Raw genomic sequence first — 55,068 nt, forward strand, 5'->3', positions numbered from 1 at the left:
CGAGCGCGCGTGCCACAGGACCACCGGCAGCAGGATGGCGAGGACGGCGGCGGCGACGCTGACGTGCGTCCAGGTGCGGCCCGTGACCGAGCCGACGAGCCACCCGAGGGCGTTGCCAGCATCGTGCACGTCCATGCGCGTGAGGGCGTACTGCGTGACCGCTTGGGCGACGAAGCCCATGCCGATGCCCGCGAGGATGAGGCGCAGCGGGACGATGCCGCGGCGCCACGACAGCGCGAGGATCAGCGCGGCGGTGGTGAGGGCGCCGACCACCGCGCCGGCCGCGGTGACCCACAGCGACGTCGCGCCGACGAGCCAGATCGTGAGAACCGCGCCCGTGCCCGCGCCCATGCTGATGCCGATGAAGTCGGGCGAGGCGAGCGGGTTGCGGGTGAGCGACTGCAGGACCGCGCCGGCGACGCCGAGCATGGCCCCCACGAGCACCGCGGTGAGCGCGCGCGGCGCGCGGACCTGGCCGACGATGAAGTCCGCCGGGGCGCCCACCGGGATGCCGACGGCGGCCTTGAGGGAGTCGAGCACGGTGATGCCGGACTGGCCCTGCACGAGCGCGAAGATCACCAGCGCGGCGAGGGCGGCGAGCATGACCAGGCCCACGGCGAACGTGCGGCGGTGCGTGGTGATGCCGAGCGGGCCGATGCGGAGGATCCTCACAGCTCCACCACCTTCATGCGCCGCGACATCAGCGCGAAGATGAGGCCGCCGATGAAGGCGGTGGTGATGCCTACGCCGATCTCTCCCGGGGGAGCGATGACGCGGCCGATCACATCGCACACCAGCACCAGGGCCGCGCCGCCGAGCGCGCTCACGACCACGAGCCACGGCAGCGAGGCGCCGATGAGCGCCCGCGCCAGGTGCGGGACCGCGAGGCCGACGAAGACGATGGGGCCGGCCGCCGCGGTGGCGGCCGCCGCGAGAAGGGTGACGAGGACGATGATGACCGTCCGGATGGCGCCGATGCGCACGCCCAGGGCGCGTGCGGCGTCCTCGCCGAGCGCCACGGCCTCGAGCTGGCGCGAGGCGAACAGCGCGGCCACGATCGCGATCGCGACGAGCGGCACGAGGGCCGCGACGTCCTCCGACTGGCGGCCCGTGAGCGAGCCCGCGACCCACAGGCGGTACTGATCGAGCGTGGCGTCGTCGACCATGAGCACGGCGTACGTGACGGAGCTGATGAGCGCCGTGAGCGCGACGCCGGCGAGCGCGAGCCTTACCGGCGCGCCCGCGGCGGCTCCGCGCGCGCCGATCGCGTAGACGAGGACCGCGGCGAGCCCGGCGCCCACGAACGCGATCGGCACCTGGGTCGCGAAGCCCGTCGCGAGGCCCGTGGTGAGCCCGAGGACGACGGCGAGCGAGGCGCCCGCGTTGATGCCGAGCAGGCCGGGGTCCGCGAACGGGTTGCGCGTGAGCGACTGCATGAGGGCGCCCGCGACGCCGAGCGCGGCTCCGGCGAGGATGCCGATGAGGGTGCGCGACCAGCGCGACTCGCGGACGATGCGCTGCAGCGGGTCCTCGGGGTCGTAGGACGCGAGCGACTGCCAGATGGTGCCGAGGTCGATCTGCTTCGCGCCGACCGCGAGCGACAGGGCGATGGCCCCGACGAGCGCCACGAGGCACAGGAGCGCGATGACGGCACGCTTGCGCATCGCACTCCTCGGGTCGGTGGGCCGCGCGTCGAGGCGCGTCGGTAAGGCCTGCCTAACCTAGCCCATCCGGGAGGTATTTGGAAACGCGCTCGTGCGCTAAATGCGCGCCGGGCTCAGTCGTGCGGTCCGGCCTCGGCGTCGATCTCGGGCGCGGGGCACGCGTCGTCCGGCACGGCGACGTCGATCCCGTAGAGCGCGCGGATGGCCTCGAGGTACTGGGTGGCCTCGCCGGCCTGCGCGTGCTCGCGCGCCCGCACGGTCGGGGTGTGGAGGAGCGTCTTCGCGAAGCGGCGCAGCGCCTGCTCGACCTCGTCGGCGCGGTCGATGGCCTCCTGCGGGGCGCCGGCGGCCGGCCGCACGCGGGCGACCTCGCGCTCGAGCAGGCCGAAGACGTGCTCGCGCAGCGCGACGACCGCGGGGTCGAGCGAGCGCGCGGTCTCGCCGTCGCCGAAGCGGGCGACCGCGTGCGCGACGATCGAGCGGGCGGCGTCGATCGCGCCGATGGACTCGCCGGGGGCGTGCGCGCCCACGTCGTCGAGGCCGATCACGGTGACGCCGCGCAGGTCGCCGACGCCGGGGGCGATGTCGCGGTGGAGCGCCAGGTCGATCAGGGTGACGGGGGTGTCGAGGCCGTGGCGCGCGGAGGCCACGAGCGCGGGCGTGAGCACGACGGACTCGCCGCCGGAGCACGCGAAGACGACGTCCGCCTCGCGCACCGCGAGCTCGAGACCGTCGAGGTCGACCGCGTCGATGCCGTGGCGGAGCGCGAACTCCTGCGCGCGACCCGACGGCGAGAAGACGCTGGCGACGTTCGCGCCGCGGCCGTGAAGCGTCCCGACGGCGGTCTCGGCGAGCGCGCCGGTGCCGATGATGAGCACGCGCGCGCCGTCCCAGCCCACGGTCGCATCCGCGAGGTCGAGCGCGACCGACACGACGGAGCGGCCGGACGTGCCGAGGCCGGTGGAGGAGGCGACCACGCGCGACGTGCGCAGCGCGGACTGGAAGAGCCGGTCGAGGCGCGGGGTGAGCTGGTGGTGGCGCTGCGCCTCGAGGTGGGCGCGGCGCACCTGGCCGCTGATCTCGCGCTCGCCGACGACCATCGACTCGAGGCCCGAGGTGACGGACAGCAGGTGGTGGATCGCGTCGTCGTCCTCGTAGGGCGCCATCGCGTTCTCGATCGTCGCCGGCTCGAGCGAGCTCGCGCGCGCGATCGCCGCGATGACCTCGCGTCGCGCGGTCTCCGGGTCGTCCGTGTCGACGTACACCTCGAAGCGGTTGCACGTGGGGAGCACGACGGCTCCCGACACGGAGCCTCCCGCGGCGATCAGCTCGGCGGCGAGCGCGTCGGCGCCGACCTGGAGCTGCTCGAGCACGGCGAGGTCACGATTGCGGTGCGAGGCGACGAGGGACATCAGAGACACGCCCCCAATTCTGACACGGGACCCCGAGAGGGCAGAATTGAGGACGTGTCTGCCCTGCCCGCCTCCCATCCCCTCGTCGACGGCCGTGTCGCCGACGCCCCCCTGCTCGCCGCGCTGAGGGGTGAGCGCCCGTCGCATCGTCCCGTGTGGTTCATGCGCCAGGCCGGCCGCTCGCTGCCCGAGTACCTCGAGGCGCGCCGCGGCACCACGATGCTCGAGTCGTGCCTCACGCCCGCGCTCGCGGCCGAGATCACGCTGCAGCCGGTGCGCCGCTACGGCGTCGACGCCGGCATCTTCTTCTCGGACATCGTCGTGCCCATGAAGGTGGCCGGCGTGGGCGTCGAGATCGCCGCCGGCGTGGGCCCCGTCTTCGAGCGCCCGATCCGCACCATGGCGGACGTCGAGGCGCTGCCCCCGCTGGGGGAGCCGGGCGACGGCGGCGCGTTCGACCGCGGCCTCGAGCCCATCCGCGAGGCCGTGCGCCTCACGGTCGCGGAGCTCGGCGGCACGCCGCTCATCGGCTTCGCGGGCGCGCCGTTCACCCTCGCCGCGTACATGGTCGAGGGCCGCCCCTCGCGCGACCACCTGGGCGCGCGCCGCCTCATGATCGAGGCGCCCGCCGTGTGGGACGCGCTCACCGCGTGGACCTCGCGCGCCGCGGGCCTGTTCCTGCGCGCGCAGGTGCTCGCCGGCGCCTCCGCGGTCCAGCTGTTCGACTCGTGGGCGGGCTCGCTCGCCCCGGCCGACTACATCGCGCACTGCCAGCCGGGATCCGCGGCGGCGCTCGCGGCCGTCGAGGACCTCCCCGTGCCGCGCATCCACTTCGCCGCGCACGGCTCGCACCTGCTGCGCCCGATGGCCGAGGCCGGCGCCACCGTCATGGGCGTCGACTACCGGCTCCCGCTCGACGAGGCCTCGCGCCTGCTCGGCGGCGCGTACCCGCTCCAGGGCAACATCGACCCGGCCCGCCTGGGCGCGCCCGCGGAGGTGCTCGAGGCGCACGTGCTCGACGTGCTCGCGCGCGGCGCCGAGGCGCCCGGCCACGTCGTCAACCTCGGCCACGGCGTCCCGCCGGAGACCGACCCCGACCAGCTCCAGCGCATCGTCGACCTCGTCCACACGCGTGGCTGAGCGCGTCCTCGTCGTCGGCGGCGGGGTCTCGGGTCTGCTCGCCGCGCGCCGTCACGCGCGCCGCGGCGCCGTCGTCACCGTCCTCGAGGCCGGCCAGGGCTGGGGCGGGCGCGTCAGCCCCGTCGGGGTCGCGGGGCTCACGCTCGACGCCGGCGCGGAGTCGTTCGCGACCCGCACCCCCGCGGTCGAGGCGCTCGCGCGCGAGCTCGGCCTGGGCGCCGACATCGTCGCGCCCACCCGCACGCCCGCGTGGGTGGTGACGCCCGACCGCGCGTACCCCCTGCCCACCACGGGCTGGCTCGGCATCCCCACGCGGCCGCTGCTGCACGACGTCCGCCGGATCATCGGCTGGGGCGCCGCGGCGGACGCCGCGCTCGAGCGCTCGCGCCCGCTCGGCGAGGTGCCGGACGATGCGACGGTCGGGTCCCTCGTGCGGGCCCGGCTGGGCGACCCGGTCGCCGACCTGCTGGTCGCGCCGGTGCTCCAGGGCGTCTACTCGCGCCCGCTCGACGAGCTCCCGCTCGCGGCGATCGACCCGACCCTGCCGCGCCAGCTGCGCGAGGCCGGCAGCCTGACCGAGCTCGCGCGTCACCGGCGCCGCCTCGCGCCCGCCGGCTCCGCCGTCATGGGCATCCGCGGCGGCATGTGGCGCCTCACCGCGGCGCTCGCGGACTCCGCGCGCGCGGCGGGTGCGCGCCTCGTCGTCGGCACCGCCGCGGACTCGGCGGAGCACCTCGACGGCGCGTGGCGCGTGCGGGCCGGCGGCGGCACCCTCGTCGCCGACACCCTGGTGCTGGCCGTGCCCCGGGCCGTCGCGCATCGTCTGGTGCCGGACCTGCCCGAGCCGCCCGCCGAGCGTCGGGTCGCCCTCGCGACGCTCGTCCTCGACGCCCCCGAGCTCGACGCGGCGCCGCGCGGCACGGGCGTGCTCGCGATCGGCGGCGTGACCCGTGCCAAGGCCCTCACCCACGCGACCGCGAAGTGGTCGTGGCTGCGGGACGCGGCGGACGGCCGCCACGTGGTGCGGCTGTCGTACGCGCTCGGTGAGCCGGGGGAGGACCTCCTCGCGCACGCGCTGCCCGACGCCAGCCGGCTGCTGGGCACCGACCTGCCGGAGTCGCGCGTGGTCGCGTCGGCACTGGTCGAGTGGCCGGACGCCTCGCCCGCCCGCGTGAGCGACTCGCGCCCGCTGCCCGGCCTCGAGCTCGTGGGCGTGGCCGCGGGGCTGTCCGGGCTGGCCGCGATCGTGGGGGCGGAGATGCCCAGGACCTAGGTCCTAGCGATTTCCCACGCGGGACCAATCCATCGGAAGATGGTGCGCATGACCGAGAACCCCTCAGGCTTCACCCTGTTCGCCGTCCTCGACGGCATGCTCCACGCTCCCGACGAGGAGCTGGCCGAGGTCGTCGAGCACTTCGACGCCGCGGTCGCCGAGCTGGCCGACCACGACGTCACGCTGCGCGGCATCTACGACGTGTCCGGCCTGCGCGCCGACGGCACCGTCATGCTGTGGATCCACGGCCCCGTGCTCGAGGACCTCCAGCTCGCGCTGCGCGAGCTGCGCGCCACCGAGCTGCTCGCCGAGACCACCCTCACGTGGTCCGCCGCGGGCGTGCACCGCGACGCCGAGTTCAACAAGCGCCACGTGCCGGGCTTCCTGCGCGGCGAGCGTCCGCGCGACTGGCTGACCGTCTACCCGTTCGTGCGCTCGTACGAGTGGTACCTCCTGCCCGAGGAGGAGCGCTCGGTGATGCTGCGCGACCACGGCATCAAGGGCGCCGCGTTCAAGGGCGTCGTCGCCAACACCGTCGCGGCCTTCGCGCTGGGCGACTACGAGTGGCTCCTGCCCATGGAGGCCGACGAGGTGACCGACCTCGTCGACATGATGCGCGAGCTGCGCTACACCGAGGCCCGTCGCCACGTGCGCGAGGAGCTGCCGTTCTACACCGGTCGTCGCGTGACGACCGCCGAGGCCGTGGAGGTGCTCGCCTCATGACCCTGCCCCCGCTCGCCGCATCGTCCCGCACGGTGCCGGCCACCACGTACGACGCGATCCTGCTCGCCGGCTTCGGCGGCCCCGAGGGCCAGGACGACGTGATCCCGTACCTGCGCAACGTCACGCGCGGCCGCGGCATCCCGGACGAGCGCCTCGAGGAGGTCGCGCACCACTACCGCCACTTCGGCGGCATCAGCCCCATCAACGACCAGAACCGCGAGCTCAAGGCCGCGCTCGAGGCGGAGATCGCCGCGCGCGGGCTGGGCCTGCCGGTCTACTGGGGCAACCGCTTCTGGGCGCCGTACTTCGCGGACGCGCTCAAGGAGCTGCACGCCGACGGCCACCGCAAGGTGCTCGTGCTCGTCACCACCTCGTTCTCGAGCTACTCGGGCTGCCGCGCGTACCGTGAGGACCTCGCGACCGCGCTCGCGGAGACCGGCCTCGAGGGCGAGCTCGAGCTCGACAAGGTGCGCCAGTACTTCGACCACCCCGGCTTCGTGAACCCCAACGTCGACGCCGTCCGCGGCGGCCTCGCGTCGCTGCGCGAGCAGGGCCTGCTCGAGGGCGCCCACGTGATGTTCGCGACGCACTCGATCCCGACGGCCGCGGCCGACGTGTCGGGCCCGCGCGAGGCGCTGCCCTCCGGCGAGGAGGTCCCCACCGGCGGCGAGAACGAGTGGTACGCCGGCGGCGGCTGGTACGTGGAGCAGCAGCGCGCGGTCGCGGCGCTCGTCATGGACCGCATCGCCGACGAGTTCCCCGACGTGCCGTGGTCGCTCGTGTTCCAGTCGCGCTCGGGCTCGCCCGAGATCCCGTGGCTCGAGCCCGACATCAACGACGCCATCGAGAAGCTGGACGATGCGGTCAAGGGCCTGGTCATCTCGCCGATCGGCTTCGTGTCGGACCACATGGAGGTCGCGTGGGACCTCGACAACGAGGCCGTCGAGACCTGCGAGGGCCGCGGCATCGTGCCGGTGCGCGTGCCGACCGTGGGCGTCGACCCCCAGTACGTCGCGGGGCTCATCGACCTGGTCGAGGAGCGTCACGTCGCGCCGGGTGGGACGCCGCGCGAGCGCGAGGCGCTCACCGACCTCGGCCCGTGGCAGGACGTGTGCCCCACGGACTGCTGCCTCGGCCGCGCCGCGAAGGCGACCATCGCCTCCTGCTGAGCACGCTCGTCGGACGCCCCGCATCGTGACGATGCGGGGCGTCCGTGCGTCCGGGCTCCGCTCGCGCGGGCTTGGATAACGCAACGGGATTGTTGCGTTAATGGCGCGGGTGCCCCTACAGTGGCACCCACCGGGCGGTCGCGGACCGCCCCAGCCCCCACCTGGAGACGCCCCATGACCCTCACGCGCGAGGCCCTCACCGACGTCGCGGCGATCGCCGCGGCCGCGCCGCACACCCAGGTCCGCCTCGGCACGTCGCACGGCGCCGCGGTCGTCATCGGGGAGCACCCCGCGGGTGCGATGTGCGTCGACGGCTTCCGCCGCCTCATGGCCGCGTGGGTCGACGGCTGCGAGCCGCAGGTGGACTCGGTCGACTTCGTCGGCGGGATCTACGAGACCGGGATGCTCACATGCGGGGAGTCGCGCCTCTTCGCGACCCGCCTGAGCGCGCAGGAGACCGCCGCATGCCTGCGCGAGCGCGCCGGCTGGCCCGACGAGGCCCACGCCGTGGTGCGCGAGGACCTGCTGCTCGACGTCAGCGTCGTGCACGTGATGTCCGACGCGCTCGACGCCGACGCCCTCGACGCCGCCGCGCGTGATGCGCAGGCCGCGTGCGTGGTCGAGGAGCTGTGCCGCGAGGTCGCCGCGGCGTAGGACGTGCCCGCCGGATCCGGGACGACCGGCGGGAACGAGGGACGGGCCCCGGGGATCTCCCCGGGGCCCGTCGACGTCTCTCGCGTGGCGGAGGCTAGCTGCGCGCGGCCTCCTCGAAGGCGCGACGCGGGTCCTGGATGCGGCCCATCGACACGAGGTCGCGGCGGAAGAACGCCGCCGCGGTCCAGTCGAGCGCCACGCGCGCCTTGCGGTTGAAGGTCGGGATCGCGAGCAGGTGGTACGTGCGGTGCATGAGCCACGCCGGCCAGCCGCGGAGCTTGAAGCCCATGGTGCTGGCGACGCCCTTGCCCAGGCCGAGCGAGGCGACCACGCCGAGGTGCTTGTGCTTGTACTGCTCGAGCGGGCGGCCGTCGAGCCGGCGGGCGATGTTCGCGCCCAGGTGCTTGGCCTGGCGCACCGCGTGCTGCGCGGACGGCGCGCACCAGTCGCCCTCGTCCTCGACCAGGTTGGGGACCTGGGCGCAGTCGCCCGCGGCCCACGCGCCGCCGATCGGGATGCCGTGCTCGTCGATCACCTGGAGCGTCGCCGCGGTGTTGACGTGGCCGCGCGGGCCGAGCGGCAGGTCCGAGGACTGGATGACGGGGGAGGGCTTCACGCCTGCGGTCCACACGATCGTGTCGGCGTCGAACGCCTCGCCGTTCGACAACTCCACGTGGCCGTCGACGCAGCTCTCGAGGCGGGTCTCGAGCAGCACGCGCATGCCGCGCGCCTTCAGCTCCTCGACCGTGTAGGCGCCCATCTCGGGGCCCATCTCCGGGAGGATGCGCGGGGCGGCCTCGACCATGACGAAGTTGAAGTCGTCGGCCGACAGCTCGGGGTAGTAGCGCAGGGACGCCTTGGCCATGTCCTCGGTCTCCGAGAACGCCTCGACGCCCGCGAAGCCGCCGCCCACGAAGACGAACGTGAGCAGCTTGCGGCGCAGCTCCTGGTCGTCCGTGGTCGCAGCGCGCGCGATGCGACCGAGCACGCGGTTGCGCAGCGCGATGGCCTCCTCGACGTACTTGAAGCCGATGCCGACCTCCGCGAGGCCCGGGATCGGCAGCGTGCGCGACACGGCGCCGAGCGCGACGACGACCTCGTCGTACTCGACCGTGAGCTCCTCGCCGAGGTCGGTGGTCGCCATGACGGTGCGGTCGGCGTGGTTGATCGACTCGATCTTGCCCTGGAGGATGCGCGCGCCCTCGAGCTCGCGGCGCAGCGGCACGACGGCGTTGCGCGGGGCGATCGAGGCGGCGCCCACCTCGGGCAGGAACGGCGCGTACGTCATGTACGGGCGGCGGTCGATGACCGTGATGTCGACCTTGTCCTTCGCCTTCCGCATGAGCGTGAGGGCGGTGTAGAGGCCGACGTAGCCTCCGCCGAGGATGAGGATTCGGGTGCGTGACATGAGGACACCTCCAGGGAGGGGAACCCGGGGCGGCAGCACGCTGTTCCCGCGACCGCCGTCCCGCGGCGGTGCGATCGTGAACCCGACGATTCTAGGCGATGCTCACGGGTGCTGGCGGCGGCCCACCATCGTGGTCACGTCGAGCAGCTCGTCCAGCTGCGCCTCGGTGATCTCGCCGCGCTCGACGAAGCCCAGGTCGAGGGTCGCCTCGCGCACCGTCAGGCCGGCCTTCACGGAGTGCTTGGCGATCTTCGCCGCGTTCTCGTAGCCGATGACGCGGTTGAGCGGGGTGACGATGCTCGGGCTGGCCTCCGCGAGGCGGCGGGCCTTGTCGACGTTCGCGACGATGCCGTCCACCGTGCGCTCCGCGAGCACGCGGCTCGCGTTGGCGAGCAGGCGGGTCGACTCGAGCACGCCGAGGGCCATCACGGGGATCTGCACGTTGAGCTCGAAGGCCCCGGACGCGCCGGCCCAGGCGACCGTCGCATCGTTCCCCACGACGCGGGCGCACACCATCAGCACGGCCTCGGGCACCACGGGGTTGACCTTGCCGGGCATGATCGACGAGCCCGGCTGCAGGTCGGGCAGCTGGATCTCGCCGAGGCCGGTGTTCGGGCCGGAGCCCATCCAGCGGAGGTCGTTGCAGATCTTGGTGAGCGACACCGCGATGGTGCGCAGCGCGCCGGAGACCTCGACGAGGCCGTCGCGGGCCGACTGCGCCTCGAAGTGGTTGCGGGCCTCGGTGATGGGCAGGCCGGTGTCCTCGGCGAGCAGCGCGATGACGCGCTGCGGGAAGCCGTCGGGGGTGTTGATGCCGGTGCCGACCGCCGTGCCGCCGAGCGGCACCTCGGCCACGCGGGGCAGCGCGACGAGCAGGCGCTCGACGCCGTAGCGGATCGCGGCCGCGTAGCCGGAGAACTCCTGGCCGAGCGTCACGGGGGTCGCGTCCATGAGGTGGGTGCGGCCGGACTTGTAGACGTCGGCGAACTCCTCGGCCTTCGCCTCGAGCGAGGTCGCGAGGTGCTCGAGCGCGGGGATGAGATCGCCCACGAGCGACGCGGTCGCGGCGACGTGCACCGAGGTGGGGAACACGTCGTTCGAGGACTGCGACGCGTTGACGTGGTCGTTCGGGTGGACCTCGCGCCCGAGGCCGCGGGTCGCGAGGGTCGCGATGACCTCGTTGGTGTTCATGTTCGACGACGTGCCGGAGCCCGTCTGGAAGACGTCGACGGGGAAGTGCGCGTCGTGCGCGCCGGCGGCGACCGCGTCGGCGGCGGCGACGATCGCGTCGGCCACGTCCGGGTCGAGCACCCCGAGCTCCGCGTTGGCGCGGGCGGCGGCCTTCTTCACGCGGGCGAGCGCCTCGATGTGGCGGCGCTCGAGCGTGGTGCCCGAGATCGGGAAGTTCTCGACCGCGCGCTGCGTCTGCGCGCGGTAGAGGGCGTCGGCCGGGACCCTGACCTCGCCCATGGTGTCGTGCTCGATGCGGAACTCCGTTGTCATGGCGCCCAGTCTGGCACGGCGCGCAGGCGCCTCGAGCCCGCGTTCCGTCCGGCGTGGGGACGATGCGCGGGCGGGTTGTCAGCCCGCGTCGAGCTCCGCGCGCGTGGGCGGGTTCGCGCCCGGCCGCGACACGGTGATCGCCGCGATGCGCGCGCACGGTCGCAGGATGCCGGCGACCGTCTCGTCGGTGATCGCGCGCAGCGCGGGCCGGTTCGCCCGGCCGAGCAGGCCGGCGCCCCAGAGCCCGTCGATGAGGCCCGACATGAACGAGTCGCCCGCGCCGACGGTGTCCGCGACCGTCACGGCGGGCGCCGCCACCGCGATCTCGCGGCCGTCGTGCGTGAAGGCGGTCGCGCCCTCCCCGCCGCGCGTCACGACGACCAGCGCCGGTCCCATGCCGGCCCAGGCGCGCGCGACGTCGTCGATGTCGTCTCCGGGGTGGAGCCATGCGAGGTCCTCGTCGGAGGCCTTGACGACGTCGGCGAGGCCGACCATCCGCTCGATCGCGGGACGCGCCTCGTCGGGCGAGCCCATGAGGGACGGGCGCACGTTCGGGTCGTAGGTGATCGTCGAGTTGAAGCGGAGCGCGCGCACCATCGTCAGCACCTCGGCCGCGCCCGGCTGCATCACCGCGGCGATCGAGCCGGTGTGGACCGCGAGCGGGGCGTTGCGTAGGCGGACGCCGTCGGCGAGGGCCCAGGTGATGTCGAACTCGTAGGTCGCGGCGCCGCCGGCGTCGAGCGTCGCGGTCGCGACCGAGGTGGGGCCGCCGCCCGCGGAGCCCGGCACGAGCCGCACGCCGTTGTCCTGGAGGTGGTCGGCCACGAGCACGCCGTTGGGGTCGAGCCCCAGGCGGGTGAGCAGGTCGACGTCGCGGCCCAGGCGCGCGAGCCCGAGCGCGACGTTCGCGGGGGAGCCGCCGGGGTGCGCCTCGGTCCCGTCGGGTCCGACGACGACGTCGACCAGCGCCTCGCCGATCACCAGGACGTGATCGCTCATCGCTCGTCCTCGTCGTCCTCGGCGACCACGCCGACGACGCCGGCGTCCGCCGCATCGTCCCCCTGGGCGGAGGCGATGCGCTCGTACGCGCCGTCGAGCAGCGACTGGCAATGCGCCGCGAGCGCCTCGCCGCGCTCCCACAGCCCGAGGGACTGATCGAGTGTCGCGCTGCCCGTCTCGAGCCTCGCGACGATCGCGATCAGCTCGTCTCGGGCCTCCTCGTAGGAGAGGGCGTCCACGGGGCGGTCGAAGGGCTCGGCGGCGTCGCTCATGACCGCTACGGTACCCGCGCCCGCTCAAGCCCGAGCGGCGATCTGCCGAGAACAGCGTCATACCCCTGTACCAGGGCGCTCTCATAGGGCACGACTCGAACGACACGATGGAGTGGACATGTTCAGCGACAGCAGCGCACAGCAGACCGCACGCCAGAGCGCCCAGCGGCTCCTCCGGGCCGGCATCACCGACGGCGAGCTCCAGACGCTCGCGAGGTCACCCGAGGCGAAGGTGCGCGCCGCCGTCGCCGAGCACCCGGGCACGCCGCTCATGACGCTCCTGCGGCTCGCCGAGGACGCGTCCTCGGACGTGCGCATCGGGCTCGCGCGCAACCGTCGCGAGTCGATCCCGCTCGAGGTGCGCGAGGACCTCGCCAAGGACCGCAACGTCGACGTCGTCTACGCGCTCATCGACAACCCGGCGGTGCCGGACGCGCTGGTCGCGAAGCTGGGCCGCCACCTGCACAAGGAGTACGCGAAGGCCGCGCGCGCCCGCATCGCCGCGGTGAAGGCCGGCACGTGGGCGCCGGCCGCGCCCGCCGCGGAGGCCGTCGCGGAGCCGGTTCCGGAGGTGCCGTCGTTCCCGACCGTGGAGGCGCCGGCACCGCGACCGGCGCCCGCCACCTCGGCCGCGCGGGCCGACGCGCTCGACGTGCTTCTCGGCGCCAAGCGCTGAGTCAGCCGCGCGCGACCGCCTCGACCTCGCCGCGCGCGAGCCTGACCCGCAGGACGTCGCCCGCGTGCACGTCGGCGGCGTCGCGCACCACCGTGCCCGCGGCGTCGCGCACCACGGCGAAGCCGCGCTCGAGCGTGCTGAGCGGGCTCAGCGCGCGCAGCGACGCCGTGAGCTCGCGCGTCGCCGCCACGGCCCGGTCGATCCTGGCCGTGGTCACCGTCGTGCTGCGCTCGCGGAGCCGCGTCACCGCCTCCGCGTAGGGCGAGAGCATCGCCTCGGGCCGGGCGAGCACCGGACGTGACCGCAGCGCCGCGAGCCCGGCGGACTCCCGGGCGACCGCGCGCTCGACGGCCGCCGCCATCGTCACGCGCGAGCGCGCGATGCCCTGCGCCTCGGCGGCGGCGTCGGGGACGATGCGCTTGCCGGCGTCCGTGGGCGTGGAGGCCCGGTAGTCCGCGACGAGGTCGAGCAGCGGCGAGTCCTTCTCGTGGCCGATCGCGCTCACCAGCGGGGTCTCGCACGCGGCCGCGGCGCGCACCAGCGCCTCGTCGCTGAAAGGCAGCAGGTCCTCGAACGAGCCGCCGCCGCGGGCCACCACGATGACGTCGACGTCCTCGATCCCGTCGAGCTCGCGGATCGCGGCGGTGGTCTCCGGCACGGCGCGCGGCCCCTGCACCGTGACGCGGCGGATCGCGAACGTCACCCCCGGCCAGCGCCGGGTGGCGTTCTCGACGACGTCGTGCTCCGCGTCGCCCTGGGTCGCGCACACGAGGCCGACGACGCGCGGGATGAACGGCAGCGGCAGCTTGCGGTCGAGGTCGAACAGGCCCTCGCGAGCGAGGGCCTCCTTGAGCGCCTCGAGCCGGGCCAGCAGGTCGCCGAGGCCCACCTGGCGGACCTCGCGGCCGGCCAGCTGGAGCGAGCCGGACCGCGTCCACCACTCGGGCTTCGCGTGGATGACCACGCGGGTGCCGTCGACGAGGTCGACCCCGAGGGCGTCCGCCTCGCGCGCCGGGAGCGTCGCGCTGAGCGACATGTTCTCGTCCGTGTCGCGCAGCGTGAGGAAGACCAGGTGGCGCCAGCGCTTGACGTTGAGCACCTGTCCCTCGACCCACACCGCGGGCAGCCGGGACACGAAGTCGCCGATCTTGGGGGAGAGGTGACGGACCGGCCACGGGCGCTCGGCGGACGTCTCGCCGGCGGTGGCGGGAAGCGTGTGGGAGGCAGGGGTCTCGGTCACCCGGCCCAGCCTGCCACGTAGGATGGACGCCATGCCCGACACCACCACCAAGCGCGTCCTGCTGGCCGCGCCGCGAGGCTACTGCGCGGGCGTCGACCGCGCCGTGATCGCGGTCGAGAAGGCCCTCGAGCTCCACGGCGCACCCATCTACGTGCGCAAGGAGATCGTCCACAACAAGTACGTGGTCGAGACGCTCTCGGAGCGCGGCGCGGTGTTCGTCGACGAGACGGATGAGGTCCCCGAGGGCGCGCGCGTCGTGTTCTCCGCCCACGGCGTCTCGCCGGCGGTGCGCGAGGCCGCGGACCAGCGCAACCTGCTGACGATCGATGCCACCTGCCCGCTCGTGACCAAGGTGCACAAGGAGGCGATCCGCTTCGCCCGCGACGAGCGCACCATCCTGCTCATCGGTCACACCGGCCACGAGGAGGTCGAGGGGACCGCGGGCGAGGCGCCCGAGCACACCATCGTGGTGAACTCGCCCGACGACGTGGACGGCCTCGAGGTGTCCGACCCCGAGAACGTCGTGTGGCTGTCGCAGACCACCCTGTCCGTCGACGAGACGATGGAGACCGTGCGCCGCCTGCGCGAGCGCTTCCCCGCGCTCCAGGACCCGCCGAGCGACGACATCTGCTACGCCACGCAGAACCGCCAGGTCGCGGTGAAGAAGCTGGCGCCGGACTGCGACCTGGTGGTCGTGGTCGGCTCGGCCAACTCGTCGAACTCGGTGCGGCTGGTCGAGGTCGCGCTGCAGGCCGGCGCGACGACGGCGTACCGCGTCGACCGTGCGGCGGAGATCCGCGACGAGTGGTTCGAGGGCGTCGCGACCGTGGGCGTGACCTCGGGCGCGTCCGTGCCGGAGATCCTCGTCCGCGACGTGCTCGACGACCTCGCGGGCCGCGGCTTCGAGACCGTCGAGGAGGTCCGCACGGCGACCGAGGACCTCATGTTCTCGCTGCCGCGCGAGATCCGCGCCGACCTCAAGGTCAAGGAGGCCGAGCGCGCGATGCGCGCCTGACCTCCTCGCGCCCCGGCCTCGCCCCCGCTCCACCACCCCCTGCTCCGGGGAGCTGAGCGACGGTTTCGCGAGGTCCGTGACTCCTGCGGGGAGCTGAGCGACGCTGCTAGCGGCGGTCGGCGGCTTCGAGCGCCTCGGCGTCGACGAGCTCGGGCGCCGCCAGCATCCGGATGTCCGTCTCCGCCTGCTCGACCGCGGGCATCTCGGTCGACAGGTGCTGCATCTCGCCGAAGCGTCGCGCGCTCACCAGCACACGGGACTCGAGCGACGCGACCGTGGAGTTGTATGCCTTGCCCGCCTGGTCGATGGCGCGTCCCACCTTCGCGAGGTGGCCGGCCATGGTGGACAGGCGCTCGTAGAGCTCCTTGCCGAGGGCGAGCACCTGCTGCGCGTCGCGCGCGAGGGCGTCCTCCTTCCATGCGTGCGCGACGGTGCGCAGCATCGCGACCAGGGTGGTGGGCGTCGCGATCACCACTCCCTTGCCGTACGCGTACTCCTGCAGCGACGCGTCCTGCTCCACCGCCGCCTGGTAGAAGGCCTCCGATGGCACGAACATCACCACGAACTCCGGCGCGGACGCGAACTGGTCCCAGTACCGCTTCGAGCTCAGGTCGTCGATGTGGCGGCGCACGTGCCGGGCGTGGGCCTGCAGGCGCTCGGAGCGCACGGCTTCGTCCTCCGCCTCGAACGCCTCGAGGAGTCCCACGAGCGCGACCTTCGAGTCGACGACGATGGTGCGGCCGCCCGCCAGGCGGACCGTCATGTCGGGCCGGAGGTTGCGGCCCTCGCCGTCCTTGACGACGTCCTGCTCGGTGAAGTCGACGTGGGGGAGCATGCCCGCGAGCTCCACCACGCGGCGCAGCTGGACCTCGCCCCAGTTGCCGCGCACATCCGAGCGGCGGAGCGTGTTGACGAAGTCGTCGGCCTTGCGTCCCACCCGCTCGGACGCCTCCAGCATCTGGCGCACCTGCTCGGACAGGGCCGCCTGGCCCGCGGCGCGGGCGCGGTCGACCTGCGTGGTCTGCTCGCGCATCGTCTCCAGCGTGCGGGCGAGCGGCTCGACCATCTCCCGGATCGCCTGCTCGCGGCGCTGGAGCGCCGCCCCGCCCTCCTGCTCGGAGCGCTTGAGACGCTCGTGCGCGAGGTCGAGGAACTGCGCCTGGCTGGCGCGCAGCGCCTCCCCGCTCAGCGCGCGGAACTCCTGCCGCAGCGCGTCCCGCTCCTCGCGCAGCCGCGCCGCATCGCTTGACGCTGCGGAGCGCGCCCGGGCGGTCGCGACGAGGGCGCCGAGGGTCGCGCCGACGATGAGACAGAGGACCGAGAGCAGAAACGTGACCATGATCACAACGGTCTCACCGGGGTCCGACATCGCGGCGCAGGTCCGCATTTTGGGACCGAAGTCGCGTGACGCACCTCACACGCGTCCCACATCGTGAGACGCGTGATTACTGTTTGGTCACAAATCGGAGAAGGTACGGCTTCGGAAACAATCCGTTAACGCCGGGCTGTTTAGCCTTCTGGGGTTGCACGTCATCAGCGTGCATCCCAGTCGTCGCTCCGACACCCCGGATCGGCGCCTATCCAAGCCCGCCGTCCGGTGGGCACCAGTAGGAGGAACAGTGAAGATCAGCAAGTCCGTGCTCGGGGCTGCGGCGGTCGCTTCCGCGTCCGCGCTCGTCCTCGTCGGCTGCTCGTCGACCGGCTCGGAGACCGACTCGTCGGCCTCGACCGACGGCGGTTCGACCGGCGACGCCATCATCAAGACCAACGGCTCCGAGCCGCAGAACCCGCTCATCCCGGTCGCGACCAACGAGACCGGCGGCGGCAAGATCATCGACGCGCTCTTCGCGGGTCTGGTCTACTACGACGCCACGGGCGCTGCGCACAACGAGGTCGCCGAGTCCATCGAGACCGACGACTCGCAGACCTTCACCGTCAAGCTCAAGGACGGCTGGACCTTCACCGACGGCACGCCCGTCCAGGCCCACAACTTCGTGGACGCGTGGAACTGGGGCGCCGACCTCGCCAACTCGGAGACCGCGCTCAACTCGTACTTCTTCGAGCAGATCGACGGCTTCAGCTGGGACGAGTCCGTCCCGGAGATGTCGGGCCTCGAGGTCATCGACGACCTGACCTTCACCATCACGCTGGCCGCCCCGAACTCGGAGTTCCCGCTGTCGCTGGGCTACTCGGCGTTCTACCCGCTGCCCGACTCGTTCTTCGAGGACCCGGACGCCTTCGGCGCCGCCCCGGTCGGCAACGGCATCTACACGCTCGCGGACGCTGCCGACTGGCAGCACGACGTCCAGATCGACCTCTCGATCAACGACTCGTACGCCGGTGAGCGCGAGGTCCAGAACGACGGCCTCTCGATCATCTTCTACGCGTCGCAGGACGCCGCCTACGCGGACCTCCTCGCGAACAACGTCGACGTGATCGACGGCATCCCGGACTCGGCCATGGCCTCCTACGAGAGCGACCTCGGCGACCGCGCGGTCAACCAGCCCGCCGCGATCTTCCAGTCCTTCACCATCCCGCAGGAGATGGCGCACTTCTCCGGCGAGGAGGGCAAGCTCCGTCGCGCCGCCATCTCGATGGCGATCAACCGCGAGGAGATCACCGACGTGATCTTCCAGGGCACCCGCACCCCCGCCTCGGACTTCACCTCGCCGGTCATCGACGGCTGGTCGGACTCGCTCGCGGGCGCCGACGTCCTCGAGTACAACCCCGAGGAGGCCGCCAAGCTGTGGGCCGAGGCCGACGAGATCTCGCCGTGGGACGGCACCTTCGAGATCGGCTACAACTCCGACGGTGGTCACCAGACCTGGGTCGAGGCTGTCACCAACTCGATCAAGAACACCCTCGGCATCGAGGCCGGCGGCAACGCGTACGCGACCTTCGCCGACTTCCGCACCGACATCACCAACCGCACCATCGGCACGGCCTTCCGTACCGGCTGGCAGGCGGACTACCCGTCGCTCGAGAACTTCCTCGGCCCGATCTACTACACCGGTGCCGGCTCGAACGACGGCGACTACTCGTCGGAGGCGTTCGACACGCTGATCGACGAGGGCCGCACCGCCCTTGACCCGGCCGAGGCCGTGGCCAAGTTCCAGGAGGCCCAGGAGGTCCTGTTCGAGGACCTGCCGGCCATCCCGCTCTGGTACTCGAACGTGACCGGTGGCTACTCCGAGAACGTCGACAACGTCCAGTTCGACTGGCACTCGGTGCCCCTCTTCTACGAGATCACCAAGAAGTAAGTCGCCTCGGTGGCCCGCCCCGCATCGCGCGGGGCGGGCCATCGTCGTGCGTCCGCCGAGGCAGAGCCGCCCGCGCGTGTCCGTTCCCCGGACGGGGACGGCGCGCGCGGGCTATCGTCGGCCTAGGTGCGGACGCATGCGGCACGCACAGTAGAATCGGACACCATATGTTCCAGACGAAGCACATCCGAGGAGCGCGCCCATGCTGATGTATGTGGTCCGCCGCCTCCTCCAGGCGGTCCCGGTCGTGATCGGCACCACCTTCCTCATCTACTTCATGGTCTTCGCGATGCCGGGCGACCCCATCCTGGCGATGTTCGGTGACAAGACCCCGAACCAGGCGACGTACGACGCGCTGGCGGCCCAGTACCACCTGGACCAGCCGTTCATCGTGCAGTACGGCCTCTACATGAAGGACCTGTTCAGCGGGAACCTCGGGACCACGTTCTCGGGTCAGAGCGTCGGCGAGGTCCTCGCGCGCACGTTCCCCGTGACGCTGAAGCTCGCCGCGATGGCCATCGCGCTCGAGTTCTCGATGGCAGTGATCCTCGGCCTCTTCGCCGGTCTGCGCAAGGGCAAGCTCTTCGACAACATCACGCTGGTCATCGGCCTGATCATGCTGTCGGTGCCGATCTTCGTGCTCGGCTTCCTCGCGCAGTACTTCGTCGCGATCAAGTGGGGCTGGGCCTCGCCGACCGTCGGCTCCGACACGAGCCTCGCCAACATGTGGCTGCCCGCCGTGGTGCTCGCGCTGAGCCTCTTCACGACGTCGATGCGCCTCATGCGAGGCACCGTCATCGACACCCGCAGCCGCGACTTCGTGCGCACCGCGTACGCGAAGGGCCTCCCGGGCCGCCGCGTGATCCCGGTCCACGTCCTGCGCAACTCCCTCATCCCCGTCGTCACCAACTCGGCCGCCAACTTCGGCGTCCTCATGGTCGGCGCGACGGTGACCGAGGGCATCTTCAACGTTCCCGGCGTCGGCAACACGCTGTACCAGGCGATCATCCGAGGCGAGGGCCCCACGGTCGTCAGCTTCGTGACCGTCATGGTGCTCGCCTACGTGGTCATCAACATCCTGGTGGACCTCCTGTACGCCGTTCTCGACCCGAGGATCCGTTATGCCTAAGCCCGAGCACTACGTCGCTCCGTTCGACGAGAACGAGATGGCCGAGGTCGACAAGGTCAAGCTCAACGAGAAGCCGTCGAACCTGTGGTCCGACGCGTGGCGCTCGCTGCGTCGCCGCCCGCTGTTCTACATCTCGCTCGTCACCGTGCTGATCATCGTCCTCATGGCGCTGTTCCCCACGCTGTTCACGAGCGTCTCGCCCACCGACAACTGCCAGCTGGCGAACTCGAACGGCGGCCCCACCGAGGGTCACCCGATGGGCTTCACCCGCCAGGGCTGCGACGTCTACGCCCGCGTGGTGTGGGGTGCCCGCACCTCGCTCGCGGTGGGCCTGCTCGCCACGGCGATCTCCGGCGTGGTCGGCATCATCATGGGTGCCTTCGCCGGCTTCTACGGCGGCTGGGTCGACTCGGTGCTCTCGCGCCTGGGCGACATCTTCTTCTCGATCCCCTACATCCTCGCGGCCGTCGTCGTGATGTCGGTCCTCGCGGACTACCGCTCGGTGTGGACCCTCGCGTTCGCGATCGGTGGATTCGCCTGGGCATCCCTGGCGCGCATCCTGCGCTCCGAGATCCTGCGCGTGAAGTCGGGCGACTTCGTGATGGCCTCGATCGCGACGGGACGCACGCCGTTCCGCACGCTCGTGTCGCACGTGCTGCCCAACTCGATCACCCCGGTCATCGTCTACCTGACGCTGTCGCTGGGTGGCGCGATCGTCGCGGAGGCCACGCTGAGCTTCCTCGGCGTCGGCCTGCCCACGTCCGTCATGTCGTGGGGTAACGACATCAGCGCCGCGCAGACCAGCCTCCGCACGGCGCCCATGACGCTGATCTGGCCGTCGATCTTCCTCACCGTGACCGTCCTCGCCTTCATCACCCTCGGCGAGCTCGTGCGCGACGCCCTCGACCCGAAGGCGAGGGCCCGCGGATGACCCAGGAGACCACCCCCGTGACCGATACCGCTGAGCCCCTCGTCTCCATCAAGGACCTGGAGATCGGCTTCCAGACCGGAAACGGCTTCGTCCAGGCGGTGAAGGGCGTCTCGTTCGACATCTTCCCGGGCGAGACCGTCGCGATCGTCGGCGAGTCCGGTTCTGGCAAGTCCACCACCGCCACCGGCATCATCGACCTGCTCCCGAGCAACGGCCGCATCACCGGCGGCCAGGTCATGTTCGGCGGCAAGGACCTCACCAAGGCGAGCAAGCAGGAGATCGTCCGCACCCGCGGCCGTGAGATCGGCTACGTCCCGCAGGACCCGATGTCGAACCTCAACCCCGTGTGGTCGGTCGGCTTCCAGGTCCGCGAGGCGGTTCTGGCCAACAACATGGCCAAGAACAAGAAGGACGCCGACAAGCGCGCCATCGAGGTGCTCCAGGAGGCCGGTCTGGCCGACGCGGAGCGCCGCATGAAGCAGTTCCCGCACCAGTTCTCCGGCGGCATGCGCCAGCGCGTGCTCATCGGCATCGGCCTGGCCGCGGACCCCAAGCTGCTCATCGCGGACGAGCCCACCTCGGCGCTCGACGTGACCGTGCAGCGCGTGATCCTCGACCACCTCGAGTCGCTCACGCGTGAGAAGAACACGGCGCTGCTCCTCATCACGCACGACCTGGGCCTCGCCGCCGAGCGCGCGTCCAAGGTCATCGTGATGTACCAGGGCAAGATCGTCGAGGCCGGTCCGAGCCTCGAGCTGCTGCAGAACCCGCAGCACCCGTACACGAAGCGCCTCATCGCGGCGGCCCCGAGCCTCGCGTCCGTCCGGCTCACGTCGAGCAAGGTCGAGGCGCCCTCGGCACCCGCGGGCGACGAGATCGACCTGGTCGCGGCGGCTGCGCACCGCCACGAGGTCGTCGAGCAGGCGGATCACGCCGGCACCCCGGCGATCGAGGTCAAGGACCTGACGAAGGTCTTCTCGATCCGTCGCGGCAGCTTCCGCTCGGAGCCGTTCACCGCGGTCGACAAGGTCAACTTCCAGGTGCCGCGCGGTACCACCATGGCGCTCGTGGGCGAGTCCGGCTCGGGCAAGTCCACCGTCGCCAAGATGGTGCTCGGCCTCGAGACCGCCACCGAGGGCGAGATCCTCATCGGCGGCAAGGACGCGACCGCGCTGAACCGCCAGGAGATGCTCGCGCACCGCCGGCGCATGCAGCCGGTGTTCCAGGACCCGTACGGCTCGCTCGACCCGATGCGGTCGATCGGCTCGATCATCCAGGAGCCGCTGGACGTCCACAAGATCGGCGACCGCAAGGAGCGCGAGAACCGCGTCAACGAGGTCATCGACGAGGTGGCGCTCCCGCGCACCGTGCTGTCGCGCTACCCGAACGAGCTCTCGGGCGGTCAGCGCCAGCGCATCGCGATCGCGCGAGCCCTGGCGCTCAAGCCCGACGTGGTCATCCTCGACGAGGCGGTCTCCGCCCTCGACGTGCTGGTCCAGGCGCAGATCCTGCAGCTCCTCGCGGACCTGCAGGAGGAGCTCGGCCTCACGTACCTCTTCATCACCCATGACCTCGCGGTCGTGCGCGTCGTCGCCGACGACGTGGCCGTGATGGAGCGGGGCAAGATCGTGGAGCACGGCAAGGTGGAGGACATCTTCTCCAACGCCCAGACCGAGTACACGCAGAAGCTGCTCGACGCCATCCCCGGCGCGAACATCCCGCTCGGCGCCTAGTCCCCGAGCGACGGCGCAAGGCCCCGGCTCTCCCGCGAGGGAGGTCCGGGGCCTTCGTGCGTCCGGGGACGATGCGTGGGCTCAGTCCTCGTCGTCGGGCTTGCGGAGCCGGAACGGTTCGACATGATCGGGCAGCGGGATCACCACGTGGGCCAGCGCATCGTCCCGCGGCGGCGCCTCGGCGACCACCTCGGTCGCGGGCCGGACCTTGTCCCAGTCCTTCTGCTCGCGCGTGTGTGCGGCACCCTGGTTGAACAGCTCCTCGAAGGTCATCCCGTCAGCGTAGGACGGGACGATGCGCGTGTCACCGTGCTCGCGCATCGTCCCGGCAGGCGGTGGGGCCTCCCGCCGGTAGAATGGTCGCCCGTGGCACTCACCATCGGAATCGTCGGACTCCCGAACGTCGGCAAGTCGACCCTGTTCAACGCCCTCACCCGCGCCGAGGTGCTCGCCGCGAACTACCCGTTCGCGACCATCGAGCCCAACGTCGGCGTGGTCCCGCTGCCGGACGAGCGTCTCGGCAGGCTCGCCGAGGTCTTCGGCTCGGAGCGCGAGGTCCCCGCGACGGTGTCCTTCGTGGACATCGCGGGCATCGTCAAGGGCGCATCCGAGGGCGAGGGCCTGGGCAACGCGTTCCTCGCGAACATCCGCGAGGCGGACGCGATCTGCCAGGTCACCCGCGCGTTCGAGGACCCGGACGTGATCCACGTCGACGGCAAGGTCGACGCCGCCTCCGACATCGAGACCATCACCACCGAGCTGATCCTCGCGGACCTGCAGACCGTCGAGAAGGTCATCCCGCGCCTCGAGAAGGAGGTGCGCGCCAAGAAGGCGCCCGCCTCGCAGCTCGCGGCCGTGCAGGCCGCGAAGGAGATCCTCGAGGCCGGCCAGACGCTCAGCTTGGGCGCGCCGGTCGCGGGGCTCGACCTCGACGACATCCGTGAGCTCAACCTGCTCACCACCAAGCCCTTCATCTACGTCTTCAACCTGGACGATGCGGGCCTCGCCGACGAGGATCTGCGCGCCCAGCTCGAGGCGAGCGTCGCGCCGGCGAAGGCGATCTTCATGGACGCGAAGTTCGAGTCCGAGCTGGTCGACCTGTCCGAGGAGGAGGCCCGCGAGATGCTCGAGGCCAACGGCCAGGAGGAGTCCGGCCTGGACCAGCTCGCGCGCATCGGCTTCGACACGCTCGGCCTGCAGACGTACCTCACGGCCGGCCCCAAGGAGGCCCGCGCGTGGACCATCCACAAGGGTTGGACCGCCCCGCAGGCCGCCGGTGTCATCCACACCGACTTCGAGCGCGGCTTCATCAAGGCCGAGGTGGTCCACTTCCACGACCTCATCGACGCCGGGTCGATGGCGTCCGCGAAGGCGGCGGGCAAGGTCCGCATGGAGGGCAAGGACTACGTCATGCAGGACGGCGACGTGGTCGAGTTCAGGTTCAATGTGTAGTTCCGGTTCAGCCTTTGGCAATCGTCCTGCACGAACCTAGAGGTCGGCGCTGTGGTCTCAACCGGATTGGGGGGGATGACGCGCGCTCTGCATAGCCGTCAACGCACGAGCGGCGTCCACTGTCGCGCCGCCGATCGACAAGTACCCGCCGTCCGTGATTGCTAGGCGGGAGTGCGGCGACGCCTTCCGGCAATGCCACCCGCCCATCAGTACGGTGACGATCTAGGCGGGCGCTTTCCCGGTAGACGGGTTGCGAGATGACGGCTCAGTTCCTCGCACGAGAATGGGGATCAGCACGGACGCCGCGAGGAGGGCCGCACCGATCGGCAGCGCGACCCACACGGCAACGCTGTAGACCATAGCGATCGCCTCGTCGTACCAGTACTTGGCGTCCCAGCCGAGGCGGGAGTAGGTCTCGGCCGGAATGAAGTCCTCGACGATCTTGATGGCCAACGAACCCACGAAGACTGCGAGCGCGAGGTTGCGGTAGCGGCGAGTGCGTTGGGCAGTTCCAGGGGAGCCAGTAGCGCTGGTGATGAGCAGGGTTGCGACGAATGCTGTCGCGAGGCATGTCGCCGCCATCGAGAAGATGGTCATGAGGGTGAATGCCCACTCGACGATCCAGCGCTGGTCGGACGCTTCAAGCAACCAGAGGGTAGCCTCGTCGATCACAGCGCGCAGGAGCACGACGGACGCGAAGAGCGATACGCACGCCCACTGGTACTTCTTGATCGTGGATCGCGCCAGGACCTGGCCGCCCAATCTAGCCCCCCTTCGTCAGTTGGCCGCAACACTAATCGCACTGGTACAAGGCTCCAAAGCTACTGCCGCGGTTTGAGCTGGCTACACAATGTTCCGTCGTCTCGTGGCTCGCGTGGTTCCTGATGAGCCGGAGTCGCCCTTAGGGCCATTGCGTGGTTGGACACGCGAAGATGAGGTGACGTTGTTCGGCCACTGAACGCGGTCGAGTTCCGCTTCAACGTCTGACGTCGGCGGGCCACGTCAGAGCGCGCCCGCTCGTGTAGTCCCGCTCGACGCCGTCGAGGGGGTCCGTGAACCGCAGGCGTCGGGCGATCAGCCGCAGGGGATCGCCGTAGGCGTCCGGCGCGTCCTCCTTGACCTCGGGATAGAGCGGGTCGCCCACGAGCGGCAGCCCCGCGTCGGCCATCTGCAGGCGCAGCTGGTGCGTCTTGCCGGTGATCGGGGTGAGTCGGTAGCGGGCGTAGCCTTCCTGCACCTCGACGACCTCCACGAGTGTCTCGGCATTGGGTTCCCCGGGCACCAGGGACGCCTGGAGGCTGCCCCGTCGCTTCTCGATGCGTCCCACGAGGCGCATCGGGAAGCTGAGCGTGGCGTCGAACCGTGCCACGGCCTCGTACGTCTTGGCGACCCGGCGCGACTGGAACACCCCGGCGTAGGCGCCGCGGCAGCCGCGGCGCGTCGTGAACACGAGCACGCCGGCTGTCAGTCGATCCAGCCGATGCGCCGGGGTGAGCTCGGGCAGATCGAGCGCCACCCTCAGCTTGACGAGCGCGGTCTCGCGGACGTGCGCCCCGCGCGGGGTCGTCGCCATGAAGTGTGGTTTGTCGACCACCACGAGGTTGTCCGTCCGGTCGAGGATGCCCAACGGGAAGGGCACCGGCGTCTCCGGGGCGAGCGGACGATGGAACCATACGAACGTGTGGGACCGGTACTCCTCGTCGCCGGTCCACGGGCGCCCCTGCTGGTCCACGAACTCGCCCGCGGCGAGCCGCCGCTCGACCTCCGCACCCGCCGGCAGGCGGTCCAGGAGGAACTCCCGCATCGTCGACCATGGCGGCGCACCATCGGGACCTGGGCCGGGCGTGCGCACCCACGCGGCGTCGATGCCGTGGCGCTGCGGCAGCGGGGACGGGTGGGGTGGCACGCAGAGCATCGTACGGAGGCAGCGGCGCGCGCGCAGGCATAGACCCATTCCCTCATTTCACGCCGGGGTGGAACACGGCCGACGGTCGAGGTGCGCGAAGGCAAGGACCAGGGCATTCGCGGGGAAGCGCATCGCTGTTTCACGCTTACGTGACACCCGCGGGAGAGAAGATGGCGCGCCGGCGAAAAGAGCCGGGCGGTGGTCGGAGCGATCTCCCGCCCTGCGGGCGCCCTCGCTAGGGTGTCGCCCATGAGCGACACGGAACGAGCGATGATCGACCGTCGTGCGGCGGCGGCCCTGGGCCACGGGTGGGAGACCGGCGGAGTCTTCGACGCGACCGAGGAGGACTCGGGCCTGAGCCCCAACCGTCACGATGACAAGCGGGATTACTTCTCGATGATCTGGCCCACCGGACAGGACCTCGACGTCGCGAACGGCGGCGGCGACGTGTACGCCGTCGGCGAGGTGAACGGCCACCTCATCGAGGCCAGCGGGACGTTCGACGCCGCGCTCGCGCACCTCGTCGCCGACACCGACCGGATGCTGACGCGGACCGACAAGCGGCAGTCGCTGCTGCGGCGGCTGTTCTCGCGATGACCGCCACGCTCGTCCGCCGCGCGACCGTGGACGATGCGCCCGCCATCGCGCGCGTCCACCTGCAGTCGTGGCGCGAGACCTACCCGCCGGTGCTGCCGGCCGAGGTCCTCGACGGCCTCGACCTCGACGCGCGCACCGCGCGCTGGCAGGAGATCCTCGACGAGGGACGGTCGACCGTGCACGTCGCGGTCGCCGGGGGAGAGGTCGTCGGCTTCGCGAGCGCGGGCGACGGCCGCCAGGACGACGCGCCCGCCCCGCGCGAGCTGGAGGGGCTGTACGTTCTCGCCCGCCGGCACGGCACCGGGGACGGCGCGAGGCTCCTCGCAGCCGCGCTCGGCGACCGCCCCGCGTACCTGTGGGTGTGGCGCGACAACGCCCGTGCCCTCGCCTTCTACGGCAAGCACGGCTTCGATGCCGACGGCGCCGAGGACACGCACACGGTGAACGAGCATCCGATCCCGGCCGTGAGGATGGTGCGGCCGTGACGCGCGCCGGTAGCGTGGTCCCGTGACCGACCGGTCGACCAGCTTCGGACGAGCCGCCGCCGACTACGCGCGCGGCCGCCCCGGCTATCCGGACGATGCGGTGGCGTGGATGCTCGAGGGCGTCCAGGGGCGCGTCCTCGACCTGGGCGCCGGCACCGGCAAGCTCACCGCGGCGGTGCTCCACGCGCGACACGACGTCGTCGCCGTCGACCCCGACCCCGTCATGCTCGCGACCCTCGAGGCGCACGTGCCGCGCGCGACCGTGATGCGCGGCCGCGCCGAGGAGATCCCGCTTCCCGACGCGAGCGTGGGCGCCGTCGTGCTCGGCCAGGCGTGGCACTGGGTCGACGTCGAGGCGGCCAGCGCGGAGGTCGCCCGGGTCCTGGCACCCGGGGGTGTCCTCGGCCTCATCTGGAACATCCGCGACGAGCGCGACCCCTGGGTCGCGGCGCTGAGCCGGGTGATCGGGCACTCGACGGCGGAGCTCCTCCTCGCGGGCGGCGGCCCGCGCGTCGCGGCGCCGTTCGGCCCGCTCGAGTTCTACGAGAGCGCGTGGAGCCGCCCCTTCACCGCATCGTCCCTGCACGCGCTCGTGCGCTCGCGCAGCAACTACATCACGGGCCCCGACGCGCTCAAGAAGGACATCGACACCGCGCTCGACGCGCTCATCGCCCGCACGGCCGGACTTGCCGACGGCGGCGAGGCGACGATGCCCTACGTCACGCACGCCTTCAGGGCGCGGGTCGCGGGCTGACGCCCCCGTCGGACGATGCGCGGGCCCGCTGCCCGTCGCTCGTCCGGCCGACCAGCGCGACCAGCAGCGCCACGGTCAGCGGGATCACGAAGATCCCCACGCTCATCATCGCGAGGAAGTCCGCGGCGGCGAGCAGCCCGAACAACGTCCAGGCCGTCGGCAGCCCCCACCGACGGTCCGCGGCCATCGCGACCCCGACGAGCAGCGCGAGCGCGAGCGGCACCGCCACCGTGAGGACGCCGGAGATTCCCTCGGCCTGCGCGAGGGTGAGGTGGCGCTCGGTCTCCACGCCGTCGGAGCCGAGGCTCACCTCGGTGCCGACCGGCACCACCAGTGCGAGCACGGGCAGCAGCACGCCCCAGCCCACGGCGACCCACCAGGCGATCCGCGTCCGCGCGCTCCAGCGCTCCATGGCACACCCCCTGGTGACGACGTTACGCCTGGTGCGCGTAGCATCGCCGCATGACCCGACAGCTGATCTCCTCCGGCGGCCCCTGGGAGGAGCGCGTGGCGTACTCGCGCGCCGTGGTCCAGGGCGACTGGGCGTTCGTGTCCGGCACGACCAGCACAGCGAGCGACGACGTCGCCGCGCAGGCCGATGCGGCGCTCGCCACGATCTCCGCGGCGCTCGAGGAGGGTGGGTTCGCGATGGCGGACGTGGTGCGGGTGCGCTACCTGCTGCCGGACGCCGCGGACTTCGAGGCGTGCTGGCCGGTGCTGCGCCGCTGGTTCGGCGACGTCCGCCCGGCCGCGACGATGCAGCAGTGCACGCTGATCGACCCCGCGATGCGGATCGAGATCGAGGCGACCGCGTACCGGGGCTAGCCGGGACCTAGAAGAGCAGGCCCCAGATCGCGAGGATCGTGCCCGCGGCGACCGCGGCCACGCCGATCCAGTCCGGCGTGCGCGTGATCGACGGGCCCTCGCCGCCCGCCGCGCCGCCGGCCGCGCGCCACGCGTCCCACGCATCGTGCACGAGCGCGGCCGCGTCGCCCGACGGGGTTCCCGGCACGTCGCCGGCCCGCGCGTACTCGGCCTTGTCGATCGAGCCCGCCTCGGCCGCGCGCTCGTGGCGCTTCGACGCCGCGGCGCCCGGCGCGGGCGCCGCGAACGCGCCGACGGTGCGGCCGTCGTCGCCGACGGCCTCGAGGCTCCAGCGCGTGCCCAGGTCGCTCAGCCGCGCGAACGGCACCGTCGCGACCTGCGTGACGTTGTGCAGCTCGACGCGGTCCTCACCCGCGGCGACGTGCGGGCGCAGGAAGGCGGCCCAGCCGAAGAGCGCGAGCGCCGCGCCGAGGCCCAGCCCGCCGTGCGCGTACGCGAATCCGACATTCGCCACGTGGACGACGGCGACGACCACGCCGATCGCGATCGCCACCCAGCCCCAGAGCACGGACGAGCGGGCGCGGTAGATCTGCATGGCCCCATCGTCCCACGTCAACGGCGCACGACCCTCGGACGTCAGTCCTCGGACTGGCGCGCCCGGAAGGCCGCCTGGGCGGCCCGGTTGGTGCACGTGACCGTGCAGTACTTGCGCGAGCGGTTGCGGCTGAGGTCGAGCACCACGCCCTCGCAGTCCTCCATGGCGCAGCGCGAGAAGCGCTGCATCTCGTCGTCGCGCACCACGTCGGTCATGGCCATCGCGGTCTCGACCAGGATGCGCGCGTCGAGCGGGTGGTCGTCCGACGTCGCGTGGATGTGCCAGTCGGTGTCGCCGTGGCGCACGAGCTGGGGGACCGCGTGCTGCTCGGCGAGGATCGCGTTGATCTGGGGGACCGCATCGTCCCTGCTCGACAGGAACAGCCGGCGCAGCGGCGTGCGGATCGCGCGCACGGCCTCGAGGTCGCGCGCCTCGGGGCGCCGGCCGGTATAGCCGAAGCGGTCGAAGAAGTCGACGAGCTCGTCGAACGTGGTGAGCGTGTCGGGCTCGAGCTCGGAGTTGGACAGGAAGACGGCCGACTCGAGCGCCGCGACGGTGTCATTGGCGAACGTCATTTTGACACATTACCAAACGGCACTCTAAAGTCATGAGCCATGACCACGTTGACTCATGACGCCGCGCGCGTGAACCGCGCTCAGGGCCTCGTCCTCGCCCTGGCGTCCGCCGCCTCCTTCGGCCTGTCCGGCAGCCTCGCCCGCGGCCTCATGGATGCGGGCTGGACCGCCGGCGCGGCGACGCTCGTGCGCGTGGCGATCGCGGCCGTGGTCCTCACCGTCCCCGCGCTCATCGCGCTGCGCGGCCGCTGGCGCCTGCTCGCCCGCGCCGCGGGCACCGTGATCGCGTACGGCGCGTTCGCGGTCGCGGGCGCGCAGCTCTTCTACTTCTTCGCGGTCGGCCACCTCGACGTGGGCGTCGCGCTGCTCATCGAGTACATGTCGCCCATCGTCGTGGTCGGCTACCTGTGGGCCACCCGCGGTCACCGCCCGGGTCGGCTCACGCTCCTCGGTGCCGTGGTCGCGATGTCGGGCATGGTGCTCCTGCTCGACCTCGTCGGCGGCGGCCACGTGAGCATCGTGGGCATCGGCTGGGCGCTCGGCGCCATGATCGGCGCGTCCGTCTACTTCGTCATCTCGAGCTCGAACTCGACCGGCCTGCCGCCGGTCACGCTCGCGTGGGGCGGCCTCATGGTCGCCGCCGTGATCCTCGGCATCGCCGCCGCGACGGGCGTGCTGCCGCTCGCGTTCAGCACGGCCACCGTCCACCTGGTGCCGGGCGACCTGCCGTGGTGGGTCGCCGTCGCGCTGCTCGGCATCGTGACCTCCGCGGTCGCGTACGTCGTCGGCATCGCCGCGACCCGCCGCCTCGGCGCGCGCCTCGGCTCGTTCGTCGCGCTCACCGAGGTGCTTGCGGCGGCGCTGTTCGCGTGGCTGCTCGTCGGCCAGGCGCCCGCCGCGATCCAGATCGCGGGCGCGGTGCTGGTCCTCGCCGGCGTCGTGCTCGTCAAGCTGGGCGAGCCCGACGAACCCGCGCTGGCCGTCGTCCCCGAGCCCGCGCTGCCCGGCACGGACGTGGTCCCCGCGGACCCCGGCGCGCTGCTCGAGGCCGAGGCCGAGGTCGACGCCGTGGTCGACGCCGAGCTCGAGAGCGAGCCGACCGAGGCCCGCGCCGCCCTCTAGCCCCCCAGACCTGCCCGTGCGCACCCTCCTACGCGCCCGGGCATGACCGAGGCCGGATGCCTGATGAGCATCCGGCCTCGGCCCTCCCCCCGTCTACAGCCCGTCGATGTCGGCGCGCATCCGGGCCAGACCCTCGCGGATCGGCTCCGGCACCTTGTCGCCGTACGAGTCGAGGAACGCCTGCGCGTCGTCCGCCTCCGCGGCGAGCGCCTGCTTGTCGAGGCCGAACAGCTCAGCCCACGTCGCATCGTCCACGCCCGCGGCGGCGTGGTCGATCTCGCCCTCCGCGGGGATGAGGCCGAACGGGCTCTCCGTGCCCTCGGCGCGGCCCTCGATGCGGTCGAGCATCCAGGCCAGCGCGTGGATGTTCTCGCCGAAGCCCGGCCACAGGAAGCGGCCGTCGGCGCCCTTGCGGAACCAGTTCACCTGGAACACCGCCGGCGCGCCGCCCGCGGCGTCGGCCTTCGCGCCCACCTCGAGCCAGTGGCTCCAGTGGTCGGCCATGTGGACGCCGCAGAACGGCAGCATCGCGAACGGGTCGCGGCGCAGCTCGCCGACCGTGCCCTCCGCCGCGGCGGTGCGCTCGGACGCGAGCGTCGCGCCCATGAGCATGCCGTGCTCCCAGTCGCGGGCCTGTGCGACCAGCGGCACGTTGGTCGCGCGGCGGCCGCCGAAGATCACGGCGTCGACCACCACGCCGGCCGGGTCGTCCCAGTCGTCCGAGATCGTCGGGCACTGGGCGGCCGCGACCGTGAAGCGCGAGTTCGGGTGGGCGGCCGGGGTGGACGATGCGGGGGTCCAGTCCTGGCCGAGCCAGTCCGTGAGGTGCTCAGGCGCCTCGTCGGTCATGCCCTCCCACCACACGTCGCCGTCGTCGGTGCGCGCGACGTTCGTGAAGACTACGTCGTGCGTGAGCGTGTCCATCGCGACCGGGTTGGTGCCGCGGCCCGTGCCGGGCGCGACGCCGAAGAAGCCGGCCTCGGGGTTGATGGCGCGCAGGCGGCCGTCGGGGCCCGGTGCCAGCCACGCGATGTCGTCGCCGAGCGTCTCGACGGTCCAGCCCGGGATGGTGGGCTGCAGCATCGCGAAGTTCGTCTTGCCGCACGCGCTCGGGAAGGCAGCGGCGACGTGGAAGACGCGGCCGCGCGGGTTGGTGACCTTGAGCAGCAGCATGTGCGCCGCGAGCCAGCCCTCGTCCTGACCGATCGCGCTCGCGATGCGCAGCGCGAACGCCTTCTTGGCGAGGATCGCGTTGCCGCCGTAGGCCGAGCCGTACGACCACACCTCGCGGGTCTCGGGGAAGTGCGAGATGTACTTGGTCTTGTTGCACGGCCACGCGACGTCCTCCTGGCCGGGCGCGAGCGGGGCGCCGACCGTGTGGGCGCAGCGCACCCACTCGGTGTCGGGGCCGATCTGCGCGAGCGCGTCGGCGCCCATGCGGGTCATCGTGCCCATGCTCACCACGACGTAGGGGGAGTCCGTGACCTGCACGCCGTAGCGGGTGAGGGGGCCGCCCACGGGGCCCATCGCGAACGGCATCACGTACATCGTGCGGCCGCGCATCGCGCCGCGGAACAGGCCGTGCAGCGTCTCGCGCATCGCGGCCGGCGGGACCCAGTGGTTCGTGGGACCGGCGTCCTCCTCCTTGACGGAGCAGATGAAGGTGCGGGACTCGACGCGGGCGACGTCGTCCGGGTCGCTGCGCGCGAGGTAGCTGCCGGGCCGCAGCTCGGGGTCCAGCGCCTCGAGCGTGCCCGCGTCGACCATCTGGCGGATCAGCCGGGCGCGCTCGGGCGCCGAACCGTCGCACCACACGACCTCGTCGGGCGTCGCGTGAAGAGCGAGGCGCTCGACCCACGCGACGATGCTCGGGTCGGCCCCCTGCGGGTGGCCCGCTCCGGACGAGGTGCGCGTGTCGCGCAGCGGCTGCTCGATGATCGCCATGGCTGCTCCCTTGCGGCTGTCGATTGGTGAATTCCTCCGCGTGCTTTCGACGTTACGGGTGGTTCAGGCCCCCTGATCGCACATTCGGCCGTGAAATTTCGCGATTCTTCACGTAGCGTGAATTCCATGCCGGATCTCTCCACGCTTGGCCGCCGCGTGCGGCACTTCCGCACCGAGGCGGGGCTCACGCTCGAGCAGCTGGGGCGCGACGTCGACGTCGCGCCGAGCCAGCTGTCGCTCATCGAGAACGGCCGGCGCGAGCCGCGCCTCACGCTGCTGTCCGCGCTCGCGGAGCGGCTGGACGTCACGGTCGGCGACCTGCTCGACGCGGCACCGCCCAGCCCGCGGGCCGCGCTGGAGATCGAGCTCGAGCACGCGCAGGAGGGCGCGGCCTACCGCGAGCTGGGCCTGCCGGAGCTGCGCGCGACCCGCGGGATGCCGGACGACGTGCTGCGCACCCTCGTGGGGCTCCACCGCGAGCTCGACCGTCGCGCGCGCCAGGCGATCGCGACGCCCGAGGAGGCGCGCCGCGCCAACACGCGTCAGCGGCTGCGCATGCAGTCCCTCGACAACCACGTGCCCGCGATCGAGTCGCTCGCGTCCGAGGACGTCGCCGCGGTCGGGCACGCGGGAGGCGCGCTCACGCACCGCACCGTGAGCCTCATGGCCGCGCGGCTCGGGCTCAAGATCGTCCACGCCGACGACCTCCCGCACTCGGCGCGCTGCGTGCTCGACCTCGAGAACGGGCGCATCTACATCCCGCCCGCCTCCATCCCGGGCGGGCACGGGCTGCGCTCGCTCGCACTGCAGGCGATGGCGCACATCCGGCTCGGGCACGGCGAGCCGACGAGCTACGCCGACTTCCTGCGCCAGCGCCAGGACGCGAGCTACTACGCCGCCGCGTGCCTCATGCCGGAGGAGCCGGCCGTCGCGTTCCTCGAGCGGGCCAAGCGCGAGCGCGACATCGCGATCGAGGACTTCCGCGACGCGTTCGGCGTCACCCACGAGGCGGCGGCGCTGCGCTTCTCCAACCTCGCGACCGTGCACCTCGGGATGCGGCTGCACTTCCTGCGCGCCGCGGGCGACGGGGCCGTGGTGCGCGCGTACGAGAACGACGGGCTGCCGCTGCCGGTCGACGTCACGGGCGCGACCGAGGGGCAGATCGTGTGCCGGCACTGGAGCGCGCGGCGCGCGTTCGCGCGGTCGACCCGCACCACCGAGTACTTCCAGTACACGGACACGCCCGCGGGCACGTTCTTCGAGGCGACGCAGACCGGCGCCACCGAGGCCGAGGAGTTCTCGATCACGATCGGCGTGCCGTACTCGGATTCCAAGTGGTTCCGGGGCCGCGAGACGCAGAACCACGAGGTGTCCCGCTGCCCGGACCTCAGCTGCTGCCGACGCCCCGACGCGGACGAGGCCCTGCGCTGGGCGGGGCGGGCGTGGGCGAGCGCCCGCGTGCACGCGCACATCTTCTCCCCGCTGCCGCGCGGCACGTACCCGGGCATCGACGACCGCGAGCTGTACGCGTTCCTCGACGCCCACTCCGGCGACGACGGGGACTGAGCGGCCGGTCCAGGAGGGACGATGCGCGCTCCGCGCGTGCGCGAGGCGACCCTCCCGTAGAATGGATCGGCGGTCCATGTCGGACCGAGCACCCCTTCACATGGAAACGAGTTCCCGCATGCCCCTGCGCTCCGATCTGCGCAACGTCGCCATCGTCGCCCACGTCGACCATGGCAAGACCACCCTCGTCGACGCGATGCTCGTCCAGGGAGGCGCCTACGGCGACCACGCCCACGTCGAGGACCGCGCCATGGACTCCGGCGACCTCGAGCGCGAGAAGGGCATCACGATCCTCGCGAAGAACACCGCGATCCGCTACACCGGCGAGGCCGCCGGCCCCGAGGGCGTGACCATCAACGTGATCGACACCCCGGGCCACGCGGACTTCGGCGGCGAGGTCGAGCGCGGCCTGAGCATGGTCGACGGCGTCGTGCTGCTGGTCGACGCGTCCGAGGGCCCGCTGCCCCAGACGCGCTTCGTGCTGCGCAAGGCGCTCGCGGCGAAGCTCCCCGTGATCATCGTCGTGAACAAGGTGGACCGTCCTGACTCGCGCATCGGCGAGGTCGTCGACGAGACCCACGACCTGCTGCTCGGCCTGGCCTCGGACCTCGAGGACGAGGTCCCCGACCTCGACGTCGACGCGCTCCTCGAGGTACCCGTCGTCTACGCCTCCGCCAAGAACGGCGTCGCCTCGCTCACCCAGCCCGCCGACGGCACCCTCCCCGAGGGCGACTCCGTCGAGCCGCTGTTCAAGGTCATCATGGAGCGCATCCCCGCGCCGTCCTACGACGAGGGCGCCCCGCTGCAGGCGCACGTCACCAACCTGGACGCGTCGCCGTTCCTCGGCCGCCTCGCGCTGCTGCGCGTGTTCAACGGCGAGATCCGCAAGGGCCAGCAGGTCGCGTGGGCCCGCAAGGACGGCTCGATCAAGCCCGTCAAGATCACCGAGCTGCTCGAGACCAAGGGCCTCGACCGCGTGCCCGCCGAGTCGGCGCGGGCCGGCGACATCGTCGCCGTGGCCGGCATCGAGGACATCACCATCGGCGAGACCCTCACCGACATCGAGGACCCGCGCCCGCTGCCCCTCATCTCCGTCGACGACCCGGCCATCTCGATGACCATCGGCATCAACACGTCGCCGCTCGCCGGCCGCGTCAAGGGTGCCAAGGTCACCGCGCGCCAGGTCAAGGACCGCCTCGACAAGGAGCTCATCGGCAACGTGTCGATCAAGGTGCTCCCGACCGAGCGCCCCGACTCGTGGGAGGTCCAGGGCCGCGGCGAGCTCGCGCTGGCGATCCTCGTCGAGCAGATGCGCCGCGAGGGCTACGAGCTCACCGTCGGCAAGCCGCAGGTCGTCACCAAGGAGATCGACGGCAAGCTCAACGAGCCGATGGAGCACATGACCATCGACGTGCCCGAGGAGCACCTCGGCGCCGTCACCCAGCTCCTCGCGTCCCGCAAGGGCCGCATGGAGTCGATGTCGAACCACGGCACCGGCTGGGTGCGCATGGAGTTCATCGTCCCGGCGCGCGGCCTCATCGGCTTCCGCAGCCAGTTCCTCACCGACACGCGCGGCACCGGCATCGCGTCGTCCATCGCGCACGGCTACGAGCCGTGGGCCGGCCTCATCGAGTACCGCACCAACGGCTCGCTCGTGGCGGACCGCGCCGGCGCGGTGACCTCGAACGCGCTCATGGCGCTCCAGGACCGCGGCACCTTCTTCGTGGGCCCCACCGAGGACACCTACGAGGGCATGGTCATCGGCGAGAACTCGCGCAACGAGGACATGGACGTCAACATCACCAAGGAGAAGAAGCTCAACAACATCCGCTCGTCCACGGCGGAGGAGCTCGAGCGCCTGGCCCCGCCGCGCCGCCTCACCCTCGAGGAGTCCCTCGAGTTCGCGCGCGAGGACGAGTGCGTGGAGGTGACGCCCGAGAAGGTGCGCATCCGCAAGGTGATCCTGGACGCCACGGAGAGGGCACGCGCCGCGTCGCGCGCGAAGCGCCAGAACGCCTGACGCTCCGCCTACCATGGCAGGCATGGCTCGCATCGTCTGGTCCTCCCTCGTCATCGCGCTGATCGGCGCGATCGTGGCGCTCGTGGGCGCGGGCTCGCACCGCGCCTACGGGTGGGCCGGGGTGACGGTCTGCCTGGTGCTCGTCGGCACCGCCTCCGTGTTCTCCCGCGCGTGGCTCGGCTTCACCGGGCTCGCGATCTTCGGCACCGCGTGGGCGGTGCTGACGGTCGTGCTCGCGCAGGAGGGCCCGGGCGGGTCGCTGCTCATCCCCGCCGACGCGGTCAGCCTCACCTGGGTGTACGGGGGCGCGTTCGTGATCGGAGCGGCCGCGCTCATCCCGCGCCGGGTGCTCGGCGACACCAAGGCGGCGGTCTCGTGAGCGACCCGCGCGACGAGCGGCCCGAGGAGCAGGACGAACTCGACGAGGCTCAGGCGGAGATCGACGCGGACCTCGACGGGGACGAGGCGGACGACGCCACCGCGCAGGTGCCCGCCTTCCTGGCGGAGCCGCCGGCCGAGCCCGAGCCGGAGCCCGACGCCGAGGCGACCGCGGTGCTGCCGCCGGTCGTCGACGAGCCGGCGGACGATGCGGCGGACGGCGCGGACGCGGAGGCGACCGCCGTGATGGCGCCGGTCCCCGCGGCGGAGCCCTTGCCAGAGCCCGCGCCGGAGGAGCAGCCCGCGACCGACGAGGTCGCCGAGACGAAGGAGCCTCGCCGCGTGCACTGGGGACGTTGGGCGTTCGTGTTCATCCTCATCGCGCTCGTCGGCGGCTACTTCGCCGCCGCGGTGTACGCCTCGGGACGCATCCCGGCCGGCACCGCCGTCGAGGGCGTCGACATCGGGGGCATGACGCGCGACGAGGCGGTCGCCGCGCTGCAGCCGACGGTCAAGGAGCTCAACACCACCCCGGTGGCGATCACCACCGACGACGCCGAGGCCACGATCGTCCCCAAGGAGTCCGGCATGGCCGCCGGCGCCGGCGCGACGGTCGACCAGCTGCTGCGCTTCAGCCTCGCGCCCTTCGACATCCTCCGCTCCTTCACCGGTGCCGAGCGCGAGGCCGAGCTCGTCACCGTCGTCGACCAGGACACGCTCGCCGAGGCGATCGACGGCACCCGCGACGACCTCGAGGTCGACGGCCAGGACGCCGCGGTCGAGATCACCGGCACCGGCGCGAGCCCCGTGGCCGCGGTCGACGGCGTCGCGCTCGATGCCGAGGCGACCGCCGAGGGCCTCGGCGAGGTGTGGCCGGTCGACACCTACCCCGCCGTGGTCGAGTCCAAGCCCGCCGCGATCACCACCGACGACGCGGACGCCTTCGTCACCGAGCTCAACTCGGAGATCCTCGCGGGCGACGTGCTCATGACCGGCGAGAACGGCGACGCCACGGTCACCTCCGACCAGCTCACCCGCTTCGGCTCCGTCGAGGACGTCGACGGCGAGCTCGTGTTCCTGATCGACGGGCGGTCGCTCGCCGCGGAGCTCGAGTCCGCGGACCCGGGCCTCGTGAGCGCCCCGACGTCCGCATCGTTCCGCTTCACCAGCAGCCACCAGCTCAAGACCTCGGCCTCGAAGCCGGGGCGCGCGATCGCCCCGAAGCGGCTCGGCCCGGCGGTGGCCGCCGCCGCCCAGAGCCCCGAGCGCGAGGGCGAGCTGCCGTACAAGAACACCCAGGCCGCCGTCACGAGCGACGACCTCGGCGTCAAGGACCTCAAGAAGGTCGTCGCGTCCTTCGACACCCCGCTCACCCCCGAGCCCGTCCGCACGCAGAACCTCGTGCGCGGCGCCGAGAAGGTCACCGGTGTCGTCGTGAAGCCCGACGAGACGTTCTCGCTGCTCGACGCGCTCGCCCCCATCACCGAGGCGGGCGGCTACCAGGCGGCCCACATCATCGTCGACGGGTACCTCACCAACGGCATCGGCGGCGGCCTGTCGCAGATGGCGACCACGGTCTACAACGCGGCGTACTTCGCGGGCCTCGAGGACGTCGAGCACCGCCCCCACACGAAGTGGTTCGACCGGTACCCGGCGGGCCGCGAGGCCACGATCTTCGTCGGCTCGCTCGACCTGCGCTTCAAGAACAACACCCCGTACACGCTCGTGATGAGCTCGTACGTGACCGGGGGCCGCCTCCACGTCGACATCTGGTCCACGCCGTACTACACGGTCAAGACCTACGCGTCGGACAAGACGAACTTCGTCCAGCCCAAGTCGGTCGAGTCCGACCGCTCGACCTGCCTCGATACCCCCATGGGCAACCCGGGCTTCACCATCACGAACCGCCGCGAGGTGTACCTCAAGGGCGACCTCGTCGACGAGTCCTCGTACACCTGGACGTACCAGCCCGACAACGGCGTCACCTGCACCAAGTAGCGGGGACGATGCGCCGGTAGCGGGTCCCTCGGGGACCTGGCGGGAGGGCCCGTGCCCGGCGGTATGATGAGCGCGACCCCCCGTAGAGCCGAGGTTGAGGAGACGCAGTGACCTACGTCATCGCCCTGCCGTGTGTCGACGTCAAGGACAAGGCGTGCATCGACGAGTGTCCCGTCGACTGCATCTACGAGGGTGAGCGCATGCTCTACATCCACCCCGACGAGTGCGTCGACTGCGGCGCCTGCGAGCCGGTCTGCCCGGTCGAGGCGATCTACTACGAGGACGACGTCCCGGACAAGTGGGCCGAGTACTACAACGCCAACGTCGAGTTCTTCTCGGAGATCGGGTCGCCCGGCGGCGCCGCGAAGATGGGTCTGATCGAGCACGACCACGACCTCATCAAGTCGCTCGCCCCGCAGAACGGCTGACGCGGGCATGGGCCTCCGCCCTCGCTCGCTGCCCGATTTCCCGTGGGACTCCCTCGCGCCCTACAAGGCGCGGGCCGCGGCACACCCTGACGGGCTCGTCGACCTCTCGGTCGGCACGCCCGTCGACCCCACGCCGGCGGTCGTCCGCGAGGCGCTCGCGGCGGCCGCCGACGCGCCCGGCTACCCGACCACACACGGGACGGCCGCGCTGCGCGAGGCCGTCGCGGACTGGTTCGCGCGTCGGCGCGGGGCACCCGGCGTGGACCCGATGGCGGTGCTTCCCACCGTGGGGTCGAAGGAGCTCGTGGCGACCCTGCCCGCGTACCTGGGGCTGGGGGAGGGCGACGTCGTCGTCCATCCGAGCGCCGCGTACCCCACGTACGACGTCGGCGCACGGCTCGCCGGCGCGACCCCGCTCGCGGCGGACGACGTCGACGCGTGGCGCGGCAACCCCGCCGTGCGGCTGGTGTGGGTGAACTCGCCGTCGAACCCGACCGGCGCGGTCGCGTCGGCGGCCCACCTGGCCGAGGTCGTCGCCGCCGCGCGCGAGATCGGCGCGCTGGTCGCGTCCGACGAGTGCTACGCCGAGCTGTCCTGGACCGGCGCGCCCGTGCCGTCGATCCTCGACCCCGAGGTGTGCGGCGGCTCCCACGAGGGCGTGCTCGCCGTGTACTCGCTGTCCAAGCAGTCCAACCTCGCCGGGTACCGGGCGGCGTTCGTCGCGGGCGACCCCGCGGTGATCGCGCCGCTGCTCGAGTTGCGCAAGCACGCCGGGCTGATCGTGCCGGCGCCCGTGCAGGCCGCGATGGTGGCGGCGCTGCGGGACGACGCCCACGTGGCCGAGCAGAAGGAGCGCTACCGCGCGCGACGCGCCGCGCTGCTGCCCGCGGTCGAGGCGGCCGGATTCCGTGTCGAGCATTCCGAGGCCGGCCTCTACCTCTGGGCCACCCGCGACGAGGACTGCTGGGCGACCCTTGATTACCTCGCAGAACGGGGCATACTGGCGGCTCCGGGTGCGTTCTACGGCGAGGCGGCGCGTCGACATGTGCGCATCGCCCTCACCGCGAGCGATTCGGGAGTCTCTGCGGCATCTAGTAGGCTCGCAAAACGCGAGTAAACCGGCGCTCAAATCTTGGGCGACGGCTCATGGGTTTCGAAGGGGAGAACATGGCGCAAGTGGCGGACGCAAGGCTGACGGTCGACGGCACGACCAGGGAGCTTCCCCTGGAGCGGTCGACCATCGGCAACGACGGCATGTCCGTCGCCACGCTCATGCGCGACACCGGCCTCGTCACCGTCGACCCGGGCTTCATGAACACCGCCTCGTGCGAGAGCTCGATCACCTACATCGACGGCGACAAGGGCATCCTGCGCTACCGGGGCTACCCGATCGAGCAGCTGGCCGAGCAGTCGACGTTCCTCGAGGTCGCCTACCTCCTCATCCACGGCGAGCTGCCCACCACGGACCAGCTCACCGCGCTCAACAACCGCGTCTCGCGCCACATGCACGTCCACGAGGGCATCAAGGCGTTCCTCGGGGCCTTCCCGCGCGACGCCCACCCCATGGCGGTGCTGTCGGGCGCGCTGAGCGCGCTCAGCACGTTCTACCCCGAGTCGGTGGGCCGCGATCCCGAGCAGATCGAGCTCGCGACCGTCCTCATGCTCGCGAAGTCCGCCACCGTGATCGCGTACCTGCAGCGTCGCGCCGGCGGCGGCGACCTCATCGAGCCCCGCCGCGGCGGCCACTACGTCGACGAGTTCATGCGCATCGCCTTCTCCCCGGAGTCCGGCGAGATCGACATCGACCCGCTCGTGCGCCGCGCCGTCGACGTGCTGCTCATCCTGCACGCGGACCACGAGCAGAACTGCTCGACCTCGACCGTGCGCATCGTCGGCTCGTCCCACGCGAACATCTACGCGTCGGTCGCGGCGGGCGTGGGCGCGCTGTCCGGACCGCTCCACGGCGGCGCCAACGAGGCCGCGCTGCGCATGTTCGACCAGATCAAGGAGTCGGGCGACACCATCGAGCAGTTCGTGGCGAAGGTCAAGGACAAGGCCGAGGGCGCGCGCCTCATGGGCTTCGGCCACCGCGTCTACAAGTCCTACGACCCGCGCGGCGCCGTGGTGAAGAAGCTCGCGGACGAGCTCCTCACGCAGCTCGGCGGCAGCGACGAGACGTTCGAGATGGCGCAGCGCCTCGAGGAGATCGCGCTGTCCGACGAGTACTTCATCGAGCGCAAGCTCTACCCGAACGTCGACTTCTACACGGGCCTGCTGTACTCGGCGATGGGCTTCCCCACGCCGATGTTCACGCCGCTGTTCGCGCTCGGCCGGATGCCGGGCTGGATCGCCCACTACCGCGAGATGCTCGCGGACCCGCGCACCAAGATCGGCCGCCCGCGCCAGATCTACACCGGCGAGATCGAGCGCGACTACGTCCCGCTGGAGCTGCGCGCCGACGCGTGAGAGGCTGAACGGAGGGCCGACCGGCCCGGCGGGGTGCCCCGGACCCGCTCGACGATGCAAGGGGGCACGTCATGACGACCGATGACGATGCGCTGCGACGCGAGGCCAAGCGACGCGTCGAAGCGCGCAACGGCTTCTACTGGTTCCTGGTCGTGTGCCTGGTGCTGTGGACCATGTTCACGCTCATCTGGTGGATGAACGGGGGCGGCTACTTCTGGCCCGCCTGGCCGATCCTCGGGATGGGCATCGGTCTCGCCTTCTCGGCGGCCGCGGCGTTCCTGCCGGGAGCGGGGAAGCCGAGCCAGGACCGTATCGAGCGTGAGTACCGCAAGCTCAAGGACCAGACCGAGGGCCGCTAGGACGCCCTAGGCCGAGGCGCGCGGCAGCAGCCGCACCGCGACGCCGACCGTGTCGGCCGGCGCATCGATGCCGCTCGCCCCGACGCCGCGCTCCCACGCCGCGTCCCCGTTCACGACGGCCTCGACGGACTCCTCGCCGGCGACCGCGACGAGCCACGCCGCGACCGCGTCGCGCATCGAGGCGTCGCCTCCCGCGGGCATCACGTCGAGCCAGATCGCGTCCTCCGTGGTCGCCAGCCGGCGCACCTCGTAGGCGCCGTCGCCGAAGTCCGCGTCGAGCCGCCGCACGAGCGCCGCGGCGGTGGTGCCCCCGCCCGGCTCGACGTCGCAGTCGACCGCGAGCGTGCCCGAGTGGCCGCGCAGCGCGGAGGCCCACAGCCGCGCGCCCGCCTCGCGGGTCGCGTACGCCTCCGGGAAGCCGGAGCGCTGCACGGTCTGGGCGGCGACCGTGACCTCCATGTCCTGCCAGCCGTCGACCTCGGCGAGCGCGCGGTAGAACGTGTCGGTCGAGTAGTAGGGGTCCATGATCTCCTCGACCGTGCCCCAGCCCTGCGACGGCCGCTGCTGGAACAGCCCGATCGAGTCGCGATCCCCGTAGTCGATGTTCACCAGCGAGGACTCCTGCATCGCCGTCGCGATGCCGATCGTCGCGCCGCGCGCGGGCAGCCCCAGCCGCGCGGAGGCGGCGGCGATGAGCGCGGCGTTGCCCGCCTGCTCGGCCGTCAGGGTGGACGATGCGTCGCCCAGGCTGGCCGTGCATCGTCCCGACGCCGTCGACGGCGCGTTCCGCTCGCTGAACAGGTACGAGCCGTAGACGGCGGCGCCGCCGGCGACGACGAGCACCGTGACGGCGGCCACCGTGCGCCGCCGGCTCACGTCAGTTGGCGTGCAGCGCGGAGTTGAGCTCGATGCCCGTGCCCTTGCGCGCGACGGCCTCGATCGCGCCCGTCACCGAGTTGCGCCAGAACATGATCCCGTCCTGGCCCGAGAGCTCGCGCGCCTTGACGACGACCGGCTCGCCCGCCTCGTCGGTGCGGCCCTTGTGCGTCACCTTGGTGCCGGCCGTGAGGTAGAGGCCCGCCTCGACGACGCAGTCGTCGCCCAGCGCGATGCCCACGCCCGCGTTCGCGCCGAGCAGCGAGCGCTCGCCGATCGACACGACCTCCTTGCCGCCGCCGGACAGCGTGCCCATGATGGACGCGCCGCCGCCGATGTCGGAGCCCTCGCCCACGACGACGCCCGCGGAGATGCGGCCCTCGACCATCGAGTGGCCGAGCGTGCCCGCGTTGAAGTTCACGAAGCCCTCGTGCATCACGGTCGTGCCCTCCGCGAGGTGCGCGCCCAGGCGCACGCGGTCCGCGTCGGCGATGCGCACGCCCGCGGGGACCACGTAGTCGACCATGCGGGGGAACTTGTCGATGCCGTACACCGTCAGCTGGCGGCCGAACGCGCGGTAGCGCAGCCGGACCTGCTCGAAGCCCTCGATCGCGCACGGGCCGTCCGAGGTCCACACGACGTTGGTGAGGACGCCGAAGAGTCCGTCGAGGTTGAGGCCGTGCGGCGGCACGAGGCGGTGGCTCAGGAGGTGGAGGCGCAGGTACGCGTCCTCCACCGAGGCGGGCGCCTCGTCGAGGTCGATCACCGTCTTGACCACGCGGATCTCGACGTCGCGCAGGTCGTCGGTGCGCTCCGCGGCCTTGAGCTGGGCGGATGCCGCGTCGCGCGCCTTGGGCTCGCCGAGCACGGGGGACGGGTACCACGTGTCGAGCACGGTGCCGTTGTTGTCGAGGGTCGCGAGGCCGAATCCGAAGGCGGGTCGAGTCATGGCTCCAAGGGTACGTGGATAGGGTGGCCCCATGACGCACCTCGACCTCGCGGCCCCCGTCGAAGAGCTCGCCAAGGCCCTGGTGGACATCCCCTCCGTGTCCGGCAACGAGGACCGCATCGCGGACGCCGTCGAGGCGGCCCTGGCGCCCCTCGCGCACCTCGAGGTGATCCGGCTCGGCAACGCGATCGTGGCGCGCACGCACCTCGGCCGCGCCGAGCGCGTGGTGATCGCCGGCCACCTCGACACCGTGCCGATCAAGGGCAACGTGCCGGGGGAGTGGTCGCCCGAGGGCGACCTCGTGGGGCGCGGCTCGGTCGACATGAAGGCCGGGGTCGCGGTGCAGCTGTCGCTCGCGGCGGCCCTCGACGCGCCCACGCGCGACACCACGTGGGTCTTCTACGACCAGGAGGAGGTCGAGGCGGACCGCAACGGCCTGGGCCGCGTTGCGCGCGAGCGTCCCGACCTGGTCGAGGGCGACTTCGCGGTGCTGTGCGAGCCCACCCAGGGCGTCATCGAGGGCGGGTGCAACGGGACGATGCGCGCCGAGGTCCGCATCCACGGCCGCGCCGCGCACAGCGCGCGCGCCTGGAAGGGCCTCAACGCGGTGCACCGCGCCGCGCCGCTGCTCGGCACGCTCGCGGCCTACAAGGCCGAGACGATCCGCGTCGACGGGCTCGACTACCGCGAGGGCGTCAACGCGGTGGGCATCGCGGGCGGGATCGCGGGCAACGTCATCCCCGACGCCTGCGTCGTCACGATCAACTACCGCTTCGCGCCCAGCTGGAGCCTCGAGGAGGCGCAGGCGCGCCTCGAGCAGCTCGTCGCCTCCGCCGGGCTCGAGGACTACGACCTCGTCTACACCGACCTGTCCGGCGCCGCCCGTCCCGGGCTCGACGCGCCGCTCGCCGCATCGTTCGCCGCCTCGGTCGCCGCGACCGGGGTCGACGCGCCCCGCGCGAAGCAGGGCTGGACCGACGTCGCGCGCTTCGGCGAGCTGGGCATCCCGGCCGTCAACTACGGCCCCGGCGACCCCGAGCTCGCGCACGCGGACGACGAGCGCTGCCCGGTCGCCGACATCCGGCACTGCCGCGCCGGCCTGGAGGCGTGGCTCACGTCCTGAGGAGGGACCATGAAGGAGTACCGCAAGGGCCCCGTGCTGCTGCGCGGGCGCAACGTGCCCACCACCTCCACCTCCGAGCGGCTCCTCGACGAGCAGCACCGCGCCGACTGGCTCCACGGCGATCCCTGGCGCGTGCTCCGCATCCAGTCCGAGTTCGTCGAGGGCTTCGGCGCGCTCGCGGAGCTCGGTCCCGCGATCACCGTCTACGGATCGGCGCGCTCGGCGCCGGGCTCGCCCGAGTACGAGGCCGGCATCGAGGTGGGGCGGCTGCTCGTGGACGCCGGCTACGCGGTCATCACCGGCGGCGGGCCGGGCTGCATGGAGGCGGCCAACAAGGGCGCGTCCGAGGCGGGCGGCACGTCCGTCGGGCTCGGCATCGAGCTGCCGTTCGAGCAGTCGATGAACGAGCACATCAACCTCGGCATCAACTTCCGCTACTTCTTCGTGCGCAAGACGATGTTCGTGAAGTACTCGCAGGGCTTCATCGCGCTGCCGGGCGGCTTCGGCACGCTCGACGAGCTGTTCGAGTGCCTCACGCTCGTGCAGACCCGGACCGTCCGGCGGTTCCCGATCGTGCTGTTCGGCGAGGCGTACTGGGGGCCGCTCGTGGGGTGGCTGCGCGACACGCTCGCCGCCGACGGCAAGATCTCGCCCCACGACCTCGACCTGCTCCACGTGACCGACGATCCCGCGACCGCGGTCGAGCTCGCGACGGCGCGCCACCGCCAGGGGGACGACGTCGGGTGACTCCTTGCCCCCCTGGCGGGAGGGATTTGGGAACGCTCCCGCGCGCGCAGTAGAATCAGGGGCAACGCCGCGGAGGGCGGCGTTCGATCCACCCGAGGAGATCCACACGATGGCTGCAATGAAGCCCCGCACCGGTGACGGCCCCATGGAGGTCGTGAAGGAGGGTCGCAGCTACGTCATGCGGGTCCCCCTCGAGGGCGGCGGTCGTCTCGTGGTCGAGATCAGCGCGGACGAGGTCAAGGAGCTCGGCGACGCGCTCCACTCGGCGCTCCAGTAGCCCGCCCGGGCGGCGGCCCTCAGCCCTTGACGGCCGCCAGCAGCCCGTCGCCGCCGGTGAGCAGCGCGAGCGTGAGCCGCTCGTCCTCCCGGACGGCCTTCAGCGTCTCGCGCACCGCGGTCGTGTCCTTGTCCCGCTGAGCGGGGTCCGGCACGCGGCCGTGCCACAGCGCGTTGTCCATGAGCAGCAGCCCGCCCGAGCGCAGCAGCCGCATCGCGTGCTCGAGGTACGCCGGGTACTCGGACTTGCGCGCGTCGATGAGGACGATGTCGTAGCCGCCGTCGGTGAGGCGCGGCAGCACGTCGAGCGCCCGCCCCGTGATCATGCGCGCGCGCTCGGGGGCGAAGCCGGCCGCCGCGACCGTGCGGCGCGCGGCCTTGTGGTGCTCGGGCTCGACGTCGATCGTGGTGACGACGCCCGCGGGCGCCATGCCGCGCAGCAGGTACGTGAGCGACACCCCGGCGCCCGTCCCGATCTCGACCGCGGACGTGGCGCGCATCGCGCGCGCGAGCACCTCGATGGCGCGCGCGGCACCCGGCAGGACGGGCACGCATCCGAGCTGGTCGGCGACGTCGCGCGCCTCCAGGATCACGCGGTCCTCCTCGACGAAGTCCTCCGCGTACGCCCAGTTCGCTGCCTCGATGCTCATCGCGCCTCCCTCACGGGGGTCAGCCTATCCGGACGTCCCAGCGAACTCTCAGACTCGCGTGGGAACATGAGGGCATCGGAGCCCGTTGAACGGGTGTGATCGAGGGAGGGAGCACGATGACGGAGACCGCCACGCCGGCAGCCGAGGTCGTCCCTGCCGAGGCGCCCGAGCTCACGTGGGAGAGCATCGTCGCGAACCACTCGGCCCGCGTCTACCGTCTCGCGTACCACCTCACCGGCAACCAGCACGACGCCGAGGACCTCACGCAGGACGTCTTCGTCCGCGTGTTCAACTCGCTGTCGCAGTACAAGCCGGGCACGTTCGAGGGCTGGCTCCACCGCATCACCACCAACCTCTTCCTCGACCGCATGCGCCGCAAGAAGCGCATCCGCTTCGACTTCATGGCGGACGACGACGCGGCCGTCGCGACGTCCGACAGCTTCGACCGTCACGAGCGCTCGGGCCAGCCCGAGGACGCCTTCGACATGTCGAACCTGGGCGACGACATCATCGCCGCGCTCGCCGACCTGCCGCCGGAGTACCGCGCCGCCGTGGTGCTGAGCGACATCGAGGGCCTCTCGTACGAGGAGATCGCCGCCACGCTCGGCATCAAGATGGGCACCGTCCGCTCGCGCCTGTCGCGTGCCCGCGCCCGTCTGCGCGAGTCGCTCGCGCATCGTGCTCCCGTGCGAGGTGGCGCGTGACGGGTCGCCACCTCGGGGATCGGATCCACGACCTCCTCGACCACCGCCTCTCGTCGGAGGCGGCGGCCGAGGCGATGGCCCATCTCGAGCGGTGCGACGAGTGCGCCGCGCGCTGGCGCGAGATGCGCGCCGCGCGCGAGGCGCTGAACTCGTCCGAGGCCGGCATCGACCTGCGCTTCACGCAGCAGCTGCTCGACCGCGACCGCATGGCGGAGATCGCGCAGCAGGAGACGCGCCGGCGGGCGCGCGCCGCGCGCGGGCGCGACCGGCGCCCCGTGGTGCTCACGCTGTCCCTCACCCTCATCCTCGTCGCCGTCATCGGCGCCGCGTACGTCGCCGGCGCTCCCGAGGACGTCGACCCCAGCGTCTCGGCCGCGGCGGACACCGCCGGGCTGAGCGTCGACCGGATGGACGCGGGCGCGCTCCGCGCGGGCGTCCTGTCCGGCGATTGGATCCAACCGGATTGGCAGTCGAGTGGATTCAAGCCTGTCGAGGCGACGGTGCGGGAGGCCTCCAGCGGCGCCCGCTACCTCTCGTACACCCTGCTCACGGGCGACGACAAGGTGCTTGTCGTCGAGCAGCAGGGACGGCTCGCGTACAAGGCCGTGGCCTCGTTGCCGCGCGTCGACGCGGGGGGCCTCGACGCCTATGTGATCGACACCTGGCCGAGCCGTCTCGCCTGGCAGGCGGGCGGCATCGTCGTCGCGGTGCAGTGCAGCTGCGCCCTCGACACGCTCGAGCAGGTGGCCGCCGCATTCCCGCAGGACGACGAGCCCGGGCCCGTCGACCAAGTCCTGGCCGGACTCGGCGTCTTCGGTGACGCCCTCACCGGCCACTAGCCCCCAGGGAAGAGAACCACCCCATGAACGACAACCCCTTCGCGCCTCCGCGCGACGACTCCGGCTCGCACGGCGAGACGACTGCCACCGCCGTCGAGGACTCGACCGTCCGCGTGCACGAGCACGCGCCGGCGACGAACGACACCGTCGAGCTCCCCCCGGCGATCTCCCCGCAGCAGGGCGACGCCGCCCATGCGGGCGACACCCAGGAGTTCATGCCGCCGGCCGAGCCGCCGGCGGACACCCCCGTCACCGCGGCGGCCCCGCAGCCCGGCCGCGTGCGCCGCTCGACCGTCGCCGCGATCGCCGCGGGCGCGCTCGTGCTGGGCCTGGGCGGCGGCCTCGGCGGCGCGTGGGCCTACGACTCGTTCGTGGCCGACGACACCGCGGCGAGCGCCTCGACCGGCTCGACCACCTCGACGCTGCCGACCAGCAGCTCGTCGACCATCGCGCGCACCGACGAGAACACGGTCGCCGCGATCGCGTCCGCCGTGATGCCGTCGGTCGTGTCGATCGAGAACATCCAGGGCGGCCAGGAGGCCGCCGAGGGCTCCGGCTTCGTGATCCGCGAGGACGGCTACATCCTCACCAACAACCACGTGGTCGAGGGCTCCGACAACGACACCGTCACGGTCGTGATGAGCGACGGCAGCGAGTACGACGGCACTGTCGTGGGCGCCACCGGCGACTACGACCTCGCGGTCGTGAAGATCGACAAGGACGGCCTCACCCCGCTCGTGCTCGGCGACTCCGACGAGCTCGTCGTGGGCGACGACGTCATCGCGGTCGGCTCGCCGCTCGGCCTCGAGTCGACGGTGACCACCGGCATCGTCTCCGCGCTGCACCGCCCCGTGACGGCCGGCGACTCGTCCTCGACCGCGTTCATCGACGCGATCCAGACCGACGCCGCGATCAACCCCGGCAACTCCGGCGGCCCGCTCATCAACTCCGACGGCGAGGTGATCGGCATCAACTCGGCGATCGCGTCGCTCGGCAGCTCGTCGAGCGAGGCCGGCTCCGTGGGCCTGGGCTTCGCGATCACGTCGAACCAGGCGCGCCGCACCGCCGAGGAGATCATCGCGACCGGCGAGGCGACCTACCCCGTGGTGGGCGTCATGCTCGACTCGACCTACACGGGCGAGGGTGTCAAGGTCGCGGAGACGACGAACGCCGTCGCCGCGGGCGGACCGGCGGCCGAGGCGGGCATCGAGCCCGGCGACATCATCACCGCGATCGACGGCCGCGTCATCACCCGCAGCGAGGAGCTGATCGTCGCGATCCGCGCCAAGGCCTCGGACGACACGGTCGTGCTGACCGTCGAGCGCGACGGCTCGACGCAGGAGATCTCGGTCACGCTCGTGCCCAACACGGACGTCACGTACCAGGACAGCGGTGAGGAGAACGGGAGCGGACTCGGCGGCGGTGGCGGCCAGCTCCTCCCGGACCCGTCAGAATAGGGTCCATGTTCGACATCAACGGCGGGGAGCTCCTCATCCTCGTGCTGGTCGCCATCGTGGTGATCGGCCCCGAGAGGATGCCGGAGTACGCGAAGCAGCTGCGGTCCCTCGTCGTGCGCGGACGCGACATGTTCCAGGAGGGCAAGGCCACCCTGAAGACCGAGGTCGGCGACGAGGTCGACTGGAAGCAGCTCGACCCTCGTCAGTACGACCCCCGTCGCATCGTCCGTGACGCGCTCAACGAGCCGACGTCGCCTCCCCAGGCGGCGTCGGCTCGGCGCCTCACCCAGGCGCCTCCCGGCGAGGCGCCGTTCGACACCGAGGCCACCTGACGCATCGTCCCCGCGGGCGGACGTCCGGGGCACCCCCGGTTGTTTGGAACAATGGCCCCATGACTCGTGTGTTCTCGGGCATGCAGCCCACCTCCGACTCCCTGCACCTCGGCAACTACCTGGGCGCGCTGGTCGAGTGGGTGAAGCTCCAGGACACGCACGACGCGATCTACTCGGTCGTCGACCTGCACGCGCTCACCACCGGCCCCGACCCGGAGCTGCTGCGGGCGCGCACGCGCCGCACCGCGGCCCAATACCTCGCGGCGGGCGTCGACCCGGAGCGTTCGCTGTGCTTCGTGCAGTCGCACGTGCCGCAGCACGCCGAGCTCGCGTGGGTGCTGTCGACGTTCACCGGCATGGGCGAGGCGTCGCGCATGACCCAGTTCAAGGACAAGGCCCAGAAGACGGGCGAGTCCGGCGCGAACGTGGGCCTGTTCACGTACCCGATCCTCATGGCCGCGGACATCCTGCTGTACGACACCGACGTCGTGCCGGTGGGGGAGGACCAGCGCCAGCACCTCGAGCTGTCGCGCAACCTCGCCGAGCGCCTCAACACGCGCCTGGGCGAGGGCACCGTGATCGTGCCCGAGCCGCACATCGTCAAGGAGACGGCCAAGATCTACGACCTGCAGGACCCGACGAAGAAGATGTCGAAGTCCACGGGCAACCCCAAGGGCATCATCGAGATGCTGGACGACCCGAAGAAGGTCGCGAAGAACATCAAGTCCGCGACCACGGACTCCGGCACCGTCATCAGCTTCGACCGCGAGGCCAAGGCGGGCGTGTCCAACCTGCTCACCATCTACACGGCGCTGACGGGACAGTCCGTCGAGACCCTGGTGGCGGACTACGAGGGCAAGATGTACGGCCACCTCAAGGTGGACCTCGCCGAGGTGGTGGTGAACTACCTCACGCCGTTCCACGACGCCGCGATGGACTGGATCGAGTCGCCCGAGAAGCTCGACGCGGTGCTCGCGCAGGGCGCCGCGAAGGCGTCGGCGCTCGCGCAGACGACGCTCGACCGGATCTACGACAGACTGGGACTGCTGCCCCCGATGCACCGTTGACCCTCTGACCAGGCAAGGAGCACCATGTCGAGCGACGCCGACCTCAAGGCCAAGGCCACCGAGGCGGTCGAGCGCGGCAAGGGGCTCAAGGTCTGGTGGGACGGCTCGTCCTGGGGGCGCGGCCTCAAGCGCTTCTCGGTGCAGAACGGCGCCGTGCTGTCCGCCGGCATCGCGTACTTCACCTTGGCCTCGGTCGCCGCGGGCCTCGTGGTCGCGACCACGCTCGCGACCGTGTTCCTCGCCGGCAACGACGAGCTGAGGTCCTCGCTCGTCGACTACCTGGCGACCGCCGTCCCCGGGCTGATCGCGGAGGACGGCCAGAACGGCATCATCAAGCCCGATGACCTCGGCTCCGGCAGCGCGACGTCCGTCGCGGGCATCATCGGCGTGATCTCGTTCCTCATCCTCATCAACAGCGCCACGAAGTTCATCCGCGGGCTGCGGACGTCCACGCGCACGATGCTCGGCAAGGAGGTCGCCTCCCCGGTGCTGGGCAAGCTGAGGGACTTCGGCGGGCTGTTCGCGCTCGTGCTCATCGCGCTGGTGGGCGTGACGATCCAGGTGGTGGCGTCGGGCGCGGCGCGCACCATCGCGGACGCGGTGGGCCTCACGGTGCCCGCGTGGGAGATCCGTCTGATCGGCTACTTCGCGGGCGTGGTCGCGGACATGCTCTACGTCGCGCTCGTGCTCATGCTGCTGGGCGGCGCGCGGATGTCGTGGCGCGTGTTCTGGGTGATCCTGCTGGCGGCGCTCGCGATCGGGGTGCTGCGGCTCGGCGTCTCCCTGGTGGTGCAGGGCTCGATCGACAGCCCCGTGCTCGCGCCCTTCGCGGCGATCATCACGCTGCTGGTCTTCGTCGACTACGTCAACCGGATCATCCTCATGTGCGCCGCGTGGCTGGGCGCGCACGACCGCGAGCACCACGAGGGGCAGATCCACCCCGAGAGCATCGCGTCGCCCACCGTGGTGATCGCCGGCCCTCGCCGCCTCGGCACGCCGGTGTCCACCGCGCGCGTCACGGTGCGCAACCCCGAGTTCGACGACGACTGAGCGGGCGCATCGTCCCGCGCCACCGTTCGGACCCGTCCCCGTCCGGACGCAACCGGCGTACGAGACCGCGCTCGGCCGCACCGTGCCTGGTCCCGCGCCGCGACACCGCATCCGTACGCCGGTTGCGTGCGCTGCGAGGGGTGTGCTGCGAGAGGGCTGCGCCCCTAGATCTCGCCGGTGGTGAGCACCTTCTTGACCTCGGAGATCGCCTTGGTGACCTCGATGCCGCGCGGGCAGGCCTCCGTGCAGTTGAAGGCCGTGCGGCACTTCCACACGCCGGCCTTGTCGTTGAGGATCTCGAGGCGGTCCCACTGGCCCTCGTCGCGCGAGTCGAAGATGAAGCGGTGGGCGCCCACGATCGCCTGCGGGCCGAAGTACTGGCCGTCGGTCCAGAACACCGGGCACGAGGTGGTGCAGGCGGCGCACAGGATGCACTTGGTCGTGTCGTCGAAGCGCTGGCGGTCCTCGGGGGACTGGAGGCGCTCGCGCGTCGGAGCGTTCCCGGTGGTGACGAGGAACGGCATGATCTCGCGGTACGACGCGAAGAACGGCTCCATGTCGACGATGAGGTCCTTCTCCACCGGCAGGCCCTTGATGGGCTCGACGATGATCGGCTTCGCCGGGTTGAGGTCCTTGAGCAGCGTCTTGCACGCGAGGCGGTTGCGCGCGTTGATGCGCATCGCGTCGGAGCCGCACACGCCGTGCGCGCACGAGCGGCGGAACGCGAGCGAGCCGTCCTGCTCCCACTTGATCTTGTGGAGCGCGTCCAGCACGCGGTCGGTGGCGTGCGCCTCGACCTGGAACTCCTGCCAGTACGACTCGCCCGGGGCGTGGTCGTCCGTGCCCTCCGGGTTGGTGCGGAGGATGCGCAGCGTGACCTGCATGGCCTTGACCTCGCCGACAGCGGGGGACTCGGCGGTCGCCGTCATGTCAGTACTTCCTCTCCATCGGCTGGTACTTGGTCACCACCACCGGCTTGGTGTCGAGCCGGACGCCGTCCTCGGTCGCGTACGCCATCGTGTGGTGCATGAACTTCTCATCGTCGCGCGTGGGGAAGTCCTCGCGGTAGTGGCCGCCGCGCGACTCCTGCCGCGCGAGGGCGCCCGCGACGACGACCTCGGAGATCTCGAGCAGGAAGCCCAGCTCGATCGCCTCGAGGAGGTCGGTGTTGAAGCGTCGGCCGCGGTCGTGGATCGCGACGTCCTTGTACCGCTCCTTCAGCTCGGCGACCACGCGCTGCGCCTCCTCGAGGGAGGTCGCGTCGCGGAACACCTGGACGTTGCGGTCCATCGTCTCCTGCAGCGCCTTGCGGACGTCCGCGACGCGCTCGGTGCCCGAGCCGCTCACGGTCGCGAGGAGTCGGGTGACGATGCCCTCGACCCGGGCCGCCGCATCGTCCGGGAGGACGGCGGCCTCGTCGACCGTCGCGGCGTGCTCGGCGGCGGCGATGCCGGCGCGGCGGCCGAACACGTTGATGTCCAGCAGCGAGTTGGTGCCGAGGCGGTTGGCGCCGTGGACCGACACGCACGCGCACTCGCCGGCCGCGTAGAGGCCCTTGACGATGTCCGTGTTGTTGCGGAGCACCTCGCCGCGCACCGTGGTGGGGATGCCGCCCATCGCGTAGTGCGCGGTGGGGTACACGGGCACCGGCTCGGTGTACGGCTCGACGCCCAGGTAGGTGCGCGCGAACTCGGTGATGTCGGGCAGCTTCTCGTCGATGTGGGCCGGCTCGAGGTGGGTGAGGTCGAGCAGCACGTAGTCCTTGTGGGGACCCGCGCCGCGGCCCTCGCGCACCTCGTTGGCCATCGCACGCGCGACCATGTCGCGGGGCGCGAGGTCCTTGATGGTGGGGGCGTAGCGCTCCATGAAGCGCTCGCCCTCGCTGTTGCGCAGGATGCCGCCCTCGCCGCGTGCGGCCTCCGACAGCAGGATGCCGAGGCCCGCGAGGCCCGTCGGGTGGAACTGGAAGAACTCCATGTCCTCGAGCGGCAGGCCGGCGTTGAGCGCGATGCCCATGCCGTCGCCCGTGAGGGTGTGCGCGTTCGAGGTGGTCTTGAAGACCTTGCCGGCGCCGCCCGTCGCGAAGATGACGGACTTCGCGCGGAACGTGTGGATCTGGCCGGTCGACAGCTCGAGCGCGACCACGCCCGCGACCGCGACCTCCTCGCCCGGCGCTGCGGCCTGCGGGTCCTGGTCGAGGATGAGGTCGAGCACGTAGTACTCGTTGAAGAACTCGACCTCCTGCTTGATGCACTGCTGGTACAGCGTCTGCAGGATCATGTGACCGGTGCGGTCCGCGGAGTAGCACGCGCGGCGCACGGCGGCCTCGCCGTGGTTGCGCGTGTGGCCGCCGAAGCGGCGCTGGTCGACCTTGCCGTCGGGCGTGCGGTTGAAGGGCAGGCCCATCTTCTCGAGGTCGAGCACCGCGTCGATCGCCTCGTGGCAGAGGATCTCGGCCGCGTCCTGGTCGACCAGGTAGTCGCCGCCCTTGACGGTGTCGAAGACGTGCCACTCGGCGTTGTCGTCCTCGACGTTGGCGAGCGCCGCGGCCATGCCGCCCTGCGCCGCGCCGGTGTGCGAGCGGGTGGGGTAGAGCTTGGTGAGGACGGCGGTGCGCGCGCGCTGCGAGCTCTCGAGGGCGGCACGCATGCCGGCGCCGCCGGCGCCGACGATGACGACGTCGTACTCGTGGTGGGTCATCGGACATCCTCACAGAAGCTGGGAAGCAGGGACGGGTCGGCGTCCACGGGGCACGGGTCGAAGCTGAAGATCACGAGCGCGCCGAGCACGATGATGCCGATCACCGCGATGCCGAGCGCGCTGTGCAGCACCTTCCGCAGCCACGGGTGGTGCGCGTAGTCGTTGATGAGCAGCCGCATGCCGTTGCCGCCGTGCAGCAGCGCGAGCACGAGCATGAGGAGGTCCCACACCTGCCAGAGGGGGGACGCCCACTTGCCGGCGACGAAGGCGAAGTCGATCTGGCTGATGCCGTCGCCGGTCATGAGGTTGATGAACAGGTGCGTGACGATCAGGATCAGCAGCACCGGGCCGGTGATGCGCATGAACACCCACGACCACTTCTCGGCGTTGCGGCGGGTGCGGCCGGAGGGCGTGCGGGGCGGGCGGACGGACGGCTGGGCGGTCATCATGCACCCCCGAAGACGTGGCCGAGGTGGCGCCACAGGAACGGCACCATGAGCACGGCGAAGGCGATCCACACGGCCCAGACGAGCTGGCGCTGGTGGCGGAGGGCCCAGGTCGACCGGTCGACCGCGATGATGCGCAGGCCGTTGAACCCGTGCAGGAGGATGGCGGCCACGAGGCCGG

Annotated in this window: 57 protein-coding genes (2 of these 57 cut by a window edge); 34 read left to right on the plus strand and 23 right to left on the minus strand. The window is 71.9% G+C overall.

Annotated features, from left to right (window positions below):
- The 3 genes from AOM02_RS03290 to AOM02_RS03300 form a co-directional block, all read right to left on the minus strand.
- Positions 1 to 672 carry the 5' portion of a FecCD family ABC transporter permease gene (locus AOM02_RS03290; RefSeq protein ID WP_062296608.1) on the minus strand. It extends 360 nt beyond the left edge of the window, so only the first 672 of its 1,032 coding nucleotides appear in the window; the start codon lies at positions 670 to 672; its stop codon lies off the left edge, out of view.
- Positions 669 to 1,664 (minus strand): FecCD family ABC transporter permease, encoded by a 996-nt coding sequence (locus tag AOM02_RS03295; RefSeq protein ID WP_062296611.1) that lies wholly within the window; start codon positions 1,662 to 1,664, stop codon positions 669 to 671. The genes AOM02_RS03290 and AOM02_RS03295 overlap by 4 nt, the downstream gene beginning before the upstream one ends.
- Before the next feature lie 113 nt (positions 1,665 to 1,777).
- A complete protein-coding gene (locus AOM02_RS03300) occupies positions 1,778 to 3,076 on the minus strand; it encodes a glutamyl-tRNA reductase (protein WP_228373096.1) in 1,299 nt (432 codons plus the stop codon).
- Between the two features lie 54 nt (positions 3,077 to 3,130).
- Here AOM02_RS03300 and hemE point away from each other — a divergent pair, with 54 nt between their 5' ends.
- From hemE to AOM02_RS03325, 5 genes are all read left to right on the plus strand, one after another.
- Positions 3,131 to 4,216: a uroporphyrinogen decarboxylase gene (gene hemE, locus AOM02_RS03305; protein WP_228373081.1), complete on the plus strand. Its 1,086-nt coding sequence runs from the start codon at positions 3,131 to 3,133 to the stop codon at positions 4,214 to 4,216.
- Complete coding sequence (locus AOM02_RS03310; protein ID WP_062296615.1) at positions 4,209 to 5,489, plus strand: protoporphyrinogen/coproporphyrinogen oxidase; 1,281 nt, start codon at positions 4,209 to 4,211, stop codon at positions 5,487 to 5,489. Before hemE ends, AOM02_RS03310 begins: the two co-directional genes overlap by 8 nt.
- A gap of 48 nt (positions 5,490 to 5,537) precedes the next feature.
- Positions 5,538 to 6,212, plus strand: coding sequence for a hydrogen peroxide-dependent heme synthase (gene hemQ / locus AOM02_RS03315; protein ID WP_156156060.1), 675 nt, complete (start codon positions 5,538 to 5,540; stop codon positions 6,210 to 6,212).
- Complete coding sequence (locus AOM02_RS03320; protein WP_062296626.1) at positions 6,209 to 7,381, plus strand: ferrochelatase; 1,173 nt, start codon at positions 6,209 to 6,211, stop codon at positions 7,379 to 7,381. Before hemQ ends, AOM02_RS03320 begins: the two co-directional genes overlap by 4 nt.
- Positions 7,382 to 7,555: 174 nt before the next feature.
- Positions 7,556 to 8,035, plus strand: a complete 480-nt coding sequence (locus AOM02_RS03325; protein WP_062296628.1) for a hypothetical protein — start codon at positions 7,556 to 7,558, stop codon at positions 8,033 to 8,035.
- A 94-nt stretch (positions 8,036 to 8,129) separates the two neighbouring features.
- On the opposite strand, the gene AOM02_RS03330 is transcribed toward AOM02_RS03325, so the two are convergent.
- The 4 genes from AOM02_RS03330 to AOM02_RS03345 form a co-directional block, all read right to left on the minus strand.
- On the minus strand, positions 8,130 to 9,443 hold the full coding sequence (locus AOM02_RS03330) for an NAD(P)/FAD-dependent oxidoreductase (protein ID WP_062296630.1): 1,314 nt from the start codon (positions 9,441 to 9,443) through the stop codon (positions 8,130 to 8,132).
- A gap of 102 nt (positions 9,444 to 9,545) precedes the next feature.
- Complete coding sequence (locus AOM02_RS03335) at positions 9,546 to 10,946, minus strand: class II fumarate hydratase (protein WP_062296632.1); 1,401 nt, start codon at positions 10,944 to 10,946, stop codon at positions 9,546 to 9,548.
- A 78-nt stretch (positions 10,947 to 11,024) separates the two neighbouring features.
- Positions 11,025 to 11,945: a carbohydrate kinase family protein gene (locus AOM02_RS03340; RefSeq protein ID WP_062296635.1), complete on the minus strand. Its 921-nt coding sequence runs from the start codon at positions 11,943 to 11,945 to the stop codon at positions 11,025 to 11,027.
- Positions 11,942 to 12,217, minus strand: a complete 276-nt coding sequence (locus AOM02_RS03345) for an exodeoxyribonuclease VII small subunit (RefSeq protein ID WP_062296636.1) — start codon at positions 12,215 to 12,217, stop codon at positions 11,942 to 11,944. Before AOM02_RS03345 ends, AOM02_RS03340 begins: the two co-directional genes overlap by 4 nt.
- Positions 12,218 to 12,335: 118 nt before the next feature.
- On the opposite strand from AOM02_RS03345, the gene AOM02_RS03350 reads away from it, so the two are divergent.
- Positions 12,336 to 12,893 carry a hypothetical protein gene (locus AOM02_RS03350; protein ID WP_062296638.1) on the plus strand — a complete coding sequence of 186 codons (558 nt, stop codon included), beginning with the start codon at positions 12,336 to 12,338 and terminating at the stop codon, positions 12,891 to 12,893.
- 1 nt (position 12,894) lies between these two features.
- On the opposite strand, the gene xseA is transcribed toward AOM02_RS03350, so the two are convergent.
- On the minus strand, positions 12,895 to 14,133 hold the full coding sequence (xseA, locus tag AOM02_RS03355; RefSeq protein ID WP_228373760.1) for an exodeoxyribonuclease VII large subunit: 1,239 nt from the start codon (positions 14,131 to 14,133) through the stop codon (positions 12,895 to 12,897).
- Between the two features lie 22 nt (positions 14,134 to 14,155).
- Between xseA and AOM02_RS03360 the strand changes: the two genes are divergently transcribed.
- On the plus strand, positions 14,156 to 15,148 hold the full coding sequence (locus AOM02_RS03360; RefSeq protein WP_062296642.1) for a 4-hydroxy-3-methylbut-2-enyl diphosphate reductase: 993 nt from the start codon (positions 14,156 to 14,158) through the stop codon (positions 15,146 to 15,148).
- 106 nt (positions 15,149 to 15,254) lie between these two features.
- On the opposite strand, the gene AOM02_RS03365 is transcribed toward AOM02_RS03360, so the two are convergent.
- Positions 15,255 to 16,487, minus strand: a complete 1,233-nt coding sequence (locus AOM02_RS03365; protein ID WP_082104861.1) for a DNA recombination protein RmuC — start codon at positions 16,485 to 16,487, stop codon at positions 15,255 to 15,257.
- Positions 16,488 to 16,767: 280 nt separating this feature from the next.
- Here AOM02_RS03365 and AOM02_RS03370 point away from each other — a divergent pair, with 280 nt between their 5' ends.
- The 4 genes from AOM02_RS03370 (at position 16,768) to AOM02_RS03385 (ending at position 22,201) form a co-directional block, all read left to right on the plus strand.
- A complete protein-coding gene (locus tag AOM02_RS03370) occupies positions 16,768 to 18,408 on the plus strand; it encodes a peptide ABC transporter substrate-binding protein (protein ID WP_062296646.1) in 1,641 nt (546 codons plus the stop codon).
- A 202-nt stretch (positions 18,409 to 18,610) separates the two neighbouring features.
- The gene (locus AOM02_RS03375; RefSeq protein ID WP_062296648.1) at positions 18,611 to 19,537 is read left to right on the plus strand and encodes an ABC transporter permease; all 927 of its coding nucleotides are present in this window, start codon (positions 18,611 to 18,613) and stop codon (positions 19,535 to 19,537) included.
- A complete protein-coding gene (locus AOM02_RS03380; protein ID WP_062296650.1) occupies positions 19,530 to 20,468 on the plus strand; it encodes an ABC transporter permease in 939 nt (312 codons plus the stop codon). The genes AOM02_RS03375 and AOM02_RS03380 overlap by 8 nt, the downstream gene beginning before the upstream one ends.
- Positions 20,465 to 22,201 (plus strand): dipeptide ABC transporter ATP-binding protein, encoded by a 1,737-nt coding sequence (locus tag AOM02_RS03385; protein ID WP_062296652.1) that lies wholly within the window; start codon positions 20,465 to 20,467, stop codon positions 22,199 to 22,201. Before AOM02_RS03380 ends, AOM02_RS03385 begins: the two co-directional genes overlap by 4 nt.
- A gap of 81 nt (positions 22,202 to 22,282) precedes the next feature.
- Here the strand turns inward: AOM02_RS03385 and AOM02_RS03390 are convergent, their stop codons facing one another.
- On the minus strand, positions 22,283 to 22,474 hold the full coding sequence (locus AOM02_RS03390; RefSeq protein ID WP_156156061.1) for a hypothetical protein: 192 nt from the start codon (positions 22,472 to 22,474) through the stop codon (positions 22,283 to 22,285).
- A gap of 93 nt (positions 22,475 to 22,567) precedes the next feature.
- On the opposite strand from AOM02_RS03390, the gene ychF reads away from it, so the two are divergent.
- On the plus strand, positions 22,568 to 23,653 hold the full coding sequence (gene ychF / locus AOM02_RS03395; RefSeq protein WP_062296655.1) for a redox-regulated ATPase YchF: 1,086 nt from the start codon (positions 22,568 to 22,570) through the stop codon (positions 23,651 to 23,653).
- A gap of 222 nt (positions 23,654 to 23,875) precedes the next feature.
- On the opposite strand, the gene AOM02_RS03400 is transcribed toward ychF, so the two are convergent.
- Both AOM02_RS03400 and AOM02_RS03405 read right to left on the minus strand, forming a co-directional pair.
- Positions 23,876 to 24,415 (minus strand): hypothetical protein, encoded by a 540-nt coding sequence (locus tag AOM02_RS03400; RefSeq protein ID WP_062296657.1) that lies wholly within the window; start codon positions 24,413 to 24,415, stop codon positions 23,876 to 23,878.
- 214 nt (positions 24,416 to 24,629) lie between these two features.
- A complete protein-coding gene (locus tag AOM02_RS03405) occupies positions 24,630 to 25,559 on the minus strand; it encodes a pseudouridine synthase (RefSeq protein ID WP_228373762.1) in 930 nt (309 codons plus the stop codon).
- Positions 25,560 to 25,808: 249 nt separating this feature from the next.
- Between AOM02_RS03405 and AOM02_RS03410 the strand changes: the two genes are divergently transcribed.
- From AOM02_RS03410 to AOM02_RS03420, 3 genes are read left to right on the plus strand one after another with little or no spacing between them, the layout of a single operon-like run.
- Complete coding sequence (locus tag AOM02_RS03410; RefSeq protein WP_156156062.1) at positions 25,809 to 26,156, plus strand: hypothetical protein; 348 nt, start codon at positions 25,809 to 25,811, stop codon at positions 26,154 to 26,156.
- The gene (locus AOM02_RS03415) at positions 26,153 to 26,641 is read left to right on the plus strand and encodes a GNAT family N-acetyltransferase (RefSeq protein ID WP_062296661.1); all 489 of its coding nucleotides are present in this window, start codon (positions 26,153 to 26,155) and stop codon (positions 26,639 to 26,641) included. Before AOM02_RS03410 ends, AOM02_RS03415 begins: the two co-directional genes overlap by 4 nt.
- A gap of 22 nt (positions 26,642 to 26,663) precedes the next feature.
- Positions 26,664 to 27,395, plus strand: coding sequence for a class I SAM-dependent methyltransferase (locus AOM02_RS03420; protein ID WP_062296663.1), 732 nt, complete (start codon positions 26,664 to 26,666; stop codon positions 27,393 to 27,395).
- Here the strand turns inward: AOM02_RS03420 and AOM02_RS03425 are convergent.
- Entirely contained in the window at positions 27,373 to 27,807 is a 435-nt protein-coding gene (locus AOM02_RS03425; RefSeq protein WP_062296665.1) for a hypothetical protein, read from the minus strand. The genes AOM02_RS03420 and AOM02_RS03425 overlap by 23 nt on opposite strands.
- A gap of 50 nt (positions 27,808 to 27,857) precedes the next feature.
- Between AOM02_RS03425 and AOM02_RS03430 the strand changes: the two genes are divergently transcribed.
- Positions 27,858 to 28,220, plus strand: coding sequence for a RidA family protein (locus AOM02_RS03430; RefSeq protein WP_062296667.1), 363 nt, complete (start codon positions 27,858 to 27,860; stop codon positions 28,218 to 28,220).
- 7 nt (positions 28,221 to 28,227) lie between these two features.
- Here AOM02_RS03430 and AOM02_RS03435 read toward each other — a convergent pair whose 3' ends face one another.
- The gene (locus AOM02_RS03435; protein ID WP_062296669.1) at positions 28,228 to 28,815 is read right to left on the minus strand and encodes a hypothetical protein; all 588 of its coding nucleotides are present in this window, start codon (positions 28,813 to 28,815) and stop codon (positions 28,228 to 28,230) included.
- Between the two features lie 41 nt (positions 28,816 to 28,856).
- Complete coding sequence (locus AOM02_RS03440) at positions 28,857 to 29,390, minus strand: CGNR zinc finger domain-containing protein (RefSeq protein WP_062296671.1); 534 nt, start codon at positions 29,388 to 29,390, stop codon at positions 28,857 to 28,859.
- A gap of 39 nt (positions 29,391 to 29,429) precedes the next feature.
- Between AOM02_RS03440 and AOM02_RS03445 the strand changes: the two genes are divergently transcribed.
- Positions 29,430 to 30,512 carry an EamA family transporter gene (locus AOM02_RS03445; protein ID WP_082104849.1) on the plus strand — a complete coding sequence of 361 codons (1,083 nt, stop codon included), beginning with the start codon at positions 29,430 to 29,432 and terminating at the stop codon, positions 30,510 to 30,512.
- A gap of 93 nt (positions 30,513 to 30,605) precedes the next feature.
- On the opposite strand, the gene AOM02_RS03450 is transcribed toward AOM02_RS03445, so the two are convergent.
- Complete coding sequence (locus AOM02_RS03450; protein WP_062296674.1) at positions 30,606 to 32,456, minus strand: phosphoenolpyruvate carboxykinase (GTP); 1,851 nt, start codon at positions 32,454 to 32,456, stop codon at positions 30,606 to 30,608.
- Between the two features lie 126 nt (positions 32,457 to 32,582).
- Between AOM02_RS03450 and AOM02_RS03455 the strand changes: the two genes are divergently transcribed.
- The 8 genes from AOM02_RS03455 (at position 32,583) to AOM02_RS03490 (ending at position 41,671) form a co-directional block, all read left to right on the plus strand.
- Positions 32,583 to 34,022, plus strand: coding sequence for a helix-turn-helix domain-containing protein (locus AOM02_RS03455; RefSeq protein ID WP_062296676.1), 1,440 nt, complete (start codon positions 32,583 to 32,585; stop codon positions 34,020 to 34,022).
- Positions 34,023 to 34,140: 118 nt separating this feature from the next.
- Positions 34,141 to 36,042 carry a translational GTPase TypA gene (gene typA / locus AOM02_RS03460; protein WP_062296678.1) on the plus strand — a complete coding sequence of 634 codons (1,902 nt, stop codon included), beginning with the start codon at positions 34,141 to 34,143 and terminating at the stop codon, positions 36,040 to 36,042.
- Between the two features lie 22 nt (positions 36,043 to 36,064).
- On the plus strand, positions 36,065 to 36,421 hold the full coding sequence (locus tag AOM02_RS03465) for a hypothetical protein (RefSeq protein WP_062296681.1): 357 nt from the start codon (positions 36,065 to 36,067) through the stop codon (positions 36,419 to 36,421).
- On the plus strand, positions 36,418 to 38,418 hold the full coding sequence (locus AOM02_RS03470) for a VanW family protein (protein WP_062296684.1): 2,001 nt from the start codon (positions 36,418 to 36,420) through the stop codon (positions 38,416 to 38,418). The genes AOM02_RS03465 and AOM02_RS03470 overlap by 4 nt, the downstream gene beginning before the upstream one ends.
- A 107-nt stretch (positions 38,419 to 38,525) precedes the next feature.
- On the plus strand, positions 38,526 to 38,846 hold the full coding sequence (gene fdxA / locus AOM02_RS03475; protein WP_042215085.1) for a ferredoxin: 321 nt from the start codon (positions 38,526 to 38,528) through the stop codon (positions 38,844 to 38,846).
- A gap of 7 nt (positions 38,847 to 38,853) precedes the next feature.
- Positions 38,854 to 39,963 (plus strand): succinyldiaminopimelate transaminase, encoded by a 1,110-nt coding sequence (gene dapC / locus AOM02_RS03480; RefSeq protein WP_062296686.1) that lies wholly within the window; start codon positions 38,854 to 38,856, stop codon positions 39,961 to 39,963.
- 50 nt (positions 39,964 to 40,013) lie between these two features.
- A complete protein-coding gene (locus tag AOM02_RS03485) occupies positions 40,014 to 41,312 on the plus strand; it encodes a citrate synthase (protein ID WP_062296688.1) in 1,299 nt (432 codons plus the stop codon).
- A 71-nt stretch (positions 41,313 to 41,383) separates the two neighbouring features.
- Positions 41,384 to 41,671 carry a 2TM domain-containing protein gene (locus tag AOM02_RS03490; protein ID WP_062296690.1) on the plus strand — a complete coding sequence of 96 codons (288 nt, stop codon included), beginning with the start codon at positions 41,384 to 41,386 and terminating at the stop codon, positions 41,669 to 41,671.
- A gap of 6 nt (positions 41,672 to 41,677) precedes the next feature.
- Here the strand turns inward: AOM02_RS03490 and AOM02_RS03495 are convergent, their stop codons facing one another.
- Positions 41,678 to 42,547, minus strand: coding sequence for a hypothetical protein (locus AOM02_RS03495; RefSeq protein WP_062296692.1), 870 nt, complete (start codon positions 42,545 to 42,547; stop codon positions 41,678 to 41,680).
- 1 nt (position 42,548) lies between these two features.
- Complete coding sequence (gene dapD, locus AOM02_RS03500) at positions 42,549 to 43,496, minus strand: 2,3,4,5-tetrahydropyridine-2,6-dicarboxylate N-succinyltransferase (RefSeq protein WP_062296695.1); 948 nt, start codon at positions 43,494 to 43,496, stop codon at positions 42,549 to 42,551.
- Between the two features lie 31 nt (positions 43,497 to 43,527).
- Between dapD and dapE the strand changes: the two genes are divergently transcribed.
- From dapE to AOM02_RS14045, 3 genes are all read left to right on the plus strand, one after another.
- Positions 43,528 to 44,619 carry a succinyl-diaminopimelate desuccinylase gene (dapE, locus tag AOM02_RS03505; RefSeq protein WP_062296697.1) on the plus strand — a complete coding sequence of 364 codons (1,092 nt, stop codon included), beginning with the start codon at positions 43,528 to 43,530 and terminating at the stop codon, positions 44,617 to 44,619.
- Between the two features lie 9 nt (positions 44,620 to 44,628).
- Entirely contained in the window at positions 44,629 to 45,366 is a 738-nt protein-coding gene (locus tag AOM02_RS03510; RefSeq protein WP_062296699.1) for an LOG family protein, read from the plus strand.
- A 109-nt stretch (positions 45,367 to 45,475) separates the two neighbouring features.
- Positions 45,476 to 45,643: a DUF3117 domain-containing protein gene (locus tag AOM02_RS14045; protein ID WP_082099596.1), complete on the plus strand. Its 168-nt coding sequence runs from the start codon at positions 45,476 to 45,478 to the stop codon at positions 45,641 to 45,643.
- A gap of 19 nt (positions 45,644 to 45,662) precedes the next feature.
- On the opposite strand, the gene AOM02_RS03515 is transcribed toward AOM02_RS14045, so the two are convergent.
- Complete coding sequence (locus AOM02_RS03515; protein WP_062296701.1) at positions 45,663 to 46,292, minus strand: O-methyltransferase; 630 nt, start codon at positions 46,290 to 46,292, stop codon at positions 45,663 to 45,665.
- Positions 46,293 to 46,408: 116 nt separating this feature from the next.
- Between AOM02_RS03515 and sigE the strand changes: the two genes are divergently transcribed.
- From sigE to AOM02_RS03545, 6 genes are read left to right on the plus strand one after another with little or no spacing between them, the layout of a single operon-like run.
- The gene (gene sigE / locus AOM02_RS03520) at positions 46,409 to 46,996 is read left to right on the plus strand and encodes an RNA polymerase sigma factor SigE (protein ID WP_062296702.1); all 588 of its coding nucleotides are present in this window, start codon (positions 46,409 to 46,411) and stop codon (positions 46,994 to 46,996) included.
- Entirely contained in the window at positions 46,993 to 47,835 is an 843-nt protein-coding gene (locus tag AOM02_RS03525) for an anti-sigma factor family protein (RefSeq protein ID WP_062296704.1), read from the plus strand. Before sigE ends, AOM02_RS03525 begins: the two co-directional genes overlap by 4 nt.
- 23 nt (positions 47,836 to 47,858) lie before the next feature.
- Entirely contained in the window at positions 47,859 to 49,292 is a 1,434-nt protein-coding gene (locus AOM02_RS03530) for a S1C family serine protease (protein WP_062296706.1), read from the plus strand.
- A 5-nt stretch (positions 49,293 to 49,297) separates the two neighbouring features.
- On the plus strand, positions 49,298 to 49,624 hold the full coding sequence (locus AOM02_RS03535) for a twin-arginine translocase TatA/TatE family subunit (protein ID WP_062296708.1): 327 nt from the start codon (positions 49,298 to 49,300) through the stop codon (positions 49,622 to 49,624).
- 59 nt (positions 49,625 to 49,683) lie between these two features.
- Positions 49,684 to 50,691, plus strand: a complete 1,008-nt coding sequence (gene trpS / locus AOM02_RS03540; protein WP_062296710.1) for a tryptophan--tRNA ligase — start codon at positions 49,684 to 49,686, stop codon at positions 50,689 to 50,691.
- 24 nt (positions 50,692 to 50,715) lie between these two features.
- A complete protein-coding gene (locus AOM02_RS03545) occupies positions 50,716 to 51,741 on the plus strand; it encodes a YihY/virulence factor BrkB family protein (protein WP_062296712.1) in 1,026 nt (341 codons plus the stop codon).
- A 164-nt stretch (positions 51,742 to 51,905) separates the two neighbouring features.
- On the opposite strand, the gene AOM02_RS03550 is transcribed toward AOM02_RS03545, so the two are convergent.
- The 4 genes in view from AOM02_RS03550 to sdhC are tightly spaced (at most 1 nt apart) and all read right to left on the minus strand, a layout consistent with a single transcriptional unit that may run on beyond the window.
- Entirely contained in the window at positions 51,906 to 52,670 is a 765-nt protein-coding gene (locus tag AOM02_RS03550; protein WP_062296714.1) for a succinate dehydrogenase iron-sulfur subunit, read from the minus strand.
- Position 52,671: 1 nt separating this feature from the next.
- Positions 52,672 to 54,441 carry a succinate dehydrogenase flavoprotein subunit gene (sdhA, locus tag AOM02_RS03555; RefSeq protein WP_062296716.1) on the minus strand — a complete coding sequence of 590 codons (1,770 nt, stop codon included), beginning with the start codon at positions 54,439 to 54,441 and terminating at the stop codon, positions 52,672 to 52,674.
- Positions 54,438 to 54,887 carry a succinate dehydrogenase hydrophobic membrane anchor subunit gene (locus AOM02_RS03560; RefSeq protein WP_439644665.1) on the minus strand — a complete coding sequence of 150 codons (450 nt, stop codon included), beginning with the start codon at positions 54,885 to 54,887 and terminating at the stop codon, positions 54,438 to 54,440. Before AOM02_RS03560 ends, sdhA begins: the two co-directional genes overlap by 4 nt.
- Positions 54,887 to 55,068, minus strand: partial view of a succinate dehydrogenase, cytochrome b556 subunit gene (gene sdhC, locus AOM02_RS03565; RefSeq protein ID WP_062296721.1) — the 3' portion only. Its footprint extends 154 nt past the window's final position; only the last 182 of its 336 coding nucleotides appear in the window; the start codon falls outside the window, past its right edge; its stop codon occupies positions 54,887 to 54,889. Before sdhC ends, AOM02_RS03560 begins: the two co-directional genes overlap by 1 nt.

The sequence above is a fragment of the Demequina maris genome (assembly GCF_000971155.1).
Classification (GTDB): Bacteria; Actinomycetota; Actinomycetes; order Actinomycetales; family Demequinaceae; genus Demequina; species Demequina maris.

Bases quoted from the DNA above. Each gene is read 5' to 3' on its own strand.
- AOM02_RS03295 (WP_062296611.1), bottom strand. From the start codon at position 1,664: ATGCGCAAGCGTGCCGTCATCGCGCTCCTGTGCCTCGTGGCGCTCGTC.
- AOM02_RS03300 (WP_228373096.1), bottom strand. From the start codon at position 3,076: ATGTCCCTCGTCGCCTCGCACCGCAATCGTGACCTCGCCGTGCTCGAG.
- hemQ (WP_156156060.1), top strand. From the start codon at position 5,538: ATGACCGAGAACCCCTCAGGCTTCACCCTGTTCGCCGTCCTCGACGGC.
- AOM02_RS03320 (WP_062296626.1), top strand. From the start codon at position 6,209: ATGACCCTGCCCCCGCTCGCCGCATCGTCCCGCACGGTGCCGGCCACC.
- AOM02_RS03325 (WP_062296628.1), top strand. From the start codon at position 7,556: ATGACCCTCACGCGCGAGGCCCTCACCGACGTCGCGGCGATCGCCGCG.
- AOM02_RS03330 (WP_062296630.1), bottom strand. From the start codon at position 9,443: ATGTCACGCACCCGAATCCTCATCCTCGGCGGAGGCTACGTCGGCCTC.
- AOM02_RS03335 (WP_062296632.1), bottom strand. From the start codon at position 10,946: ATGACAACGGAGTTCCGCATCGAGCACGACACCATGGGCGAGGTCAGG.
- AOM02_RS03340 (WP_062296635.1), bottom strand. From the start codon at position 11,945: ATGAGCGATCACGTCCTGGTGATCGGCGAGGCGCTGGTCGACGTCGTC.
- AOM02_RS03345 (WP_062296636.1), bottom strand. From the start codon at position 12,217: ATGAGCGACGCCGCCGAGCCCTTCGACCGCCCCGTGGACGCCCTCTCC.
- AOM02_RS03350 (WP_062296638.1), top strand. From the start codon at position 12,336: ATGTTCAGCGACAGCAGCGCACAGCAGACCGCACGCCAGAGCGCCCAG.
- AOM02_RS03360 (WP_062296642.1), top strand. From the start codon at position 14,156: ATGGACGCCATGCCCGACACCACCACCAAGCGCGTCCTGCTGGCCGCG.
- AOM02_RS03365 (WP_082104861.1), bottom strand. From the start codon at position 16,487: ATGGTCACGTTTCTGCTCTCGGTCCTCTGTCTCATCGTCGGCGCGACC.
- AOM02_RS03375 (WP_062296648.1), top strand. From the start codon at position 18,611: ATGCTGATGTATGTGGTCCGCCGCCTCCTCCAGGCGGTCCCGGTCGTG.
- AOM02_RS03380 (WP_062296650.1), top strand. From the start codon at position 19,530: ATGCCTAAGCCCGAGCACTACGTCGCTCCGTTCGACGAGAACGAGATG.
- AOM02_RS03385 (WP_062296652.1), top strand. From the start codon at position 20,465: ATGACCCAGGAGACCACCCCCGTGACCGATACCGCTGAGCCCCTCGTC.
- AOM02_RS03390 (WP_156156061.1), bottom strand. From the start codon at position 22,474: ATGACCTTCGAGGAGCTGTTCAACCAGGGTGCCGCACACACGCGCGAG.
- AOM02_RS03410 (WP_156156062.1), top strand. From the start codon at position 25,809: ATGAGCGACACGGAACGAGCGATGATCGACCGTCGTGCGGCGGCGGCC.
- AOM02_RS03415 (WP_062296661.1), top strand. From the start codon at position 26,153: ATGACCGCCACGCTCGTCCGCCGCGCGACCGTGGACGATGCGCCCGCC.
- AOM02_RS03425 (WP_062296665.1), bottom strand. From the start codon at position 27,807: ATGGAGCGCTGGAGCGCGCGGACGCGGATCGCCTGGTGGGTCGCCGTG.
- AOM02_RS03430 (WP_062296667.1), top strand. From the start codon at position 27,858: ATGACCCGACAGCTGATCTCCTCCGGCGGCCCCTGGGAGGAGCGCGTG.
- AOM02_RS03435 (WP_062296669.1), bottom strand. From the start codon at position 28,815: ATGCAGATCTACCGCGCCCGCTCGTCCGTGCTCTGGGGCTGGGTGGCG.
- AOM02_RS03440 (WP_062296671.1), bottom strand. From the start codon at position 29,390: ATGACGTTCGCCAATGACACCGTCGCGGCGCTCGAGTCGGCCGTCTTC.
- AOM02_RS03445 (WP_082104849.1), top strand. From the start codon at position 29,430: ATGACCACGTTGACTCATGACGCCGCGCGCGTGAACCGCGCTCAGGGC.
- AOM02_RS03450 (WP_062296674.1), bottom strand. From the start codon at position 32,456: ATGGCGATCATCGAGCAGCCGCTGCGCGACACGCGCACCTCGTCCGGA.
- AOM02_RS03455 (WP_062296676.1), top strand. From the start codon at position 32,583: ATGCCGGATCTCTCCACGCTTGGCCGCCGCGTGCGGCACTTCCGCACC.
- typA (WP_062296678.1), top strand. From the start codon at position 34,141: ATGCCCCTGCGCTCCGATCTGCGCAACGTCGCCATCGTCGCCCACGTC.
- AOM02_RS03465 (WP_062296681.1), top strand. From the start codon at position 36,065: ATGGCTCGCATCGTCTGGTCCTCCCTCGTCATCGCGCTGATCGGCGCG.
- dapC (WP_062296686.1), top strand. From the start codon at position 38,854: ATGGGCCTCCGCCCTCGCTCGCTGCCCGATTTCCCGTGGGACTCCCTC.
- AOM02_RS03485 (WP_062296688.1), top strand. From the start codon at position 40,014: ATGGCGCAAGTGGCGGACGCAAGGCTGACGGTCGACGGCACGACCAGG.
- AOM02_RS03490 (WP_062296690.1), top strand. From the start codon at position 41,384: ATGACGACCGATGACGATGCGCTGCGACGCGAGGCCAAGCGACGCGTC.
- dapD (WP_062296695.1), bottom strand. From the start codon at position 43,496: ATGACTCGACCCGCCTTCGGATTCGGCCTCGCGACCCTCGACAACAAC.
- dapE (WP_062296697.1), top strand. From the start codon at position 43,528: ATGACGCACCTCGACCTCGCGGCCCCCGTCGAAGAGCTCGCCAAGGCC.
- AOM02_RS03510 (WP_062296699.1), top strand. From the start codon at position 44,629: ATGAAGGAGTACCGCAAGGGCCCCGTGCTGCTGCGCGGGCGCAACGTG.
- AOM02_RS14045 (WP_082099596.1), top strand. From the start codon at position 45,476: ATGGCTGCAATGAAGCCCCGCACCGGTGACGGCCCCATGGAGGTCGTG.
- AOM02_RS03515 (WP_062296701.1), bottom strand. From the start codon at position 46,292: ATGAGCATCGAGGCAGCGAACTGGGCGTACGCGGAGGACTTCGTCGAG.
- sigE (WP_062296702.1), top strand. From the start codon at position 46,409: ATGACGGAGACCGCCACGCCGGCAGCCGAGGTCGTCCCTGCCGAGGCG.
- AOM02_RS03530 (WP_062296706.1), top strand. From the start codon at position 47,859: ATGAACGACAACCCCTTCGCGCCTCCGCGCGACGACTCCGGCTCGCAC.
- AOM02_RS03535 (WP_062296708.1), top strand. From the start codon at position 49,298: ATGTTCGACATCAACGGCGGGGAGCTCCTCATCCTCGTGCTGGTCGCC.
- trpS (WP_062296710.1), top strand. From the start codon at position 49,684: ATGACTCGTGTGTTCTCGGGCATGCAGCCCACCTCCGACTCCCTGCAC.
- AOM02_RS03545 (WP_062296712.1), top strand. From the start codon at position 50,716: ATGTCGAGCGACGCCGACCTCAAGGCCAAGGCCACCGAGGCGGTCGAG.
- AOM02_RS03550 (WP_062296714.1), bottom strand. From the start codon at position 52,670: ATGACGGCGACCGCCGAGTCCCCCGCTGTCGGCGAGGTCAAGGCCATG.
- sdhA (WP_062296716.1), bottom strand. From the start codon at position 54,441: ATGACCCACCACGAGTACGACGTCGTCATCGTCGGCGCCGGCGGCGCC.
- AOM02_RS03560 (WP_439644665.1), bottom strand. From the start codon at position 54,887: ATGACCGCCCAGCCGTCCGTCCGCCCGCCCCGCACGCCCTCCGGCCGC.